The 57,671-nt window shown below is 39.0% G+C and carries 56 protein-coding genes, 1 pseudogene and 1 other annotated feature (1 of these 58 running past the window's edge); of the genes and pseudogenes, 42 read left to right on the forward strand and 15 right to left on the reverse strand.

Annotated elements, in window-relative coordinates:
• The 6 genes and pseudogenes from MF4642_RS09545 to MF4642_RS09575 form a co-directional block, all read right to left on the reverse strand.
• A pseudogene (locus MF4642_RS09545) lies at nt 1–624 on the reverse strand (IS3 family transposase); the annotation flags it as partial.
• Nucleotides 233–349 (reverse strand) — a sequence feature (AL1L pseudoknot). (Overlaps the previous pseudogene by 117 nt.)
• A 162-nt stretch (nt 625–786) precedes the next feature.
• Nucleotides 787–1,479 carry an FKBP-type peptidyl-prolyl cis-trans isomerase gene (locus MF4642_RS09555; RefSeq protein WP_004684203.1) on the reverse strand — a complete coding sequence of 231 codons (693 nt, stop codon included), beginning with the start codon at nt 1,477–1,479 and terminating at the stop codon, nt 787–789.
• 54 nt (nt 1,480–1,533) lie between these two features.
• Nucleotides 1,534–2,238, reverse strand: a complete 705-nt coding sequence (locus tag MF4642_RS09560) for an FKBP-type peptidyl-prolyl cis-trans isomerase (RefSeq protein WP_078426052.1) — start codon at nt 2,236–2,238, stop codon at nt 1,534–1,536.
• 213 nt (nt 2,239–2,451) lie between these two features.
• Entirely contained in the window at nt 2,452–4,650 is a 2,199-nt protein-coding gene (locus MF4642_RS09565; protein ID WP_078426053.1) for a polysaccharide biosynthesis tyrosine autokinase, read from the reverse strand.
• Between the two features lie 31 nt (nt 4,651–4,681).
• A complete protein-coding gene (locus MF4642_RS09570; RefSeq protein WP_017396973.1) occupies nt 4,682–5,110 on the reverse strand; it encodes a low molecular weight protein-tyrosine-phosphatase in 429 nt (142 codons plus the stop codon).
• 2 nt (nt 5,111–5,112) lie between these two features.
• Nucleotides 5,113–6,183: a polysaccharide biosynthesis/export family protein gene (locus MF4642_RS09575; RefSeq protein ID WP_193791713.1), complete on the reverse strand. Its 1,071-nt coding sequence runs from the start codon at nt 6,181–6,183 to the stop codon at nt 5,113–5,115.
• Between the two features lie 385 nt (nt 6,184–6,568).
• Between MF4642_RS09575 and tviB the strand changes: the two genes are divergently transcribed.
• The 33 genes from tviB to MF4642_RS09740 all read left to right on the forward strand — a co-directional run bounded on the left by tviB (nt 6,569) and on the right by MF4642_RS09740 (nt 41,970).
• On the forward strand, nt 6,569–7,846 hold the full coding sequence (gene tviB, locus MF4642_RS09580; protein WP_078426055.1) for a Vi polysaccharide biosynthesis UDP-N-acetylglucosamine C-6 dehydrogenase TviB: 1,278 nt from the start codon (nt 6,569–6,571) through the stop codon (nt 7,844–7,846).
• 13 nt (nt 7,847–7,859) lie between these two features.
• Nucleotides 7,860–8,885, forward strand: a complete 1,026-nt coding sequence (locus tag MF4642_RS09585; protein WP_078426056.1) for an NAD-dependent epimerase/dehydratase family protein — start codon at nt 7,860–7,862, stop codon at nt 8,883–8,885.
• A 10-nt stretch (nt 8,886–8,895) separates the two neighbouring features.
• Nucleotides 8,896–10,068 (forward strand): oligosaccharide flippase family protein, encoded by a 1,173-nt coding sequence (locus MF4642_RS09590; RefSeq protein WP_078426057.1) that lies wholly within the window; start codon nt 8,896–8,898, stop codon nt 10,066–10,068.
• 23 nt (nt 10,069–10,091) lie between these two features.
• On the forward strand, nt 10,092–10,661 hold the full coding sequence (locus MF4642_RS09595) for an acyltransferase (protein WP_227518535.1): 570 nt from the start codon (nt 10,092–10,094) through the stop codon (nt 10,659–10,661).
• A 94-nt stretch (nt 10,662–10,755) separates the two neighbouring features.
• Nucleotides 10,756–11,304, forward strand: a complete 549-nt coding sequence (locus MF4642_RS09600; RefSeq protein WP_078426059.1) for an acyltransferase — start codon at nt 10,756–10,758, stop codon at nt 11,302–11,304.
• 33 nt (nt 11,305–11,337) lie between these two features.
• On the forward strand, nt 11,338–12,456 hold the full coding sequence (locus tag MF4642_RS09605) for a glycosyltransferase (RefSeq protein WP_078426060.1): 1,119 nt from the start codon (nt 11,338–11,340) through the stop codon (nt 12,454–12,456).
• Nucleotides 12,453–13,547, forward strand: coding sequence for a glycosyltransferase (locus MF4642_RS09610; RefSeq protein WP_078426061.1), 1,095 nt, complete (start codon nt 12,453–12,455; stop codon nt 13,545–13,547). The genes MF4642_RS09605 and MF4642_RS09610 overlap by 4 nt, the downstream gene beginning before the upstream one ends.
• Nucleotides 13,544–14,683, forward strand: a complete 1,140-nt coding sequence (locus MF4642_RS09615; protein ID WP_078426062.1) for a glycosyltransferase family 4 protein — start codon at nt 13,544–13,546, stop codon at nt 14,681–14,683. The genes MF4642_RS09610 and MF4642_RS09615 overlap by 4 nt, the downstream gene beginning before the upstream one ends.
• A gap of 32 nt (nt 14,684–14,715) precedes the next feature.
• Nucleotides 14,716–15,255, forward strand: coding sequence for a serine O-acetyltransferase (locus MF4642_RS09620; protein ID WP_078426063.1), 540 nt, complete (start codon nt 14,716–14,718; stop codon nt 15,253–15,255).
• A 154-nt stretch (nt 15,256–15,409) separates the two neighbouring features.
• The gene (locus MF4642_RS09625) at nt 15,410–16,018 is read left to right on the forward strand and encodes a sugar transferase (protein ID WP_078426064.1); all 609 of its coding nucleotides are present in this window, start codon (nt 15,410–15,412) and stop codon (nt 16,016–16,018) included.
• Entirely contained in the window at nt 16,011–16,667 is a 657-nt protein-coding gene (locus tag MF4642_RS09630) for a NeuD/PglB/VioB family sugar acetyltransferase (RefSeq protein ID WP_078426065.1), read from the forward strand. The genes MF4642_RS09625 and MF4642_RS09630 overlap by 8 nt, the downstream gene beginning before the upstream one ends.
• A gap of 36 nt (nt 16,668–16,703) precedes the next feature.
• Nucleotides 16,704–17,873 (forward strand): DegT/DnrJ/EryC1/StrS family aminotransferase, encoded by a 1,170-nt coding sequence (locus MF4642_RS09635; RefSeq protein ID WP_078426066.1) that lies wholly within the window; start codon nt 16,704–16,706, stop codon nt 17,871–17,873.
• A 61-nt stretch (nt 17,874–17,934) separates the two neighbouring features.
• Nucleotides 17,935–19,794, forward strand: coding sequence for a polysaccharide biosynthesis protein (locus MF4642_RS09640; RefSeq protein ID WP_078426067.1), 1,860 nt, complete (start codon nt 17,935–17,937; stop codon nt 19,792–19,794).
• A 109-nt stretch (nt 19,795–19,903) separates the two neighbouring features.
• Nucleotides 19,904–20,968: a dTDP-glucose 4,6-dehydratase gene (gene rfbB / locus MF4642_RS09645; protein WP_078426068.1), complete on the forward strand. Its 1,065-nt coding sequence runs from the start codon at nt 19,904–19,906 to the stop codon at nt 20,966–20,968.
• Nucleotides 20,968–21,849 carry a glucose-1-phosphate thymidylyltransferase RfbA gene (gene rfbA / locus MF4642_RS09650; protein WP_078426069.1) on the forward strand — a complete coding sequence of 294 codons (882 nt, stop codon included), beginning with the start codon at nt 20,968–20,970 and terminating at the stop codon, nt 21,847–21,849. Before rfbB ends, rfbA begins: the two co-directional genes overlap by 1 nt.
• Nucleotides 21,842–22,945 (forward strand): DegT/DnrJ/EryC1/StrS family aminotransferase, encoded by a 1,104-nt coding sequence (locus MF4642_RS09655; RefSeq protein WP_078426070.1) that lies wholly within the window; start codon nt 21,842–21,844, stop codon nt 22,943–22,945. The genes rfbA and MF4642_RS09655 overlap by 8 nt, the downstream gene beginning before the upstream one ends.
• On the forward strand, nt 22,945–24,144 hold the full coding sequence (locus MF4642_RS09660) for an ATP-grasp domain-containing protein (protein WP_078426071.1): 1,200 nt from the start codon (nt 22,945–22,947) through the stop codon (nt 24,142–24,144). The genes MF4642_RS09655 and MF4642_RS09660 overlap by 1 nt, the downstream gene beginning before the upstream one ends.
• Entirely contained in the window at nt 24,125–25,108 is a 984-nt protein-coding gene (locus MF4642_RS09665) for a hypothetical protein (RefSeq protein ID WP_153041793.1), read from the forward strand. The genes MF4642_RS09660 and MF4642_RS09665 overlap by 20 nt, the downstream gene beginning before the upstream one ends.
• Nucleotides 25,108–25,668 (forward strand): GNAT family N-acetyltransferase, encoded by a 561-nt coding sequence (locus MF4642_RS09670; protein WP_078426073.1) that lies wholly within the window; start codon nt 25,108–25,110, stop codon nt 25,666–25,668. The genes MF4642_RS09665 and MF4642_RS09670 overlap by 1 nt, the downstream gene beginning before the upstream one ends.
• A 31-nt stretch (nt 25,669–25,699) precedes the next feature.
• The gene (locus MF4642_RS09675) at nt 25,700–26,680 is read left to right on the forward strand and encodes a glycosyltransferase family 2 protein (protein ID WP_078426074.1); all 981 of its coding nucleotides are present in this window, start codon (nt 25,700–25,702) and stop codon (nt 26,678–26,680) included.
• Between the two features lie 11 nt (nt 26,681–26,691).
• Nucleotides 26,692–27,945: an oligosaccharide flippase family protein gene (locus MF4642_RS09680; RefSeq protein ID WP_078426075.1), complete on the forward strand. Its 1,254-nt coding sequence runs from the start codon at nt 26,692–26,694 to the stop codon at nt 27,943–27,945.
• Nucleotides 27,932–29,212 carry an O-antigen polymerase gene (locus MF4642_RS09685; protein WP_078426076.1) on the forward strand — a complete coding sequence of 427 codons (1,281 nt, stop codon included), beginning with the start codon at nt 27,932–27,934 and terminating at the stop codon, nt 29,210–29,212. The genes MF4642_RS09680 and MF4642_RS09685 overlap by 14 nt, the downstream gene beginning before the upstream one ends.
• A gap of 17 nt (nt 29,213–29,229) precedes the next feature.
• Nucleotides 29,230–30,360 (forward strand): glycosyltransferase, encoded by a 1,131-nt coding sequence (locus tag MF4642_RS09690; protein WP_078426077.1) that lies wholly within the window; start codon nt 29,230–29,232, stop codon nt 30,358–30,360.
• Between the two features lie 8 nt (nt 30,361–30,368).
• A complete protein-coding gene (locus MF4642_RS09695) occupies nt 30,369–31,403 on the forward strand; it encodes a polysaccharide biosynthesis protein (RefSeq protein WP_078426108.1) in 1,035 nt (344 codons plus the stop codon).
• A gap of 1 nt (nt 31,404) precedes the next feature.
• Nucleotides 31,405–32,517 (forward strand): UDP-2-acetamido-2,6-beta-L-arabino-hexul-4-ose reductase, encoded by a 1,113-nt coding sequence (gene wbjC / locus MF4642_RS09700; RefSeq protein ID WP_078426078.1) that lies wholly within the window; start codon nt 31,405–31,407, stop codon nt 32,515–32,517.
• A gap of 12 nt (nt 32,518–32,529) precedes the next feature.
• A complete protein-coding gene (gene wecB, locus MF4642_RS09705) occupies nt 32,530–33,660 on the forward strand; it encodes a non-hydrolyzing UDP-N-acetylglucosamine 2-epimerase (RefSeq protein ID WP_078426079.1) in 1,131 nt (376 codons plus the stop codon).
• A 15-nt stretch (nt 33,661–33,675) separates the two neighbouring features.
• The gene (locus MF4642_RS09710; protein WP_078426109.1) at nt 33,676–34,860 is read left to right on the forward strand and encodes a glycosyltransferase family 4 protein; all 1,185 of its coding nucleotides are present in this window, start codon (nt 33,676–33,678) and stop codon (nt 34,858–34,860) included.
• Nucleotides 34,861–34,875: 15 nt separating this feature from the next.
• The gene (locus MF4642_RS09715) at nt 34,876–35,496 is read left to right on the forward strand and encodes a sugar transferase (protein ID WP_078426080.1); all 621 of its coding nucleotides are present in this window, start codon (nt 34,876–34,878) and stop codon (nt 35,494–35,496) included.
• A gap of 24 nt (nt 35,497–35,520) precedes the next feature.
• Nucleotides 35,521–36,396, forward strand: a complete 876-nt coding sequence (gene galU / locus MF4642_RS09720) for a UTP--glucose-1-phosphate uridylyltransferase GalU (RefSeq protein WP_078426081.1) — start codon at nt 35,521–35,523, stop codon at nt 36,394–36,396.
• Between the two features lie 12 nt (nt 36,397–36,408).
• Nucleotides 36,409–37,662 (forward strand): nucleotide sugar dehydrogenase, encoded by a 1,254-nt coding sequence (locus tag MF4642_RS09725; RefSeq protein ID WP_078426082.1) that lies wholly within the window; start codon nt 36,409–36,411, stop codon nt 37,660–37,662.
• Entirely contained in the window at nt 37,662–39,335 is a 1,674-nt protein-coding gene (gene pgi, locus MF4642_RS09730; protein WP_078426083.1) for a glucose-6-phosphate isomerase, read from the forward strand. The genes MF4642_RS09725 and pgi overlap by 1 nt, the downstream gene beginning before the upstream one ends.
• Nucleotides 39,328–40,344, forward strand: a complete 1,017-nt coding sequence (galE, locus tag MF4642_RS09735) for a UDP-glucose 4-epimerase GalE (RefSeq protein ID WP_078426084.1) — start codon at nt 39,328–39,330, stop codon at nt 40,342–40,344. Before pgi ends, galE begins: the two co-directional genes overlap by 8 nt.
• A 183-nt stretch (nt 40,345–40,527) precedes the next feature.
• Nucleotides 40,528–41,970 carry a capsule assembly Wzi family protein gene (locus MF4642_RS09740; protein ID WP_078426085.1) on the forward strand — a complete coding sequence of 481 codons (1,443 nt, stop codon included), beginning with the start codon at nt 40,528–40,530 and terminating at the stop codon, nt 41,968–41,970.
• 86 nt (nt 41,971–42,056) lie between these two features.
• On the opposite strand, the gene MF4642_RS09745 is transcribed toward MF4642_RS09740, so the two are convergent.
• From MF4642_RS09745 to ribBA, 8 genes are read right to left on the reverse strand one after another with little or no spacing between them, the layout of a single operon-like run.
• Nucleotides 42,057–43,427, reverse strand: coding sequence for a phosphomannomutase (locus MF4642_RS09745; RefSeq protein ID WP_078426086.1), 1,371 nt, complete (start codon nt 43,425–43,427; stop codon nt 42,057–42,059).
• A 59-nt stretch (nt 43,428–43,486) separates the two neighbouring features.
• The gene (gene glmS / locus MF4642_RS09750; RefSeq protein ID WP_078426087.1) at nt 43,487–45,325 is read right to left on the reverse strand and encodes a glutamine--fructose-6-phosphate transaminase (isomerizing); all 1,839 of its coding nucleotides are present in this window, start codon (nt 45,323–45,325) and stop codon (nt 43,487–43,489) included.
• Nucleotides 45,326–45,337: 12 nt separating this feature from the next.
• Nucleotides 45,338–46,702, reverse strand: coding sequence for a bifunctional UDP-N-acetylglucosamine diphosphorylase/glucosamine-1-phosphate N-acetyltransferase GlmU (glmU, locus tag MF4642_RS09755; RefSeq protein ID WP_078426088.1), 1,365 nt, complete (start codon nt 46,700–46,702; stop codon nt 45,338–45,340).
• Nucleotides 46,703–46,722: 20 nt separating this feature from the next.
• Nucleotides 46,723–47,244: a phosphatidylglycerophosphatase A gene (locus tag MF4642_RS09760; RefSeq protein ID WP_078426089.1), complete on the reverse strand. Its 522-nt coding sequence runs from the start codon at nt 47,242–47,244 to the stop codon at nt 46,723–46,725.
• Nucleotides 47,222–48,139, reverse strand: a complete 918-nt coding sequence (gene thiL / locus MF4642_RS09765; protein ID WP_078426090.1) for a thiamine-phosphate kinase — start codon at nt 48,137–48,139, stop codon at nt 47,222–47,224. The genes MF4642_RS09760 and thiL overlap by 23 nt, the downstream gene beginning before the upstream one ends.
• Before the next feature lie 12 nt (nt 48,140–48,151).
• Entirely contained in the window at nt 48,152–48,607 is a 456-nt protein-coding gene (gene nusB, locus MF4642_RS09770; protein ID WP_004983920.1) for a transcription antitermination factor NusB, read from the reverse strand.
• Between the two features lie 4 nt (nt 48,608–48,611).
• A complete protein-coding gene (gene ribE / locus MF4642_RS09775) occupies nt 48,612–49,082 on the reverse strand; it encodes a 6,7-dimethyl-8-ribityllumazine synthase (RefSeq protein WP_004684294.1) in 471 nt (156 codons plus the stop codon).
• 18 nt (nt 49,083–49,100) lie between these two features.
• A complete protein-coding gene (gene ribBA, locus MF4642_RS09780; protein ID WP_004983924.1) occupies nt 49,101–50,216 on the reverse strand; it encodes a bifunctional 3,4-dihydroxy-2-butanone-4-phosphate synthase/GTP cyclohydrolase II in 1,116 nt (371 codons plus the stop codon).
• Between the two features lie 519 nt (nt 50,217–50,735).
• On the opposite strand from ribBA, the gene MF4642_RS09785 reads away from it, so the two are divergent.
• Entirely contained in the window at nt 50,736–52,130 is a 1,395-nt protein-coding gene (locus MF4642_RS09785; protein WP_078426091.1) for a methylenetetrahydrofolate reductase C-terminal domain-containing protein, read from the forward strand.
• Nucleotides 52,131–52,132: 2 nt separating this feature from the next.
• Here MF4642_RS09785 and MF4642_RS09790 read toward each other — a convergent pair whose 3' ends face one another.
• Nucleotides 52,133–52,798, reverse strand: coding sequence for an epoxyqueuosine reductase QueH (locus MF4642_RS09790; RefSeq protein ID WP_010325597.1), 666 nt, complete (start codon nt 52,796–52,798; stop codon nt 52,133–52,135).
• Between the two features lie 376 nt (nt 52,799–53,174).
• Between MF4642_RS09790 and MF4642_RS17255 the strand changes: the two genes are divergently transcribed.
• From MF4642_RS17255 to MF4642_RS09825, 8 genes are all read left to right on the forward strand, one after another.
• Entirely contained in the window at nt 53,175–53,297 is a 123-nt protein-coding gene (locus MF4642_RS17255; RefSeq protein ID WP_004684300.1) for a hypothetical protein, read from the forward strand.
• A 697-nt stretch (nt 53,298–53,994) separates the two neighbouring features.
• On the forward strand, nt 53,995–54,912 hold the full coding sequence (locus MF4642_RS09795; RefSeq protein ID WP_004684302.1) for a LysR family transcriptional regulator: 918 nt from the start codon (nt 53,995–53,997) through the stop codon (nt 54,910–54,912).
• A 144-nt stretch (nt 54,913–55,056) separates the two neighbouring features.
• On the forward strand, nt 55,057–55,677 hold the full coding sequence (locus MF4642_RS09800) for a beta-ketoacyl synthase chain length factor (protein WP_078426110.1): 621 nt from the start codon (nt 55,057–55,059) through the stop codon (nt 55,675–55,677).
• The gene (locus tag MF4642_RS09805; protein ID WP_078426092.1) at nt 55,671–56,483 is read left to right on the forward strand and encodes a lysophospholipid acyltransferase family protein; all 813 of its coding nucleotides are present in this window, start codon (nt 55,671–55,673) and stop codon (nt 56,481–56,483) included. Before MF4642_RS09800 ends, MF4642_RS09805 begins: the two co-directional genes overlap by 7 nt.
• Nucleotides 56,467–56,727: a phosphopantetheine-binding protein gene (locus tag MF4642_RS09810; protein WP_078389417.1), complete on the forward strand. Its 261-nt coding sequence runs from the start codon at nt 56,467–56,469 to the stop codon at nt 56,725–56,727. The genes MF4642_RS09805 and MF4642_RS09810 overlap by 17 nt, the downstream gene beginning before the upstream one ends.
• A 9-nt stretch (nt 56,728–56,736) precedes the next feature.
• Complete coding sequence (locus MF4642_RS09815) at nt 56,737–56,985, forward strand: acyl carrier protein (protein ID WP_005012586.1); 249 nt, start codon at nt 56,737–56,739, stop codon at nt 56,983–56,985.
• The gene (locus MF4642_RS09820; RefSeq protein ID WP_078426093.1) at nt 56,982–57,536 is read left to right on the forward strand and encodes a septation protein IspZ; all 555 of its coding nucleotides are present in this window, start codon (nt 56,982–56,984) and stop codon (nt 57,534–57,536) included. Before MF4642_RS09815 ends, MF4642_RS09820 begins: the two co-directional genes overlap by 4 nt.
• Before the next feature lie 77 nt (nt 57,537–57,613).
• Nucleotides 57,614–57,671, forward strand: partial view of an AMP-binding protein gene (locus tag MF4642_RS09825; RefSeq protein WP_078426094.1) — the start only. 1,604 nt of this gene lie beyond the right edge of the window; only the first 58 of its 1,662 coding nucleotides appear in the window; the start codon lies at nt 57,614–57,616; the stop codon falls past the right edge of the window.

Here is a 57,671-nt window from a genome sequence, read left to right on the forward strand (position 1 = left end):
TACCACGCCAAACACCTTGTATACCTAGCTTTTGCATCAATCGAGCAACTGTACAGCGCGCAATAATATAGCCTTCACGTTTCAGTTTTTGCCAAACTTTACGTACACCATATCGACCTGAACTTTCCTTCCAAATTCGTTTAATTTGTTCAGCATGATGCAAGTCATGTAAATCTCGCTTTGCTCGATGTTCTGGATTTTCGCAGAGATCTAGAGTCCGGTAATAGGTTGAAGCTGCGATCGGTAAAATCCTACAAATCGCATCAACACCATATAAGTCTTTATTGTTATGGATAAAATCCACCATTATTTGTGTGGGCGGTCGAGCTCCGCCTGGGCGAAAAAAGCGGCTGCTTTACGTAGAATTTCATTGGCACGTTTTAATTCTTTAATTTCACGTTCCATTTGCTTCATTTTTTCTTGATCAGATATCTGTTGTACTTTAACTGGATTTTGTTTATCTAAATATTTTTGATACCAAACACGTAGTGTTTCAGGAGTACAACCTATCTTGGGAGCAATAGCAGTGATCGCAGCCCAATTCGATGGATAATCTTTTTCAGATTCAATCAATAATTGAACCGCTCTTTCTCTGATTTCAGGGGTATATTTTAATTTTGTCATCGGAATAGTCTCTCAGAATATTGAGTCTCCGACAAACCCGGTACGGTTCATAGCTTAAAAAAAGCACGGCTTGATTGAAGAATAGATTGAAATTAATAAAAAGCCTGATCACGAAGATCAGGCTTTTTATTTTGTATATAGCATTGCCTTTGCATTGCTGCCTTATTTTGGCAACACTTCAATCAGTTCCACATCAAAAATCAAGGTGCTGTTCGGTTCAATCACATCGCCTGAACCAATTTGGCCATAGCCCAGTTTAGCGGGAATAAAGAAGCGATATTTTGCGCCTTCTTTCATTAGCTGTAAGCCTTCAGTCCAACCTTGAATCACTTGGCTGACTTGAAACTCCGCAGGCTGTTGACGTGCAATCGAGCTGTCAAAAACGGTCTGATCAATCAAACGCCCTTCATAATGGACTTTGACTTTACTGTTGGCCTTAGGTGACTTGCCTTGGCCTTGTTGTAAAACCATATATTGCAGGCCTGAAGCCGTGGTTTTTACCTCGGGTTTTTTCGCATTTTCAGCTAAAAAGGCTGCACCAATTTTGGCATTTTTATCAGCCAGTTGTTTAACTTCTAATAACTGTTTTGCCTCGGCTTGGCGTTTATATTGGGTGAGTACTCGCGCCATGTCTTCATCACTTAATGAAGCAGCTTGACCTTTAGATGCTTCACGTAACCCTTGCACAAAAGCATCGAGATCTAAATCTTGAATAGACTCGGCATTGCTCCGACCCATGAGGTAGCCAAAGCTATAACCGACTTGTTGGTTGATGCTGCTTTTATTATTAATCGGTGCAGCAAAAACAGGTGTAGAAAGTAACAAGCCACAGAGTAATGTTGTTTGAATTTTCATATTGTATTCTCAATAAAAAGAGGAGAGCAAAAGCTCTCCTTTGATTGACTGGTCTTATTTTACTTTGATCAGTTCAACATCAAAAATAAGTGTGCTGTTGGCTGGGATCATACCGGGTACACCTTGCGGGCCGTAACCTAAGTTAGAAGGGATGTAGAGCGTCGCTTTCCCACCTTCTTTCATGAGTTGTAGACCTTCAGTCCAACCTGGAATGACTTGATTCAATGGGAACTCAATTGGCTCGCCACGTTCAAGTGAACTATCAAAGACTTTACCATCGACCAGTTGGCCTTTGTAATGTACGGTCACGACAGAGCTGGCAGTGGGTTGCTTGCCTGTGCCTTCTTGCGTAATTTTGTACTGTAAGCCTGACGCTGTGGTTTTCACCCCAGGTTTTTTCGCATTTTCAGTTAAGAAGCTGTCACTGGTTGTTTGTGCTTGCTTCGCATCATTGGCCTGTTTTTGCTGCATTTCTTGTTGGAACTGCTCATAGGCTTGTTTTAATTCTTCTTCGCTATAGGCGGGTTGGCTACGGGCATGACCGGCACGGACACCGATTACAAAACTGTTAATATCGAGTTCTGGTGGAGTTTGATGAGCAACCTCATAACCCAGTGCATAGCTAATTTTTTCTACGGCAGATGCATTTTTTGAAACTTGGGCTTCGGCTGAAGCTGGGTGTTGAGATGCATAATAAACGGGAACAAGTGCAGCACCGCCTAGAATAACAGCTACAGCAATGGGTAAGGCTTTACTCATGTGAAATTTTTCCTAATTCTATTACATTCAAAAAGTTTTTTAGCATCTTAGCAGACTTCATGAATGACGTGTTTTGTACCACCAGTACATTTTCAAATTAATATATGCCGAAGTCCTTAAAAAAACTATAAGGATTTGAATATATAAACGTTTGTCATACAAAATAAAAAGCCAGAAATCAAGTTCTGGCTTTTTATCGGTTAGAGGATGTATTTAGTCTGATTCTTTATTGGCTTTATAGGCATAAGCATAGTTATAGCCATAACCATAGCCAGCACTTGAACGTTGAATATCGTTTAGAATGAATCCATTGACTTTCACACCAGCTTGTTCGAAACGATTCAAGGTCAATTCAAGCTCCTTCATCTGCGTTTTCGCATAACGGGCAATCACTAAGTTAACCCCTGTGTATTGAGAAATAATGATGCCATCCGTCACGGCTAAGATTGGCGGAGTATCGATAATCACATGATCGAACTTCTCAGACAGTTGTTCCAAGACGTTCTTAAACTGAGCCGAGCTTAAGAGTTCAGATGGATTGGTTGGACTTTTACCTCTGGAGATGACGCTTAAGCCAGGTACTTCAGTATTTCGAATCACTGTCTCTAAGCTGTGTTGGCCATTGAGTAATTCAGTGAGACCTGGTTGAGTGTCGTAGTTAAAGTACTTATGTAAATATCCACGACGTAAGTCAGCATCTACAATCAAAACACGTTTATCGCTTTGCGCCAAAATTGTGGCTAAGTTGGTCGAAATAAAAGATTTCCCGACTTCTGGTGCTGGGCCTGAAATCATAATGAGGTTATTTTTTGCAGAACTTAAAGCAAAATGAATGGCGGTACGCATACTTCTTAAGCTCTCAATAGCAATATCATCACTATTTTTAACAGCCAGAATAGGAATATTCTTTTTCTTTTTCAGAATGTTAATACGGCTTTCTTGTACAGGTGAACGAGGAACCGTTGCATACACGGGCAGATCCAACTCATTTTCGATTTGAGTGGAGTCTTTGATCCCTGAACGCATCATGTTGCGAACAAGTGCAATTAATACACCAATAAAACCACCTACAAATAATGATAAAATCAAAATGATTAATTTTTTAGGTTTGATTGGTCGTTCAGGTTCAACAGCTGTATCGATGATACGGACATTACCAATTTCCCCAGCATTTGCAATTTTGAGCTGTTGGTAGCTGTTAAGAAGTGATGTATAAAGCTCAGTATTTACTTTGACATCACGATAAAGTTGTAAGTACAGGCGCTGTGTTTCTGGAAGTTGTTTAATAGACTTGTTTAATTCTTGAGTCTTTTGATTTAAAGAATTTACCTGTGCATTAATTTCAGCCATCAACGGATGATCAAGTGTATATTTAGCAGACAATTCGGCTTGTTTCTGTTTTAACTCAATACGCATTTTCTCAAGTTCAATATTTTGCTTGAGCATGAGTTCAGCTTCTTGAGTGACATCTACCGTATTGTATTTTTCACGAAACTCATTAAATTTAATTTCAGATTGTTCAAGTTGTTGCTTTAATTCAGGTAATTGTTGATCTAAGAAATTGAGGGTTTGTTTTGATTCTAACGATTTACGCTCAATATTTTGTTGGTGATAAATTTCTAAAATATGATTCAGCACATTAGTAATATGCTGTTTATCTTCTCCAGCATAATTTAAACCAATGACACCTGTCATTTTCCCTTTTTCTGCTACACCATAATTTAATTTTAAGTTTTTGACAGCTGAAGGCAGTGAGAGTTTAGATAATATAAAAGCGTGTTCAAATGGCTGTGTACTTGAAATATTAATTTTCCAAGCTCCATAGCCGTCAACAAATTGATTGAGTTGATTTAAACGACCTTCAAAGATCACTTTATCTTTATGACTTAGGGTAAATTTAGAGTCTGCTTTGAAATCTAAAGTCAGTTGTTTGTCTAAATAATAATTTGGGACATCGAACTCTTTAACTAAAAAATTATTTTGCTTAGTGCTATAACTAACGCCTTGGCCATCAAATTTCAATTGGCCTTTTTCTGAGGAAAGAAGTTTTTTGAAGAAGCTATTATTTTGATCTTGAATACTGATGTTCAGATTGAGGTCATCAATCACTTTGCCTAACACCATTCGAGAATTTAAGATCTCAATCTCTGCATCTGCAGGCGATTTTTGACCAAGACCACCAGAGACTTCTTTGAGTTCGCCTAGTAATGCAGCAGACGCAGCACTTTTGCCATCTTCGACTTGAACTAAAGCATCCGTAGAATATATGGAAGGTGTGGTGCGAATATAGAGTAAGGCACAGATTAAACTTAATATGATGCAAAGAACGATAGTTTTCCATTGAGCAACCAGAGAAAAAAAGAGCTCTTTTAAATCAATAGTATCATCTTCAGTTTTTGAGTTTTGAGTCATAATTTAACAACTGATTATTCAATAATTTATATTAAAAATGTGGCATCCAATCCTGAACATAATTGCTTATGTTTTTACAGGACTCATTAAAAAAGTCTTGATCGTGTTGATAAGGGTCAGGGACATTTTTTCCTTGCCAGTGGCCTAATCTAAAGACCTTACCTTTTGCAAACGGCCATTGTTTTTCTATATGCTGAGCCTGATTCGTACTCATTACTAGAATTAAGTCTGCTTGCTTAATTAAAGATGCATTGATCTGTTTTGCAATATGTGGACGCATATCAATATTAAATTGGTCCATACAATGAATTGCTTTTTCATCTGCATGATGTCCTACCATTGCGGACAATCCTGCAGATTCAATGTGTTGTTTTGGGCAATTCGTCTTTAGGAAATATTCTGCCATCGGGCTACGGCAAATATTTCCGACACAGACAACGAGTATATTTTTAAACGCCATAATTATTTCCCAAGCTGATCAAAACTATAAAGTGCGCTCGAGAAAGGAATAATCTGATTCACTACACGCTGCCAACGAGTCAAACCAGTTGCATCAATGTATACAATGTCATTCTTTTTCATAGAAAATTGATTGGCTAATGCTAGATTACCAATACTACTCAAATTTAAGTGATAGATAGTTGACTGCTTTTGATCTAAATCTGTACGCATGACATAAATTCTAGCTGCACTAGCTGAGTAAGGGTTAATCCCTTCACTTTCACCCAATACATCACTTAAAGACATGCCTTGATCGCGTAAGTTAATCGCTTGGCTTTTACTTGATTCACCCATGACATAAAGTTTTTGATCTTGTTTTGTATTTACAAAAATTGTGTCATTCGGGCGAATTAATAAATTATGTAGTGATAAACCATTTTTTTCGAGTTGAATGGTATTTAAATTATACGTAGCGCCATTTCGAATAAGTTGAATATTAGTGGTGTCACCAGTTTTGGTATCAATACCACCGGCTTGACCTAGTGCGGTATAGAGGCTGATGGGTTGATCATTTAAAGTGTATTGGCCACTTTTAAGTACTTGACCATTTACGAAGTATCTTTTGCCTTCGTAAGATAACACTCTAACGACAACATCAGGGTGTTTTAAATATTTACTAAATTGACTACGCAAATATGTATTCGCTTGAGCAAGCGTTTTCCCAGCAATTTTAACTGACCCGACTAAAGGAAGCTGTACATTACCGTTAGGGTCAATGGGATAACCAACAGCTTTTACATTAGTTGCATCTTGAATTGGTGGTGTAATTTCAGGATAAGCCCAAAGTTGGATAGATAAAACATCACCTGCACTTAATTTATATATGGATTGCTGATGCTGAAATAACGTTTGAATTTGAGCTAAATTTTGCCAATTCGCTTGAGAAATAGCAGGAATATTATTTTGTGTCAAAGGTACAACATTTAATTCAGCACCTTGATCTGTTTTATAGGAACCTTGTTGTGGTAAATCATATGTCTGAAGTCCAGGGGTCATTGCGCATCCTGTAATTCCTAAACTCAAAACCAGCATAACGCTATAACGATAGTAATTCACTCGAATATAAATCCTATTTATAAATTTGAATGTTTTTGAACGGGCCAATGAACCCTAATTGTACGTTTCAGACTGCAAAATTCTATACTATTCGCGCTATTTAATATAGTTATTGATGTTTTAAAACGTAATTCGATTAGGTTTTTTATAAAATATAAAAAATGTACCTGAGACTTTGATCTTAACAAAATAGCATATAGATAAAAAGGACAATAGATTTGATCTATTTGAATCGGGAAGTATGACTTTTTATGTATGTTTAGAACATCATTACACAATCGAAATTTGATTTTCTGATATAATTTAACGCTATTTACAACATAACGATGATTGATGATTCATCGATGACATAGGCTTCAGTATGTTACAACTCTCCGAATTAAAAATTGCCATCATCGGATTAGGTTATGTCGGTTTACCGCTAGCTGTTGAGTTTGGAAAAAAAGTTCCCGTGATGGGCTTTGATATTCACCAGAAGCGTATTGATGAGCTACAGAGCGGACAAGATCATACTTTAGAAGTTTCACCAAAAGAATTAAAGCAAGCAACGCATTTAAGCTACACCACGAACCTACAGCAGTTAGCAGACTGTAATTTCTTTATTGTTACAGTTCCAACCCCGATCGATGAATTTAAGCAACCCGATCTGACTCCCTTGGTTAAAGCATCCGAAAGTATTGCTAGAGTACTGAAAAAGGGTGATGTGGTTGTCTATGAATCAACGGTTTATCCAGGTGCAACTGAAGAAGTTTGTATTCCTGTTTTAGAAAAAAATTCAGGATTAAAATTCAATCAGGATTTTTATGCAGGTTATAGTCCTGAGCGTATTAATCCGGGTGATAAATTGCACCGCGTTACTAATATTTTAAAAATCACTTCGGGTTCAACATCAGAAGTCGCTGATTATGTCGATCAAGTCTATAACTTGATTATTGAAGCGGGCACACATAAAGCAGCCAGTATTAAAGTTGCAGAAGCGGCGAAGGTAATTGAAAACACTCAGCGCGATGTGAATATAGCTTTAATTAATGAATTGGCGTTGATTTTCAATAAAATGGGCATTGATACGGAAGCGGTATTAGAGGCTGCTGGAACTAAATGGAATTTCCTTCCATTCCGTCCGGGTTTGGTTGGTGGTCACTGTATCGGGGTTGACCCGTATTACTTAACTCATAAAGCACAGTCGATGGGTTATCATCCTGAAATTATTTTAGCGGGCCGCCGTTTAAATGATGGTATGGGCGCTTATGTGGTGACTCAACTTGTTAAAGGCATGATCAAGAAAAAGATTCAGGTTGAAGGTGCGAAAATTTTAGTGCTGGGGTTAAGCTTTAAAGAGAACTGCCCAGATATTCGTAATACTAAAATCATCGATATTGTGCACGAGCTTCAGGAATATCACATTCAAGCGGACGTCTATGACCCATGGGTGGATGTATCGGAAGCGGAGCATGAATATGGTATTACCCCAATTTCAAACTTAGAAAATGGCAAATATGATGCTGTGATTCTTGCGGTTGCCCACCAGCAATTTAAGGTGATGGGCGCTGATGCAATTCGTGCTTTGGGTAAAGCTGATCATGTGCTGTATGACTTGAAATATGTGTTATCTCAAGCCGAATCTGATCTACGTTTGTAAGGAGCATACCATCATGAATCAATATCAACATGTATGTGAAAACCTCAAAACCGCACCTAAAACTTGGTTAGTGACTGGTGTGGCGGGTTTTATCGGCTCGAATCTTTTAGAAACTTTACTCAAGCTCAATCAAACTGTGGTGGGTTTAGATAACTTCGCCACAGGGCATCAGCATAATTTGGACGAAGTAAAAAGCTTAGTGACTGCGGAGCAATGGGCAAAATTCAGCTTTATTGAAGGTGATATCCGTCAGTTTGCAGATTGCCAAAAAGCATGTGTAGGTGTGGATTATGTCTTGCATGAAGCAGCGCTCGGTTCTGTACCGCGTTCAATTGCTGACCCCATCACCACCAATGAAACCAATATCAGTGGTTTTTTAAATATGCTCACTGCAGCACGTGATGCGGGTGTTGCTAGCTTTACTTATGCAGCCAGCAGTTCAACCTATGGTGACCATCCGGCATTGCCAAAAGTAGAAGAAAATATTGGTAAACCACTTTCACCCTATGCAGTGACGAAGTACGTCAATGAGTTATACGCAGACGTATTTGCGAAAACTTATGGGTTTAAAACAATTGGCTTACGTTACTTTAACGTGTTTGGTCAACGCCAAGATCCGAAAGGCGCTTACGCAGCAGTGATCCCGAAATGGACATCATCAATGATTGCTGGTGAAGATGTGTTTATTAATGGTGATGGTGAAACCAGTCGAGATTTCTGTTTTATTCAAAATGTTGTGCAAGCGAATATTTTAGCTGCGACAACGCAAAGCGATGAAGCAAAAAATCAGGTATATAATGTGGCACTAGGTGACCGCACTACTTTGAATGCGTTGTACCGCGCTATTCAGGCAGCGCTTGCGACAAATGATGTGAACTTTGAGCGTGATCCTGTTTACCGTGAGTTTCGTGCAGGTGATGTACGTCATTCACAAGCGAGCATTGCCAAAATTGAGCAGCATTTGGGTTATGCACCGCAGTTCAAAATTGCCGAAGGTATTCAGTTGGCTATGCGTTGGTACGTAAACAACTTAAAATGATATTGAACAGATGATTGCGAAATTTTTCGCAAAATATCAGTCCATTGGACTGATTACCTTAAGTTTACTGGCAGGTGCGATAATGACATTTATCGCACTTCCTGTTTTAACACGCCTATATTCTGTTGCTGATTTTGGCGCGTATGGCATTGCTTTGGCGATTGTCAGTGTACTTTCAACAGTAGCCAATATGCGTTTGGATCAAGCGTTGTTGGTCGCTGACGAACAAGATAAAAAAAGTCTGATTTTTGAAGGGGCTGTATTCTCAACAGTAATCGCTGTGATGAGTGGCATCATCATCATCGTGATTTTAAATGTTGAAATGGCGTTTGCTGTGGCAACGGGTGTGCTTGCTAGTACCCTCATTCAAAGCTTATACAATTACAAATTTTCAGCGCATAACGAATATTTTTGTGCGGGCTTAAATGTTTTCCGCAGTGCCATTGTAGTGGCGGTTCAACTGTCATTACCGCTTGTCATGAAAATCAGTTTGGTGAATAGCTACAATGTCAGCTCGATCATCATGATTGTGGCGGTGCTGATTTATTTACTGAAACATCAGCTCTATCAAGTCAGTTGGCAGGCTTTTAAAAATTATCAAGATTTTATCTATGCCAATACGCCTCACGCCTTGCTGAACAGTTTTTCACATAACTTGCCGTATTATGTGGTGTCGCATTTTGTGGGTGTGCAGGCAATGGGCTTTTATGCCATTGTCGAGCGGACTTTACGTGTGCCGATCAATTTGATTTCACAAACCTTACGTCAGTTTTTTATCCGTAAGTTTAAAAGCACGAATTCAAATAAAAATGCCTTAAAGGCAAGTGTGCTTTTAAGTTTGATGTCACTGCCTCTTTTTGCAATTTTCTTTATCTTGCCTGAATCGGTATATCTTTGGATTTTTGGTTCTGAATGGGTGGGGATCTCGACCTATTTCCAAATTTTAGCTTTAGGCTATTGGGCGGTTTTCTGTAATCCGCCAAGTTCGGCTTATTTAATTGCCAAGCGGAATAGCCAAGTATTATTTAAACTGCAAATCGTAGAACTCATCATTAAGTTCGCTTTATTTGCAGGCTTATATGTTTTATGTGCCGATAGAATTTATATGCTCTTGGCGGTGCCTGTAGCACTGATTATTTATAACTTTGCCATTTTATATGTGGTGTGGAGAAACAAAAGCTGATGTTTTTTAAAATCTTAAAATACATGAATTGGTTTGCTTCACAGTGCCGTAAAGTGATGTATAACATGGCATTTGGCACACAATTTCGTTACTTCGGCAAAGCATGTACCCTAGAGATTAATGGCCAAGTCAAGATCGGTAAGAATGTCTATATTGGCGATCATGTCAGTTTAATTGTTGAGCAAGGTGCGATTTTAGAAATTGCAGATAACAGTTTTATTGGTGAAAGCTGTTATATCAAATGCTTTGGCGGCAAAGTGTCGATTGGTCAAGATGTCAGCATTAATTCTAAGTCTTTTATTAATGGTTGTGGTGGTGTAAGCATTGGTGACAATACCCGTATTGGTACGCAAAGTATTTTGATTGCTAGCAACCATAAATTTGGTGAGCCTGATCTGTTAGTGAAAGATGCAATTACCAAGCAGGGCGTGAGTTTAGGGCAAAATATCTGGCTTGGTGCACGGGTTACGGTACTTGATGGTGTAACTATTGCCGATGATAGCGTGATTGGCGCTTGTAGTTTGGTGTCTAAATCTTTATCTGAATCAGGGGTGTATGTCGGTATTCCGGCCAAAAAAATCAAATCCGTATAAAGTGCTATGCATATCGTAAAACATATTTTCAGCGTAAAATATTCAGCTTAATTTTCTCCCTTTTGATTTTCTGATCCTGACATAGGTCATGCGTATGGCATTTATGGTTTCTGCTTTTCGACAGCTGTTTGATCTTGCTTATTTTATGGCAAAGGGCAGTGTGGCATATGCACGTAAAAAGGGGGTGAAAATTGGTGAAAACTGCCGAATTTATATTAAAAATTGGGGCTCAGAACCGTTTTTAGTCTCAATTGGAGATCATGTCACTGTGACTTCAGGCGTGAAATTTATTACCCATGATGGCAGTACCTGCTTGGTCAAAGATGATAAAGGCAAACGCTATCAACGTTTTGCTCCGATTCAAGTTGGTTCGCATGTCTTTATAGGTGTGAATAGCATTATTATGCCGGGCGTGAGCATTGGCTCAAATGTCGTGATTGGTGCAGGTTCGGTGGTGACCAAAGATATTCCTGACCATAGCGTGGCGATTGGTGTACCTGCCAAAGTGGTGTCGAGCTTTGCTGATTATCAAGCCAAAATTCAAAGCATCTGTGCCAGTGATAGCGACTTGGTTGGCATTAACGATTACCGTGCCCGTGTGGAACGTGCCATTTCGATTCAAGCCTCAAAAAGCTCGCATTAATATTTTCTCATTTCATAAAATTTAGGTCTGCATATGTTGAATAAAGTCATGTTCTTTTTGCCAAGCTTGGGCGGTGGCGGTGCAGAACGTACGGTCATTCAACTGGCGAACAGTTTTGCTGAACAAGGACTTAAAATTCATTTAGGCGTATGTGACCTGAATGGCGATAAAGCCAAGCTGTTACCCGAAGTCAGTTCTAAAATTGAATTGGTCAATTTTAATTGCGGTCGGGTGATGAATAGCATCACGCCTTTAAAAATAAAAATGAAAGCTGAGCAATATGATTGCTTAGTGGCCACGCAAACCCATACCAATATTGTGGCAGGCATTGCGAAAAAGCTTGCAGGTGTTGCAACACGTTTGATCTTCCGTGAAGTATCTACGCCGTCAAAAAATATGAAGTTGCAAGGCATTGCTAAATTTGTGCTGAAAATTTTGGTGAATTGGACCTATCCCATGGCACAGCAAGTGGTCTGTGTTTCTAAAGGGGTTGAAGCCGATTTTCGTGAATATTATGCCTATAAAAATAATAATCTGAGCACGATTTATAACCCTGTATTGGACGATGCCTATTTTGAAAAGCTAAAAGCACCTGTGACTAATCATTTTTTTAATGACAGCAACAAGGTGATTTTAGCAGTCGGGCGTTTGACTGAAGCCAAGAACTTTGGCTTTCTGATTCGTTCCTTTAAAGCCTTGCATAATCAGCATCCTGAAACCCGATTATTGATTTTAGGTGAAGGCGAATTACGTGCTGAGTTTGAGGCTCTATTGGCTTACTTGGGTTTAAACGATGTGGTGGATTTACCGGGCTTTGATGCTAATCCATACGCTTATTTTAAATATGCATCGCTATTTGTTTTAAGTTCAAATTGGGAAGGTTTACCGGGTGTACTGATTCAGGCACTGGCTTCTAAAGTGAAGGTGGTCAGTACCGATTGCCCAAGTGGACCAATGGAAATTTTAGACCATGCAAAATTTGGCTTATTGGTCGAATGCAATGATCAAGTTGGCTTGATGCAAGCCATGCAACAGGCGATTTTTGCCGATTATGTACATTATTCAGAAGCTGACTTTGAAGCTCATATTCAGCAATTCCATAAAGCAATGGTATTGCAGCAGTACTTAAATATGATGGAGTCTGCAATATGAATAAACCGTTAATGGTGCATGTGATTACCAATTTTGCAGGCGTGGGGGGGGCTGAGATGATGTTGGCACGCCTGATTCAATGTACTGAAGATCAGTATCAGCATGTGATCATTGCACTGATGAAAACTTCCAAGGTGTATCAAAGTACTTTAGAGCGTTGTCAGTCGCATTATGCACTCGGTTGGAATGGCATAAATACCCTGAGTACGATTCAAAAATTACGTAAATTGCTGAAGCAGTTACAACCTCAAACCGTGCAATGCTGGATGTACCATGCTAATGCCTTAACCAGTTTGAGCATTATTGGCTTAGCAAAAAAACCAAAGGTGGTATGGGGCATTCATCATTCGCTTGCTTCTCCTAAAGATGAATCGATCAGTACCAAGATTGCTTTAGGTTTAAGTAAAATCTTATCAAAACAACCGAACAGTATTATTTATTGTGCGCATTCTTCATTGGAACAGCACCAAGCATTTGGCTTTCAAAACCCAAATAGCCAAGTGATTGCTAATGGGGTCTTTCTCGATAAGTTTCAGCCTAATTCCCAATTACATGAGCCAACCGTGATTGGTTTTGCGGGACGTTATCATACCGCCAAAGGCTATCCATACTTATTTGAAACCATGGGCTTGCTGAGAGATAAAAACATCATCTTTAAAGTCGCAGGTGGCGGTGCAAGCTTAGATAACGTGGAAGTGAAAGCTTTATTTGAGCAGTATCAGCTAGATGCTCAAAAAGTACATTTGCTTGATCAAATCTCGAACATGCCTGCTTTTTATCAATCTATTGATGCCTTTTTGATGACTTCAATTACCGAAGGCTTTCCGAATGTATTGGTCGAAGCCATGGCATCAGGTTTGCCGTGTATCAGTACCGATGTTGGCGATGCTAAATACATTGTGCAGGATTTAGGCAGTATAGTTCCGCCACGTAATGCGCAAGCTTTGGCACAAGCAATTTTAAAATATGTGCAGCAAAGCAATGATGAAAAATTGCAGTTGAAACAAGCCGTGCGTGAGCGCGTAGAAGCGCATTTCAGTATTGAGAAAGTGAGTCAGCAATATATGCAAGTTTGGGAGCAAAGCCGTTGAAATTTCTAATGATCAGCAGTTTTCTGCCTTCTGTTTTAAATTTCCGCGGGAAACTGCTGGAAGCCATTCATGCGCAAGGTTATGAAATTCACATCATGGCGCCTGAGTTTGTGTCATTTCCTGAAGAGCAGCAAAAACTGCAAGCCCTTGGCTATCATCTGCATGAGATTCCCATGCAGCGTACCGGCACCAACCCGCTGGCTGATTTAAAATTATTAAAAGATCTCTATCAGCAGATTAGTGGTATTCAGCCGGATTATGTACTGTCCTATACCATTAAACCCGTGATTTACGGCACGCTCGCGTCATGGCTGGCGAAAGTGCCGCATCGTTTTGCTTTAATTACAGGTCTAGGCTACGCCTTTCAAAATGTGGAGTCTGGTAAGCGAAGCCTGTTCCAAAAGCTGGTGCATGGCTTATATGCGCAAGCGCTCAAACGTAGCGACAAAGTCTTTTTTCAAAACCCAGACGATTTAAAGTTATTCCAAGAGATGCACTTACTGGAGATCAGCAAACCCACTGTAGTTGTGAATGGTTCAGGGGTAAATGTGCAAGACTTTGATGTCATGCCTTTACCAAAAGATGATGCAGGCGTGGTCAAAGCTTCATTCTTGCTCATTGCACGGTTTTTGGGGGATAAAGGTGTGCGTGAATATGCTGAATCGGCACGTATCATCAAAGAAAAGCATCCTGAAGCGGAATTTCATTTGGTCGGTTGGATTGATGATAATCCATCAGCAATTTCTCAAGCCGAACTCGATGAATGGATTGCAGATGGTCGCCTCAAATATTGGGGCAAGCTCAGTGATGTGCGTCCTGCAATTGCGAAAAGTTCCGTGTATGTGTTGCCCTCTTATCGTGAAGGCACGCCACGTACCGTATTAGAAGCTATGGCGATGGGTCGTGCTGTGATTACCACCGATGCACCGGGTTGCCGTGAAACGGTTGTACATGGGCGAAATGGCTATTTGGTTGAGGTAAAATCAGTCAATGATTTGGTGCAAAGCTTGCAGTATTTTATTGAAGATCCAAAATTGATTGAATCTATGGGGCAACGTTCACGTGACATCGCCTTAAATAAATATGATGTGCATCAGGTGAACAAACATATGCTAGGTGAAATGGATATCCATTAAAGGCGATTCACCCAATTTAAGAGGCGATCTAGATGACCTTAAAATATATAAAAAGTGATTTATACCGTTATACCGGCCATGTCAGTTTTAAAACATTTTTGAAAACTTATTTTTTCAATCGCGGTTTTAATTTTTCATTTTGGCTGCGTTTGGCCAGTGCAAAAACGCTTTGGGCGAAGTTGGCTTATCCTATTTATTATTATAAAAAAAAGCAGTACGGCATAGATATTCATACCACAACTCAAATTGGATATGGCTTGTTTATTGGACATGGCGGGCCGTTGGTCGTTAATCCGACAACTGTGATTGGCAATAATGTGAATTTATCGCAATTTACCACCATTGGTGCAAATGGCGGCCGTCAAGCCGCAGAAATTGGCGATAATGTTTATATTGGGCCGAATGTCTGCATCATTGAGCATGTCAAAATTGGCAATAATGCCACTATAGGTGCAGGAAGCGTTGTGACCAAAGATATTCCTGAAAATGCAACTGCGGTAGGAAACTACGCGAAAGTGATCAGCATGAATAATCCGGGTCAGGCAGTCAATCGTCGTTGGACAGATTTCTAAACGGCTATATGGTTTGGCAGCTTTTAGAATGAGGAATATTTGAGTCCCTTTGACCGTTGAAATATTTTACAAATCTGATGGCTTTGGAGAGGGTATAATCATTGCTAGAAATGGATACCATTTCCCCATCTTTATCTAACCTCAAGAGTGAACCATGTTAAAGCGCTTATTGGATATTATGATTGCATCATCTGCGCTAGTGCTGCTGTCTCCTGTATATGCTTTTGTGGCATATAAGGTGCGAAAAAATTTGGGTTCACCCGTGTTATTTCGTCAGGTGCGTCCGGGGCTCAATGGCAAACCTTTTGAAATGATCAAATTCCGCAGTATGAAAGATGCGGTTGATGCACAAGGCAATCCTTTGCCCGACCGTGAGCGTTTAACACCCTTTGGTCAAATGCTGCGTTCCAGCAGTTTGGATGAAATGCCTGAACTGTGGAATGTGATTAAAGGGGATATGAGTATTGTCGGACCACGTCCTCTGCTGATGGAATATTTACCCCTCTATAATGAGCAACAAGCCAAACGTCATAACGTGCGTCCGGGCATCACAGGGTATGCTCAAGTGAATGGCCGCAATGCCATTTCATGGGAAAAGAAATTTGAGCTCGATACTTGGTATGTCGAAAACCGTTCATTATGGCTAGATTTTAAAATCATGCTGAAAACGGTACAAAAAGTACTGTCGAAAGATGATATTAGTGCCGAAGGTGAAGCTACCATGAGTAAATTTACGGGTACTTCGGAGCCTAAAGATGACTAAGCTCTATGCAATTTATGGCGCTTCAGGATGCGGGCGCAGTTTAATGCCTGTTGCACGCCAGCAATTAGCACGTGAAAGCGATGTTTCAGAAATCGTATTTATTGATGATGCCTTGGAATCGGTTGCAGAAGTAAACGCTCATCGTGCCATAAATTACCTCGCATTTTTAAATGAAACGGCTTCAGAAAAATACGTACAAATTGCCATTGCCAATAGTCATGTACGAGAAAAGATCGCTCAGCGTTTAAAGATGGATGGCATTCACCTTTGGTCGATCATCGCTGACAATGTGGTTTTAATGGATCAAATAGAGCTCGCTGAAGGCTCTGCTTTAAGTCCATTTGTCACCATTGGCTCAAATGTCAGAATCGGTAAGTGTTTTCAAGCCAATTTATACAGTTATGTTGAACATGATTGTGTGATTGGGGATTTCGTTACTTTCGCGCCAGGCGTAAAATGCAACGGCAATACTCATATACACGCGCATGCCTATATTGGCGCGGGTGCGATGATTAAGCAGGGCACACCTGATCAGCCTTTAGTAATTGGTGCAGGTGCTATTGTTGGTATGGGTGCTGTCGTGACTAAAAGTGTGCCTGCAGGCGCAACAGTGGTGGGCAATCCTGCCCGTATTGTGACGAAAAAATAGATGTTTAAACTCGATTTTGAGACTAGGAAAAACTCCATGTTAAACAGTGCATTTGAGCCTTGGCCGAGCTTCACTCAAGCAGAAGCCGATGCGGTATCAAAAGTCCTTTTATCCAATAAAGTGAATTATTGGACCGGTCAAGAATGCCGTGAATTTGAAAAGGAATTTGCACAGTTTGCAGGAACCAAGCATGCAGTTGCCGTGGCCAATGGTACAGTTGCGCTGGATGTAGCACTCAAAGCCTTAGGTATTGGCGCAGGCGATGATGTGATTGTTACCTCACGTACGTTTTTAGCTTCGGCAAGCTCGATTGTGACTGCAGGTGCCAATCCTATTTTTGCTGATGTAGAGCTGGATTCACAGAATATTTCTCGCCGTACCATTGAAGCAGTACTTACCCCAAATACCAAAGCGATTATCTGTGTACATTTGGCAGGCTGGATGTGTGATATGAACCCGATCATGCGGCTGGCTGAGGAAAAAGGCATTTTTGTGATTGAGGATTGTGCCCAAGCGCATGGTGCAATGTACAAAGGCAAATCAGCAGGTTCAATCGGGCATATTGGTGCATGGTCTTTCTGCCAAGACAAGATTATGACCACTGGCGGTGAAGGCGGCATGGTCACTACCAATGACGAAAGTCTGTGGAAAAAAATGTGGTCGTATAAAGATCACGGCAAAAACTTTGATAGCGTGTATAACAAGCAACATCCGCCGGGATTCCGCTGGCTGCATGACTCATTTGGCACCAACTGGCGCATGATGGAAATGCAGGCGGTCATCGGACGCTTACAACTCCAAAAAATGCCAGAATGGACGCAAGTGCGTAATGCCAATATGGCGCGTATCCAAGCGGCGTTTGAAAATAGCCCCTATTTTACTGTAGCTAAACCCTCTAGCGACTATGTACATGCCGCATATAAATGTTATGTGCAAGTCAATGTCGAGGCTTTACCTGAAGACTGGTCGCGTGATCGCATCATGGCAGAAATCAATACATTGAATGTGCCTTGTTTTAGCGGCTCGTGTTCAGAAGTGTATTTAGAAAAAGCATTTGATGGTACACCTTGGCGTCCTGCGCAGTCTTTACCGAAAGCTAAACAGCTCGGTACAACAAGCTTAATGTTCCTTGTACACCCAACATTGTCTGAGCACAGCCTGCAAAAAACCGTGGATGCGATTCAAGCAGTGATCGCAAAAATCTAAACCTGAAAAGCGCGTATAATATTCGCTCTCATCCGCTTTATTGACCCCATTTGAGCATCTTGTGAAAGACATTATCCGTTCTATAGCATCATTACCGCGTCGCCAAAAACAAATCGTTTTGGTGCTGATGGATATCTGTGTTTTACCGTTAATGATGTGGCTGGCATATGCCATACGTTTGGCACGTCTCAATGTTCAGGTCATGCAAGGACTGGATGCTTGGTATATTTATGTCGGTGTGGTAGGCATTCTGATTTTTGCCTTGCTCGGTATTTACCGTGCGATTGTACGTTCATTTAATGAAGACTATTTGCTGCGAATTTTAATCGGAACATTTATTCAAATCGTGGCCTTATACACGATTAAAAAATTGAATGTTGCATTTATTCCCATGAGTATTCCACTGATGTATGGCTTTATGCTGTTTTCATACATGTGGTGGAGCCGTGCCGTCATTCGCTACGCTACTCTTAAAACTTTTGCCAAAAAGCAAAGCCGTAAACGTGTGGCGATTTATGGCGCAGGGCTGGCAGGTCAGCAAATTGCAGCGGCCTTAAACCGTTCAGATGACTATTTACCTGTGTGTTTTATTGACGATAAGCGCTCCTTACAAGGTCAGTCACTGAGTGGTTTAAAAATTTACGCCCCACATCGTGCAGCTGCCAAGTTGGGTAAATTTGGCATTGAAGAAGTATTACTTGCCATGCCCTCTGTTGGTCGTGCACGGAAAAAAGAGCTGATAGAGTCTTTTGATACGGCAGATGTCAAAATTATGGAGCTCCCAGGGGTAACGCAACTGGTGGATGGTCAAGTCCAAGTTTCAGATATTCGCGAAGTGGATATTATCGATCTATTGGGGCGTGATCCTGTACCGCCGAAACCTGAACTGTTAGAAAAAAATATTAAAAATAAAGTGGTCATGGTGACAGGGGCGGGCGGTTCAATTGGTTCTGAGCTTTGTCGTCAGATTGTGAAGCATCAGCCGAAAATGCTAGTGCTGTTTGAAATGTCTGAATTTGCTTTGTATTCAATCGACCGCGAATTGCAGGCTTCTGATATACAAATTATTCCAGTGCTAGGTTCTGTCACCAATCAGAAAAAATTAGAACGTATTATTCAAGAATACAAAGTGCAAACGGTTTATCACGCCGCAGCCTATAAACATGTACCACTTGTTGAAGCAAATCCATTTGAAGGTATTCATAATACTTCCATTGGCACACAGCGTAGTGTAGATGCAGCGGTAAACCAAAATGTTGAAACTTTTGTTTTAATTTCTACAGATAAAGCGGTACGTCCAACCAATGTGATGGGGGCGTCTAAACGTATGGCAGAATTGTATTGTCAGGGTCTAGCGTCGACGAATCCAAAAACGCAAATTAGTATTGTACGCTTTGGCAATGTACTTGGTTCGTCAGGTTCTGTCGTTCCTTTGTTTAAAAAACAGATTGCTCAAGGTGGGCCTGTTACAGTAACGCACCCAGAAGTCACGCGTTATTTTATGACCATTCCTGAGGCAGCTCAGCTCGTGATTCAGGCAGGTGCGATGGGGACAGGTGGTGATGTATTTTTGCTGGATATGGGTGAGCCAGTTAAAATAGTAGACTTAGCTAAACAAATGATTCGTTTGAGTGGTTTTCGAGCTATAGGTGAAAATGATATAGGTGATATTGAGATACAATTTACAGGTCTACGTCCGGGTGAAAAGTTATATGAAGAGTTGTTGATTGATGCGGATAATGTGGAAAAAACGGATCATGAACGGATATTAAAGTCTTATGAAAAATATTATGGATATTTAGAGGTTTCTGAAATATTTACACAGCTTAAGCACTATAGGTATAGCGATGATTTAAAAGAATTATTTAGGATACTAAAAAAATATGTGGATGGTTATTGTTCAGCATCTATAGATAAGTAATTTTAATAGTAGTATTAAAGTTAAATTTAATTTAACTGGATGATATAATTAAGGATAACAAAATTAAAGCTATACCTTAATACAGTGAATTTTAAAATTTAGGATATTTATGAAGATTATAGTAACAGGTGGAGCAGGTTTTATTGGTTCTGCCGTGATTCGACATATTATTAATCATACTAATAATGAAGTATTAAATATTGATAAGCTGACCTATGCTGGCAATTTAGAATCTTTAGAAAGTATTGCTGATAGTGAGCGTTATCAGTTTTCTCAAACTGATATTTGCGATCGTATTGCATTAGATCAACTATTCGAAAGTTTTCAACCAGATGCTGTGATGCATTTGGCAGCAGAGTCCCATGTAGATCGCTCAATCACAGGTTCGGCTGCGTTTATTGAAACCAATATTATTGGTACATATCAATTGTTAGAAGCCACCCGTCATTATTGGAATGGTTTAAATCAAAATAAAAAACAAGCATTTCGTTTCCATCATATTTCAACAGATGAGGTTTATGGTGACTTAGAAGGTACAGATGACTTGTTCCTAGAGACAACACCCTATGCTCCGAGTTCGCCATATTCGGCAAGTAAAGCCAGTTCAGATCATTTGGTTCGTGCATGGCACCGAACCTATGGTTTACCTGTCGTTTTAACCAATTGCTCAAACAACTATGGCCCTTATCATTTCCCAGAAAAGCTGATTCCATTAATTATTTTGAATGCCCTCAATGGCAAAGCATTACCTGTATATGGTAATGGGCATCAAATTCGTGATTGGCTATTTGTAGAAGACCATGCACGTGCTTTATATAAAGTGGTCACTGAGGCTGCTGTTGGTGAAACTTATAATATTGGCGGTCATAACGAACAAAAGAATATTGATGTTGTTAAAGCAATTTGTACATTGTTAGAAGAGCTTGCACCAAATAAACCAAATGGTGTGGCTCGTTATGAAGACTTAATTACTTATGTGACAGACCGCCCTGGGCATGACTTACGCTATGCGATTGATGCGACAAAAATTCAAAATGAATTAGGTTGGACGCCTGCAGAAACTTTTGAAACTGGAATTCGTAAAACGGTAGAGTGGTATTTAAATAATTTAGAGTGGTGTCGTCGTGTTCAAGATGGCAGTTACCAACGTGAAAGATTAGGTGTGAATGTATAATGAATACAAAAGGTATTATTCTCGCAGGTGGATCGGGTACACGTTTATACCCAATTACAAAGGGTGTATCTAAACAACTACTCCCAATTTACGACAAGCCAATGATTTACTATCCAATTTCTGTACTTATGTTGGCAGGAATTCAGGATATTCTGATTATTACGACACCTGAAGACAAAGAGAGCTTTGAACGCCTGCTTGGTGATGGTTCTCAGTTTGGTGTTCGTTTGCAGTATGCCATTCAACCTAGTCCGGATGGGTTAGCTCAAGCGTTTATTATCGGCGAAGATTTTATTGGTGATAGTAATGTTTGTTTAGTACTTGGTGATAATATTTTTTATGGTCAAGGCTTTACACCAATGTTAAAACAAGCTGTTGCTCGTGCAAAAGGTGCAACAGTTTTTGGCTATCAAGTAAAAGACCCTGAGCGTTTTGGTGTAGTTGAGTTTGATGAGCAAAAACGAGCAATTTCACTAGAAGAAAAGCCTCGGCATCCAAAGTCTCATTTTGCGGTAACGGGGCTGTACTTCTATGACAATGAAGTGATTCAAATTGCCAAACAAGTGAAGCCTTCTGAACGCGGTGAATTAGAAATTACTACAGTGAACCAAATGTATTTGGAACGTGGTGATTTAAATGTAGAGCTTCTTGGGCGAGGTTTTGCATGGCTCGATACAGGTACACATGCAAGTTTGCTTGAAGCGGCGCAATTTGTAGAAACCTTAGAAAAACGCCAAGGCTATAAAGTAGCATGTTTAGAGGAAATTGCTCTTAGTCATGGGTGGTTAAGCAAAGGACAAGTTTTATCCATAGGGCAGAGCATGAGTAAGAATGACTATGGTCAGTACTTAATTTCTTTGGTGGATGAGTTGAATGAATAATCCTATCTATGTAACTCAACCAGTTTTGCCTGAGTTAGAGGATTTTATTCCTTATTTAGAGCAAATTTGGAAAAATAAGATACTTACGAATTGTGGCCCTCTGCATCAGCAGCTTGAACAGGAGCTGTGCGACTATTTGGGTGTTCCTTATATTTCATTATTCAATAATGGAACGATTGCTTTAGTGACAGCACTTCAAGCATTGGATTTGGGTGAGGGGGATGTGATTACGACCCCTTATACTTTTGTTGCAACTGCTCATTCAGTTGTTTGGAATAAATTAACGCCAGTATTTGTTGATATTGATCCACACACCTCAAATATTGATCCGCGAAAGGTTGAGCAGGCAATTACCGATAAAACTGTTGCGATACTCCCTGTGCATTGCTACGGAGTTCCGTGTGATGTGGATGGCTTACAGAAGATAGCGGATCAAAATGATTTAAAATTGATTTATGATGCGGCGCATGCTTTTGGGGTGAGGCATCAAGGTCAGAGCCTGTTAAATTATGGCGATTTAAGTGTTATTAGTTTTCATGCGACAAAGGTATTCAATACTTTTGAAGGCGGTGCAATTGTTTGCCATAGCGCTGAAATGAAACAGCGGATCGACCGCCTGAAAAACTTTGGCATTGTAAATGAAACAGCCATTGATGATATTTCTTTAAATGGAAAGCTCAGTGAAGTTCATGCTGCGTTAGGCTTACTTCAATTAAAAACAATTGATCAAACACTTTTGGCAAGAAAGAAAGTGGATGCTTTATATAGAGATTTTTTGAAGGACGTTGATGGACTCCATATGATTGAACGTCAAGCTTCAGATTTAGATAATTACTCTTATTTTCCAATTGTAGTTTCTAGAGATTATCCTTTAAGCCGTGATGGATTGTTTGAAAAATTAAAAGAAAATAATATTTTTGCGCGTAAATACTTTTATCCGCTAATGACTGAATTGAGTGCTTACAAGAAATTTTCTTCGAACACACCAAATGCAAAAAAATTGTCTGAGCAAGTGCTTTGTTTACCAATGTATCCAACATTAGCAAATGAAGAAATTCAGCAAATAATTAACGTTATTAAAGAAGGTTTAAAATAATGACTAAGAAGATTTTGTTTTTAGGTGCCGCACCTTCACAAATTCCACCTATTAAATATGCAAAATCACAGGGTTATTATGTGATTACGTGTGATTATTTACCAGAGAATCCTGGTCACGAACTTGCTGATGAATATCATAATGTTTCCACAACAGACAAAGATGCAGTTTTAGAGTTGGCTAAAAAATTAGAGATTGATGGTATTGTGGCTTATGCATCAGATCCAGCTGCACCAACAGCAGCTTATGTCGCAGAAAAAATGCGTTTGCCTGGAAATCCTTATGACTCAGTTTTAATACTTGCAAGAAAGGATTTATTCAGAGCATTTTTAAAAGATAATGGATTTAATGTTCCAAAATCAGAATCTTTTTATTCATTAGTTGATGCAAAAGTATGGTTGGATAAGATCAGTGTTCCTGCTTTTATTAAACCTGTAGATTCTTCTGGGAGTAAAGGCGTAACGGAAATTCATGATAAAAATCAGTTAGAAGATGCATTCAATTATGCTCTTAATTTCTCGCGTGAGAAAAAAGTAGTTGTAGAAGAGAAAATAGTAAAACAAGGTTACCAAGTTGCCGGAGATGGCTTTATTGTAGATGGTGAGCTAGCTTTCCGTTGTTGGGCAGATGAGCATTTTGATAAACTGTGTAATGGTCTGGTTCCAATAGGTCAAACATTCCCTACATCACATGAAAAAAACTTATTAGATGAAGCGCATAAGGAAACACAACGTTTATTAGATCTACTCGGTATGAAAACAGGGGCTCTCAATTTTGATTTTCTGTTTTCACAAGATGGCAAATTTTATTTTCTAGAGTTGGGTCCTAGAAATGGTGGATGTTTAATTCCAGAAGTGATTCGCTATGCAACAGGTATAGATTTAATTCAGGCAACAGTAGATGCTGCTTTAGGTTTAGATTGCAGCTATGTTCAGCAGAAACATGTGAGTGGTTTTTGGTCTAGTTATATGGTTCATAGTTTGCAAGATGGCATTTTTGACAAGTTAGAGATATCTGAACGTGCTCCAAAAATGATTGTAGAGCAAAACATTTATGTGTCGAAAAATGATGAAGTGAAACAATATAGTGGTTCAAACGATACTCTTGGTATGATGATACTGAAATATCCTTCTATGAATGTTATGTTAGATATGATTGATAATATGGAGCATGATATTCGTGTTATTGCCAATTCATAAAGAAATTGGTGGATATATGGGATTTGATTTAAATAATTTAAATCAATTCCCATATCCTAATTCCAGAAAATATAGTTCTGCCAGATCTGCGTTTTTGGATCTTTTGCAGAACTTAGAGATTGAATCTATATGGATGCCCAAGTTTATTTGTGACACAATGTTAAAGCCTTTGGAAATATTAAAAATTAATATTAAATTCTATGATCTAGATATTAATTTTTATCCCAAAACGCCTTTTGAGTTAGAAAAAAATGATTACTTATTATATGTGAATTATTTTGGGATATGCACGCAAAACCAAGAAAAGTTGGCGAGCTTATATCCTCGTGAAAAAATTATTTTTGATCATTCACAAGCTTTCTTCGTCGAGCCATTTTCGGGGACTCATACAATTTATTCACCAAGAAAGTTTTTTGCTGTAGCTGATGGTGGTCTTTTACTTACAGAAAATGATGTTAAATCAGTGGATACTTTTTTGCCTAATGAAGATCAACTAATTGAGCAATATAAGCATCTATTTATACGATGTATAAGTGGTGCTCAACAAGGATATGTGCAGTTTCAAAAAGCTGAAGCTATGTTGAATGACTGTATTCCTAAAAAAATATCTCCTATTACAGAACTAATTTTAAAAAATATTAATTATTCAGACTTTAAAGAAAGACGTCTTAATAATTTTAAATATCTACATTCAAAGTTAGGGAAATTCAACCAGCTCAATATATGTTTAGAAAAGTTAGAATCCCCCTTAACTTATCCTTTTTTATCAAATAAGAAATATTCTGAATATTTAATTAGGCATAAAATTTTTATTCCAACATACTGGAATGACTGTTTAGCAAGGATATCTAATAATAGCTCTGAATATCAATTTGTTAATAGGATTACACACTTAGTTTGTGATCATCGATATGGTGTAGATGATATGCAGTTTCAAATTGATATAATAGAAAAGGTAATGTAATGAATATAAAAGGTAAAATAGTTACACTCAGGGCTATTGAGTTAAAAGACCTTCCACTTTTAGCAAAATGGTCAAATTCACCTGAGCTTTGGCAAAATTTAGTGGGTTGGCATTTTCCATATTCGGAGCTTAGTACGGAACAATATATTAAAAATATAAATTATAATAATATGAAATCTCAAAACTTTGCTATTGATGTTGATGGTTTGGGCTTAATAGGGACAATCAACTTAGTAGAAATAGACTGGAAAAATAGAAATGCCTGCAATGGTATAATGCTCGGAGACATGAATACTCGTGGTAAAGGGTATGCTTTAGATGCTGTCATGGCAATTATGCGTTATGCTTTTAAAGAGTTGGGTTTGCATCGCCTTGATGCTGAAATGATAGATTATAATAAGAGGTCGATTGATTTTTATACGAAAAAGTGTGGCTGGTGTATTGAAGGAAGACGAGGCGAATGGATTTATAGAAGTGGAAATTATTATGACAAGGTTTTATGTGGCATCACGCATCAACAATATGATGAACATATTGCAAATACCAAGTATTGGGATTAATAAAATTTAAATATATTGAGTTTAGAAATAAATGAAACAAATTAAATCATTTGAAAATATGCCAGTGATAATCATAACTGTTTATGATAGAAAGGAGCATTTAAAAAAATGTTTAGAAAGTTTAGAAAAAGCCAATGGAGTTGAAAATTATCATATAATTGTCGGTTCTGATGCTCATTTGAAAAATGATCATGCTAGAAAAGTGGATGAAGTAAAGAATTTTCTAAAACATAAGAAAAATGATAATAAGTTTTTTAAATTTAGTGTAATTGATTTTACAGTTAATGTTGGGCAAATAGAAAACTTTAATGAGTGTCATAAATTAGCTAAGTCATATGGGCATCAAGCTTTTATTGCTATGGAAGATGATATTATAGTTGGAAAGTTTTTTTTAGAATATATTTATGAAGGTTTACTTAAGACTAAAAATATACCAAATATTATTAGTGTAAACTCATATTTAGAGCAGAATTGGAAAGAAAATGAATTTAAATCAGCATTTTTGTTTAATGGATTTAATGCTTATGGCTATGGATGCTGGTATGAAAAATGGGATTTATTACAGAAAAAAAGGTATAGCTATAATTATGCTAAGGATAAAATTAAGAAAAGTTTCTTTAACGATTTCTTGTATAATGAAAATGCAAAATCTTATCCATTTTTAGCTGAAAATTTTTATGAAGCTGCAGATATTGAATTCTGTTTAATTTATGAAATGGAAAATTTTTGGGCACTCTATCCAAATATTTCATTATCTGCAAATAAAGGCTTGGATGGAAGTGGATTACGCTCAGGAATAAACTTAAAATTACAAAAAAATGAAGCTAGTAATATACCTTATGAGCCAATAAATATTTTAGATATAGAAAAAAAAAAGTTATGTGATTTAAGAGATAAGATTAGTTTAAAATATCAAATACAAAATTTGATTTCCTATTCAATTTATAGTTTTATTCCATTTGGGTTTAAGGCTTTAGTTTATTTGCGGTCGATGAAGCAAAAGTTAAAGTAAAAGGGATTATTTTGTTAAAAAATATTACAAAACTAACTGGTGCTAATTTATTTGGTCAACTAATTTCTATTTTAGTAATGCCTATAATTACTAGACTTCACAACCCATCCTCTCTAGGAGAATATCAATTTTTTACTACTATATCTTTATTGTTAGCCCCTTTGATATCAGGGTCATTTGGAATGGCTATTATTAATTCTTCATCAAAAGAGATTGCAATTAATACTTTAAAAGTAGGTGTTAGATATTCCACATATACTACATTATTTTTTCTTGCCATTACACCAATTCTAATATATTTATTGAACAATTCACAGCTAGAGTGGTTTATATATTATTTACCTTTAGCTATTTTGTTTGTCTTTTTTAGTGTAAATTTTCAGTTTATTAGCTCATATCTGAATAATGAAAAGAAATACGGAAAAATCATAAAAATGACATTCGAAAAATCAATTATATCTAATATTCTTAAAGTCTTTTTCAGTATTATAAATAAAAGTGCGATTTCATTAGTTGCCGCTCTTATTGTTACAGAGTTTTTCCAAATTTATAAATTTATAAAAAAAAATAAAATTAAAAAAATAATAAGCATTAGTAATAATTTTTTTTTAGAAGAACTGAAAAGAAATAAAAATTACCCTATACATTATACAGCTTATTCCCTTGTTTCAATTTTAATGAATTGGTTTCCTATTTTAATAACTGGTTATTATTATGGTGCGCATTATGCTGGTATTTTGGGCTTATCTCTTATGGTTGTAAATACACCAATTTATCCAATTATTAGTACCTTGCAAAATATTTGTTTTGGTGAGCTATCGCGCGTTGATTCAGTAGGTGACTATTTAATTGTATATAAGAAAATTTTCTTTATAGCACTATTCCCTGCAGTATTTGGAATAATATTTTTGTTTTTATACGGTGAAACTACATTTAGTTTATTTTTTGGAAAAATATGGTCGGAATCTGGCTTGTATGCAGCTATTAGTTACATTCCAATTTCACTTTGTTTAATATTTTCTCCTATATATAATCATTTATGTCTGAAAATGAAAATTCAAAAAATTTTCTTTTGGGTAAATTTTTTTATTTTTGTTTGTAGCTTAATTTTTTCAATAATTATTTCATATAGCAATTGGGATTTTATTTATTTTGTTGTTTCATGTGCTTTATTTATGGCGTTAAATCATACCATTTTATTTGTAATTTCAATGATTTATTTTTTTAAGAATAGAAAGGTTGAGGTGATTTATGAAGGTCAGTAGAAAAAACTTTATTTTTTGTATTGTATCGATATTATTATTTCTGATATTCATAGTTGGTCTGGGTCTTTCTTTTGACTATGTTGGAATTTCATTTATTTTTAACTTATTTTTGGTTATTATTTTAACGTTCTTGAATAATAATAAATATATTAGCTCAGCATTATTTGTTTATGTTTTTTCTTTGATTTTTTTTATTGTTATACCTTGGGTTCAGTATGATAATAAAATTATATTATGGTCTAACTATGCTTTTAGTAAAGATGATTATTTTTATCTAAATATAATTATTTCCCTTTTTTTGGTTTTATTTTATTTTTCATATTCATTTTCTGGCTTTACCTTAAAATTAAAAAATAGTAGTATTAACTTGAAATTTTCAATGCTTTTTATGTTGAGTTTAATTTGTTTTCTTATGTTGTTGTATTTTAATAATTTTAAATATGAGCTGTTGTTTTTTAAATTTAGTAGCGATTCTGGTATGTACGATAATGTTGTAAGTAATCCATTGTCAAATATATTAATTTGGTTTTCAAGATTTTTTCCATTTTTTATTTTTTTAAAATATGTTACTTGTGTTGATGAAAAATCTAAAGTAAAAGAATTTCTTCTTTTACTTATGGTATTTTTGTGTGCCTTTCCTTTGGCTGTCTCAAGGTTTGTAGTGGCGTTTGTATACTTGCCCATATTGTTGTATTATTTTAAATACTTCAACAATGCTAGAATTTTTTTTCTTATTTTAGTTTCTTCTATAATTTTAGTTTTCCCTTTTTTGGAGCAATTTAGGTATTATGAAGCTGAAAATGGAATTAAAATTTTGCCAAATTATGAATTTTTTATTGATGCCCATTTTGATGCATATCAAAATTTCATGGATGTAATTAGAACTGATTTTATAACTTTTGGTTGGCAATTAATAGGAGTTCTATTTTTTTTCATACCCAGAACAATTTGGGTAGATAAGCCAGTGGGAAGTGGTTATCAGTTGGCTTTAAATAACAATTATTCTTTTAATAATATATCTATGCCTTATATTGCTGAAGGTTATGTGAACTTTGGTTTTATTGGAATTTTTGTTTTCACATTTGCATTAGGTTTTTTTTGTAAGATTATTGATTCTAATTTTTTATCTAAAAAAGATAATTTTCATTTCTATGTTGGGGTTTTTTATTGTGCAGCAATTTTTTTTATGATGCGAGGTGATTTAATGTCCAGCTTTTCTTATATGTTGGCCGGTGTTCTTGCATATAAATTAGCAAATAATCTTTGAATTAGTGGTAAATAGGTATGAAAATATTGATAGATGCTTCGCTTATTTCAGTAGGTGGTGGAGTGCAAGTTGCACTCTCTATCATTAATAATATAGCTGATGATTTAGATTTTGAAGTTATATGTGTGACTAACCCAGAAATTGATAAGCAATTATCTCAAGAGACTAAATCTAAAATTAAATATTATTATGTTGAAAGCATTGTTCCGTTATATGAAAAATATAATCAAGGAAAGAGATTATCTTTAATTGAAAAAAAGCATAACCCTGATTTTATTTTTATAGTTTTTGGACCAAGCTATTGGAAGCCTAAAAATAAATGTCTTCAGGGTTTTGCATTAGGTAAGATGCTATATCAAAAGGAATTGAACATTGGTTTCTTTGAGAAAATTCTAAATATAACTAAAGCTATTTTTTTTAAATGGGCTAAAAGTTATCTAGTTGTAGAGACTGAACTTGTTAAGACTAAGTTATCAAGTTATTTAAATTATCCAGAAAATAAAATATTTGTTATTGGTAATTCTTATAGTCCAGATTTTAATAATAACATTATTGAAAAAAAATCTGAAATTAAACCACCCAATGATTTTTTCACATTTTTAGTGCCAGGGAGTTATTATCCTCATAAGAATTTAGAAAGACTTATATCTTCTTTAATTCTGCTAAAAAAAAGATGTCAAAATCATACTAAAAAAATTAAATTTTTGTTCACAATTCCTAAGGATTCTAGGGAATGGATGAAATTATATAAATTCGCTCAAATAAATGAAGTAAATGATTTAATTGATACTGTTGGATTTATAGAAAACTCTAAATTTGGAGAATTGTATTTAAAAACTAATGCTGTAATTTGTGCAAGTCTGGTTGAATCCTCTACTGCTGTTTTCCCTGAATCTTTCTTAGCCATGAAACCTTTACTTGTAAGTGATAGACCTTTTGCACATGAATTATGTGAAAATGCAGCTTTATATTTTGATCCATTAAATGTAGCAAGTATAGCTGATGTAATATGGTCACTTATAATAGATGAATCTTTACAAGATATGTTGGTCAAAAATGGACAATATGTTTTATTAAAAAATTATCCTTCCGCTGAGCAAAAATGGGCTTTGCAGAAAAAATTAATTGTTGAATTAGCAAATAAATAGTGATGAATATGTTCAAAGATAAAGTTTTATTAATAACAGGTGGTACAGGTTCTTTTGGTAATGCTGTTTTAAAACGGTTTTTACAGACAGATATTAAAGAAATTCGAATTTTTAGCCGTGATGAAAAAAAACAAGATGATATGCGTAAAAAATACCAATCATCTAAGCTAAAATTCTATATTGGTGATGTACGTGATTATAACAGTGTTTTAAATGCGACTCGTGGTGTTGATTATATTTACCACGCGGCTGCATTAAAGCAAGTTCCATCATGTGAATTCCACCCAATGGAAGCAGTAAAAACCAATGTTATTGGTACTGAAAATGTATTAGAAGCTGCGATACAAAACCGTGTGAAACGCATTGTATGTTTAAGTACAGACAAAGCCGTTTATCCAATCAATGCAATGGGTATTTCTAAAGCAATGATGGAAAAAGTCATTGTGGCTAAATCACGTAATTTAGAAAACTTAGATACCACGATTTGCTGTACACGCTACGGTAACGTAATGGCTTCCCGCGGTTCAGTTATTCCGTTATTTGTAGATCAAATCCGTCAAGGAAAATCACTCACTATTACCGATCCAAACATGACACGTTTTATGATGACCTTGGACGATGCAGTGGATTTGGTTCTTTATGCTTTTGAGCATGGAGAGAATGGTGATATTTTTGTACAGAAAGCACCAGCTGCTACTATTGAAGTTTTAGCACAGTCTTTAACGCAGCTATTAAATGTCCCCGAACATCCAATTGTCATTATGGGTACACGTCATGGTGAAAAAGCCTATGAAGCTCTATTAAGCCGTGAAGAAATGGCAGTCGCATTTGATCAGGGCAACTATTTCCGTGTTCCTGCAGATCAGCGGGATCTGAACTATGCTAAATATGTAGAAAATGGTGATTTAAAAATTACCCAGCTTGAAGACTATAATTCGCATAATACAGAGCGTTTAGATGTAGAAGGCATGAAGAAGCTATTGCTTAAACTAGAGTTTGTTCGTGCCTTAACGCAAGGTCAATATATTGATCCTGAGGCATAACATGAAAATTTTAGTTACAGGCGCAAATGGTTTTGTTGCCAAAAATTTAATCCAATTTTTAGCCGAAAAGCCTGAAGTTGAAGTATTGAAACTGTATCGAGATTCAACTGCTCAGCAATTAGAGCATATGGTTCTAGATGCAGATTGGATCGTACATTTAGCAGGTGTGAATCGCCCGCAGCATGATTCAGAGTTCATTGAAGGCAATGTTTCACTTACAGAATCAATTTGCGAAATTTTGCGTCAAAATCAAAAACAGACACCTATCATCCTTTCGTCTTCTATTCAGGCTGAAAGAGACAATGTTTACGGCAAAAGTAAACTCGGCGGTGAGCAAGCCCTTCATAAATTAAATCAGCAAAATGGCAATCCAATTTATATTTCTCGTATGGTTAATATTTTTGGTAAATGGTCAAAACCAAATTATAACTCAGCTGTTGCAACCTTTTGCTATAACATTGCCAATGATCTGCCAATACAAATTAATGATGAAAATGCTGTAATTCGTTTGGTGTATATTGATGATGTTATTGAAACAATTTGGGATATTTTAAATAATAAATATCAAGCAAATGAAAGCTTTAAAATTCAACCTGAATATAATATTACTGTTAGAAAGCTTGCCGAAACTATTCGTGGTTTTAAAGCATCAAGAGAAACATTGATGACAGATCAAGTTGGGGTTGGTCTGACTCGAGCATTGTATTCAACGTATTTAAGTTTCTTAAAACCAGCTCAGTTTGATTATACCGTGCCTAAATATGGTGATGAGCGTGGCGTTTTTGTGGAAATGCTGAAGACACCAGATGCAGGTCAATTTTCATATTTCACGGCACATCCAGGAATTACACGTGGCGGGCATTACCATCATACTAAAACTGAGAAATTCTTAGTGATTAAAGGTAAGGCATTATTTAAATTCAAGCATATTTCAACTGGTGAGTACTACGAGTTAGAAACCACTGGTTCAGAGCCTCGTATTGTAGAAACAGTACCTGGCTGGACACATGATATTACCAATATCGGTGAAGACGAAATGGTCGTTATGCTTTGGGCAAATGAAATATTTGACCGTGCTAAACCAGATACTTTTGCAATGCCGCTTTCTAATTAAAGAGTTATTTTTGTGAAAAAATTAAAATTAATGACGGTTGTTGGAACTCGCCCGGAAATTATTCGTTTGTCACGTGTGATGGCTGTGTGTGATCAATATTTTGACCATATCATTGTGCACACTGGGCAGAATTATGATTATGAATTAAATGAAATTTTCTTTACTGATCTTGGTATACGCAAACCTGACTATTTTTTGAATGCTGCGGGCACAACAGGTGCAGAAACCATTGGTAATGTGATTATTGCTGTAGATAAAGTATTGGAAGAGGTACAGCCTGAAGCATTGCTGGTTTTAGGTGATACAAATAGTTGTACGGCTGTTATTCCAGCAAAACGTCGTAAGATTCCGACATTCCATATGGAAGCAGGAAACCGCTGCTTTGATATGCGTGTTCCAGAAGAAATTAATAGACGTATTGTCGACCATACCGCTGACATCAATTTAACCTATAGTACGATTGCACGTGATTATCTGCTTGCCGAAGGTTTACCTGCTGATCTGGTGATTAAAACAGGCAGTCCGATGTTTGAGGTTTTAAACTTCTATAAACATAAAATTGAGTCGTCAAATGTACTTGAGCAGCTTAATCTAACAGAGCATCAGTATTTTGTTGTCAGTGCTCATCGTGAAGAAAACATCAACTCTGATCAAAACTTTTTAGATTTGGTGGATATGCTGAATGCGGTGGCAGAACAATATAATTATCCAGTTATTGTTTCTACACATCCACGAACTCGCAAACGAATCGAGCAAATGGGGGTTTCATTCCATCCATTAGTACAGCTATTAAAGCCGCTAGGTTTCAGTGATTATAATAAATTGCAGCTGTCTGCAAAGGCGACGTTGTCTGATAGTGGAACGATTAATGAAGAGTCCTCAATTTTAAACTTCCCTGCCTTGAATTTGCGTCAAGCGCATGAACGCCCTGAAGGTATGGAAGAGGCTGCGGTAATGATGGTGGGTTTAACAGCTGAGCGTGTATTGCAAGGTTTGGCAATTATTAACAGTCAGCTGCGTGATGAACAGCGCTTATTGCGTTTGGTTGCTGATTACAGCATGCCGAATGTAAGTGAAAAAGTGGCTCGTATTGTTCTGAGTTATACAGATTATGTTAATCGTGTAATTTGGAAAAAATACTAAGTGAGGCAGGTTGGCATGAAAAAAATTTTTTTGATCTCGGAATATATTCTTCCTAGCCAAAATACGACTGGGTATTTATTCCATAAGTTACATAAAAATTTAAAGCAGCAGTATGGAGATAATCTGCAGATCCTTGTAAAGGAAGATCCTATACATAAGATTGAAGATGCTATTTTAGTTGCTGATGTCAACCTGAATAAGAAAAAGCTCATTCAGAGGTTATTTTTTGAGTTGGTGATTTCATTTAAATTTTTCATTAAAATCTTACAGCATATTGGAAAGGGAGAGGTTGTTTTTACGGGGACGAACCCTATTTTTTTATTGCCCGTCGTTTATATTGCTAAAAAGATAAAAAAATTTAAATGGATCTTGCTTGTACATGATGTTTTTCCAGAAAATCTTATAGCGGCTAAGGTTCTAAAGCAGAATAATATTTTTTACAAAATCTTAAAGTTTTTCTTTAATAAATTTTATGCTGAAGCTGATAAACGTATTGTTATCGGTAAGGATATGAAGGATTTGATAGATGTGAAAGTTTCTATTTCAGATTCAATTATTATTCAAAATTGGATCGATCATCATGACATCGAAGTTCAAGAAAAAAATAAAAATAAGATTTTAGAAACTTTGGGATGGCAAAGTGAGGCACCTATTTTTTATTTTTTTGGTAATATTGGGCGTGTCCAAGGAATAAAAAACATCATTGATGCTTTAGAGTTGATACCAGTTGGCCAAAGGCCTAAAGTGTTATTTATTGGTGGTGGGGCATATGAAGATGAGCTTAAAAATCAAATAGCCCAACTCAATGATCAAAATATTCAATATATTGGCAGCTTAGATCCATCAAAAAAATCAGATGGGTTAAATGCAGGAGATATTGCAATTGTGACTCTTGCCGAAGATATGTATGGTTTAGGTGTTCCTAGTAAAGCTTATTACTCTATGGCGGCTGATAAACCTCTTTTAGCAATTATGGGTGTAGAGTCAGAAGTATCATCAATGATTCAACAGCATAATTTAGGTTGGAATGTTCCTGCAGGTGAACCTCAAATTTTGGCTAAACTATTTTTAAATATTAATCAAAATTTTAATACACAAAAATTCTCTTCTTCGCGTAAAGTTTTAATTGAAAATTATTCAGAACAAATTGCGATGAAGAAAATTTTTAATCTCATAGAAGAAGTGCAATTAAGTAAATAGGAATTAGGTTCTATTATGAAACGTCTTGTAGATATTGTTATTGCAACTACAGCGCTGATCTTGCTTTTACCAATTTTTATTTGGGTTACTTATAAAGTAAAAAAAAATTTGGGCTCACCAGTACTTTTTCTACAAGAGCGTCCTGGTAAAGATGGTAAACTTTTTAAAATGATTAAGTTCCGGTCGATGAAAGATGCAATGGATAAAGAAGGGAATCCCTTACCAGATGAACAGCGTATAACACCGTTTGGACAAAAATTGCGTTCTACAAGTTTAGATGAAATGCCACAACTCATAAACGTCTTAAAAGGGGATATGAGTATTGTTGGTCCACGTCCTATGCTTAAAGACTTTGTAGCATTATATTCACCAGAACAAGCTCGTCGTCTGGAAGTTAAACCCGGTATGACAGGCCTAGCACAGGTAAGTGGTCGAAATGAACTTGATTATGAAGAACGTTTTAAATGCGATGTATGGTATGTAGATAACCATAATACTTTGGTTGACTTTAAAATCATGTTCAAAACAGTCGCTGTAATGACCAAACGAGAAGGTATTAATGCACCGGGTCATGTTGGCCCTTCTTTATTTCAAGGAAATGATCCTGAAAAAATTAAAGATGAAATCAAGTCATAATTTTTTATTAGTGAACTATTTGTAATGATCAAAAAAGCCATTCTCCCAGTCGCAGGCCTTGGTACACGTTTTTTACCTGCGAGCAAGTCTATTCCCAAAGAAATGGTCACAGTGGTTGACCGTCCAGCCATTGAATATGTTGTAAAAGAAGCAGTTGCTGCTGGCATTGAACAGATTATTCTTGTTACCCATTCTTCAAAAGCTTCGATTGAAAACTACTTTGATCGTAACTTTGAGCTTGAAACAACTCTAGAACATAAAAAGAAATTTGATTTACTCAAAGAAATCACTGAAATTTTACCGCCACATGTGAGTGTAATCAGTGTGCGTCAACCACAGCCACTTGGTTTAGGTCATGCTGTACTGTGTGCAAAAGCTGTAGTAGGTGATGATGATTTTGCTGTGCTATTACCAGATGTTCTTGTTAAAGACTCATCGGAAACCAATGATTTGAGTTTAATGATTCAACGTTTTGATGAAACCAATGCATCACAAATTATGGTGGAAGCTGTACCTGATCATTTGGTAGATCAATACGGTATTGTGGATGTAGCTTCTATACCTGCCGAAGGGCATAGCATTCGAATGCAAGGTATCGTGGAAAAACCCGCCGTTGGCACTGCACCATCAAATTTATCGGTAGTGGGTCGCTATATTTTACCTGCCAAAATTATGCAATTACTTGAGAACACGCCGAAAGGGGCAGGTAATGAGATTCAGCTGACCGATGCAATTGCAGCTTTGCAAGCGACCGATACGGTGGAAGCTTATCGCATGAAAGGGCAAACCTTTGATTGCGGCAGTAAATTGGGCTATCTCAAAGCGGTTTTACATTATGGCGTAGACCATCCAAAATTAGGTGAAGAATTTAAAGCGCTGATCAAAGAACTAAAACTATAAAAAGAGATTGATATGAAGGTTGCAGTATTTGGACAAACACTCTTTTCAGGTGTATTTGCTGCTTTGCTAGCAGAATGCGGTCATCACGTTTTTTGGTATGAACCACTGAAAACGTATGAAAGCGAACAAATGTATATCCAAGATGAAGCTGTAAAAAATCTACTCAACAAACAACAAAGTAGTTTTTTAAAATACTGCGATTTTAATGATATTCCATTAGATGCAGATGCCTATTTCTTCAGTTTTAACCCAGCTGAAGAAACTCAATCGATTGAGATATTAAAACAATTAAAGTCTCGTCCCATTATTCACCCTAAACTGATGATCAATGCGTCTACTTTAGGACTGCATGGGACAGAAAAATTTGTAAAAATTTTGCATGAAGATGAGTGGGTCTACTTACCCGACATGATTCAGGAAGGAAACGCTTTACAAAGCTTTGCCCAAGCCAAACAGCTGATTGTTGGGTCTGCATCAGATGCTGCTCAAATTAAAATTAAGGAACTCTTACGTCCTTTATTTCCACGTCAGCAGCAATATTTATTTATGCCCATTGTAGATGCCGAATTTACCAAGTTGAGTATCTCCGGCATGTTGGCGACACGAATTAGTTATATCAATGACTTGGCAGTGGTTGCTGAGAAATTAGGCATTGATATTGAGTCAGTTCGTCAGGGGATGGCTGCAGATAACCGTATTGGAGGATCTTATCTCTATCCGGGGGCTGGTTTTGGTGGAGAAAACTTTTCACATGATATTCAGACTCTAACGCATACGGTGTCAGGTGTGGGTGCAAATAGCCAACTCCTTGCACAAGTTTGGGAAATTAATGAGCAGCAAAAAGAAGTTTTATTCCGTAAATTATGGAATTATTATCATGGTGATTTAAAAGGGAAAACTGTTGCGATATGGGGCGCTGCATTTAAAGAGAAAACGTCCAGTACCCGACAATCTCCTATTCATGCCATGTTGGCAGCACTATGGGCTCAAGGTGTAAAAGTTAAATTACATGACCCTCAAGCCTTGGATGAAATTAAAAAAATATATGGTGAGCGACCTGATCTTATATATTGCATAGAGCAATATGAGGCAGTGCAAGATGCACATGCTTTGTGTTTATTGACTGCATGGAAACAATATTGGAGTCCAGATTATACAGAATTGCTTAAAACCATGCAGCATCCGCTTATTTTGGATGGGCGCAATATTTATGATCCAGCATATGTGAAGTCTCAAGGTTTTGCATATATGGGGGTAGGACGCTAATGGCTATTAAAAATCAACCCTATACGGTCGAACATGTAGATTCAGTTGTAGGCGGACTTCATGGTTTAAAAGCTGAATTTGAAAATAGGCATTTAACAGAACTCTTTGCTGAGGACCCTCAGCGATTCGAAAAATTCTCTGTGACTTTAGAGCCGGCGGTTTTTGATTTTAGTAAACATAGAGTCAATCAGCCCGTTGTCAAAAATCTAGTCCAGTGGGCACAAACACAAGATTTAACGTCGTGGATAAAGCGTTTATTTTCTACTGAAGAAATTAACTATACCGAACAGCGTGCAGCCATGCATTGGGCGCTACGGTTACCTAAAGATGATCAGTCTCATCCTGAATTAGCAAAACAAGTGCATACACAACTTGAGCGTATGTATGCTTTGGTAGAAAAAATTCATGCGGGTCAGTGCCGCGGTGCAACTGGCGAAGTCATTCAAAATGTGGTGAATATTGGTGTTGGAGGGTCAGATTTAGGACCACTGATGGTGAGTCATGCCTTATCTGATTTCAAAAAATCCACATATAAGCCACTCAATGTACATTTTGTTTCGACCATTGATGGTAGTCAGCTTTCGGATTTATTGCATCAACTTCGTCCCGAAACCACGCTGTTTATTATTTCTTCAAAATCGTTCGGGACCATTGATACCTTATCTAATGCGCAAACAGTGCGTTTATGGCTTGAAAAAGCACTTGGACAAGAATCACAAATTTTAAAGCATCATTTTATTGGCGTATCCACCAAAGCAAATAAAATGACAGAATGGGGTATTGCAGCCGAAAACCAATTTTTGCTCTGGGATTGGGTCGGCGGTCGCTATTCACTTTGGTCATGTATTGGTTTACCGATTGCACTGACAATTGGAGTTGATGGCTTTAAACAACTACTAGCTGGCGCATATGCGGTAGACCAGCATTTTCAGACGGCACCTTTCGAACAGAATATTCCTGTATTAATGGGCTTATTAGGTGCGTGGAATAATAATTTCCTTGATATTCAGACCCATGCAGTACTGCCCTATGATGGACGTTTGAAATATTTCGCCTCTTATTTGCAGCAGTTGGAAATGGAATCCAATGGTAAATCGATTCAGCGTAATGGTAAAAAAGTGGACTGGGATACTTGCCCGATTATATGGGGGGAAGTGGGACCGAATGCACAGCATGCTTTTTACCAATTGCTGCATCAAGGCAGCCAAGCAGTGAGTTGTGATTTCATTGCGCCAGTGCAGCGCTATCAGGCCCAACAATTTACCTATGTCGATAATGCAGAGGCGCTGGTAGAACAGCATCATTTGGCCTTATCCAATTGTTTGGCTCAATCGCGCTTACTGGCATTTGGTAATCAAGCTTTAAATCAACAAGAAGTACAAGATTTGCCGGAATATAAACAATATGAAGGCAATCAACCAAGTTCAACCATTTTATTGCAAGAGCTAAATCCATATAGTTTGGGAATGTTGATTGCAATGTATGAACATAAAGTTTTTGTACAGTCAGTGCTTTGGAATATTAACCCGTTTGATCAATGGGGTGTAGAAAAAGGCAAAGAAATTGCCAATCAGCTACTTCCAATATTAAATGGTGATCGAAAGGATATTTCGGATTTAGATGGATCAACGCAAGGCTTACTACACATATTATTAGGAAAAACCAATGGCTAAAATTTTAGTAACAGGTGGTGCAGGTTATATTGGTTCACATACTTGTATTCAACTTTTGAGCGCAGGGCATGACGTTGTTGTACTGGACAATTTATCCAACAGTTCTGTCGAATCTTTAGCACGTGTTCAAGCCTTGGCAGCTAAAAAATTAGATTTTGTTGAAGGTAATATTCTCGATCAGCAAATTTTAGATCAAATTTTTCAGCATCATTCTATTGATGCAGTGATTCACTTTGCAGGCTTAAAAGCTGTGGGTGAAAGCCAAAAAGAGCCACTAAAATATTTTGAAAATAATATCTCGGGTTCAATTAGCTTGGTTAAAGCGATGGAGCGTGCTCAAGTCTTTAAGTTGGTCTTTAGTTCATCTGCAACAGTCTATGATGAAGCCAATATTTCACCCTTGAATGAAACCATGCCTACAGGTATGCCAAGTAATAACTATGGCTATACCAAACTGATTGTCGAGCAATTACTTGAGAAATTATCGACTGCAGATGAGCGCTGGTCAATTGGATTGCTGCGTTATTTTAACCCGGTAGGGGCACATCAAAGTGGTCAAATTGGTGAAGACCCACAAGGGATACCCAATAATTTGATGCCTTATGTCACACAGGTGGCAGTCGGCCGTCGTGATAAGTTGTCAATTTTTGGCAATGATTATGACACGGTGGATGGTACAGGTGTTCGTGATTATATTCATGTGGTTGATTTGGCCAATGCACATTTATGCGCATTGAATCATCGTTTAAAAACGCAAGGATGCCGCGCTTGGAATATTGGTACAGGCAATGGGATTTCAGTAAAACAAATTCGAGATACTTTTGAGAGGGTAAATGGTATTGATATACCTTTTGAATATGTACCTCGTCGAGAAGGTGATGTTGCAACCTCATTTGCTGATAATGCCCGTGCTGTCGCTGAGTTAGATTGGCAGCCTCAATATGGTTTAGAAGATATGTTGAAGGATAGCTGGAACTGGCAAAAGCAAAATCCGAATGGATACAACTAAGATTTAAATTTAGTGTGTAAATTCATTAAAGACAGTGTGGCGAATTTTGTATTTGCCATACTTCTAACTATTTTGCTTAAATATTGAGTCGTGTATTGATTGTGCAAAAATAATAATAGATCTTATCTTTTATTTGAAAAAAATCGTTATCATATGTGAAAGATAAATTGATTGAAATAATATATGAAATATCAAACCCTTAGAGTTTTATCACTTGCGATTTTTTCTTCTCTAGCTCTGCCGGTTTACGCTCAAGGGATCATTTTGAATAATAATGATCTACGTACAGATCTAAATTGGCTAAACCAACAAGGTGTGATCCAAATTAGCACTTCGACTTGGCCATTGAGTGGTGAAGAAATTCAGCGTGCATTATCTACTGCCAAAATTGAAAATAATGCTCAGCAGAAAGTTATCAATTCGGTTATGGCAAATTTAGAAGCAGAAAATACCTCTACTAAGTTGGCTTTATTTGCTGAAACAGATCCACAAAATATCCCGCAAAAATTTGCAGATGAGCAAAAATCGCAATATCAAGCGGCGCTTGAATTGAATGCAGGTGGAAAGCAGTGGGATGCAAGACTGCGAGTCAATGCTGAAAAAGATCCAATCATTGATCATGGGCAAGATGTAAATGTAGAAGGTTCGTATATTGCGGGTAAATTATGGAATCAATGGTTGATTGCTGGTCAAATCCCTACCTATTGGGGTCCTGGACATGAGGGTAGCTTAATCCGTGGTGATGCAAGCCGTCCAGTGTATGGATTGACCATGCAGCGTGCTGAACAACAAGCATTTGAAACAAAGTGGCTGTCATGGATTGGTCCTTGGCAATATCAAGCCTTTGCAGGTCAATTAGATGATTACCATGCAATTCCAGATGCCAAATTATTAGGATTTCGTTTAACTGCACAGCCATTGCCGTACTTGGAGCTTGGTGCTTCTCGAATTCTTCAATGGGGAGGTGAGGGGCGGTCAGAAAGTTTTGACTCATTATGGAATGCGATTAAAGGTAATGACAACTTTGATGATGGTGCTCTAGATAAGTCTAATCAAATAGCAGGTTTTGATGCACGCCTTAATTTAAACCGCTGGACTGGTGTGCCGATTAGCCTTTATGGGCAATATGTAGGTGAAGATGAAGCTGGGCTTCTTCCTTCAAAAAAAATGTATTTAGCAGGTGTCGATTATTCTTCACAATTCAATAATATGCCATTTCAATTATATACGGAATGGGCAGATACTCGAACCAATCGTGATGTGCTTGGTATTTCTTATGAACATCGTAACTATAAGGATGGTTATTACCAACACGGCTTCCCGTTAGGGCATGCCATGGGTGGGGATGGTCAAATGCTAAGTCTCGGTGGAGACATTCGCTTTGATGTTATGAATCGCTTAAATGGGCGAGCAATGGTGGCAAAAGTTAATCAATCAAATTCGATAAATAATCAGGCATTTACTCAAAAAGATGAAATTAAAGCTTTAGATCTTACTTGGACACATTACTTAAAACCAAATGCGCCATTGAAACTGAATGGATGGGTGAGTGATTCTGATGTCTATGGTCAAGATGCGGGAGTTTCAATAGGTGTGGAAATTCCTTTAGACCGCTCATTATTTTAATTATTGTCGGTTTTAAGATATTTAAATTAAAAAGACCATTCAACGCTTTACGGGTTGAATGGTTTTTTATTTAGGTCAAAAGAAAATTAACCTTGAATGAGTTGTGTGAGTTCATCCACGTAGGCTTGCATTGGTTTTGGGTTTTGATCGGCGCGACTTTCAATGTTTAAGCGTAAGAGCGGTTCAGTATTTGAAGCACGTACATTTAAACGCCAGCTTTCAAAGTTTAGGCTTACACCATCAGTACGGTCAATAGAAGGATTTTGATCTGCAAAATGATCAAAAATCTTTTGAATTGTGACTTGGGTATCTTGAACTTTAAAATTGATTTCGCCAGAGCAAGGGAATTTAGTGATCATCTCTTCAACCAATGAGGACAAAGATTGTCCAGTTTCAGACATTACAGAAACAACCAACAACCATGGAATCATTCCACTATCGCAATAAGAAAAATCGCGGAAATAATGGTGTGCAGACATTTCACCGCCATAAACGGCATTGTGTTCACGCATTTTGTCTTTAATAAAGGAATGTCCTGATTTCGACTGAACAGAGATGCCTTGATATTTCTCTACAACATCAAAAGTGTTCCAAATCAGACGTGGGTCGTGGACAATTTTTTCGCCTGATTGTTTCAGTAAGAAGGCTTGTGCTAAAAGGCCAACAATATAATAACCTTCAATGAACTGTCCTTTTTCATCAAACAGGAAACAGCGGTCGAAGTCACCATCCCAAGCGATACCCATATCTGCATGATGTTCAATCACGGCATTACGGGTACTGTCACGATTTTCAACTAAAATCGGGTTGGGAATACCATTAGGGAAGGTGCCATCGGCATCGTTGTGAATTTTGACAAATTCAACAGGCATATTGAACTGTTTAAATTTTGCTTCAATGGCATCAACCACATGACCAGCCGCGCCATTGCCCGCATTCATGACCAATTTAAGTGGGCGAATTTTGGCAGGATCAATATACGACATTAAATGATCGATATATTCAGGCAGAATATGGTATTTTTCAGTTTTGCCTTTGGCTGTAACTTCATTAAAGTTGCCTGATTCAGCCAACAAGCGAATTTCTTTTAACCCTGAATCCGCTCCAATCGGACGTGCATTTTCGCGGACCAATTTCATGCCGTTATAGTCCATCGGGTTGTGGCTCGCCGTGATCTCAATACCGCCTTGAACATCGAGATGAAATGCACCAAAGTAAACCTCTTCTGTACCTGTCATACCAAGATCAAGGACATCCACCCCAGCATCATTTAAGCCCTGAATGGTGGCTTGTTTGAGACCTTCACTGGTTAAACGAATATCACAACCGATGACCACGGTTTTGGGATGATAAATTTGTCCATATGCACGGCCAATTTTATAGGCAATTTCTTCATTCAGCTCTGTCCCGAGCTTGCCACGAATATCATAGGCTTTAAAGCAGGTAAGTTGCGACATATGCGATTCTCTATTTAGACAAAGAATAAAGGCTGGATTCCCAGCCTTTATTTAAATAATTATTCTACGGTGACCGATTTAGCTAAGTTTCGAGGCTGATCGACATCCGTTCCTCGAAGGACCGCAACATGATAAGACAACAGTTGTACAGGCACGCTATAAACAATTGGCGCCAGTATTGGGCTAATGCTTGGTACATAAACCACATGCTGACGGTCTTTGGCTTTAATGCCGCTATTTTCATCGGCAAAGACAAAGAGTTCACCACCACGGGCTTGAACCTCTTCCATATTCGATTTGAGTTTATCGAGCATGTCATCTTTCGGTGCGAGAATCACCACAGGCATGTCATTGTCGACTAAAGCGAGAGGACCATGTTTAAGTTCACCTGCGGCATAGCCTTCAGCATGGATATATGAAATCTCTTTGAGTTTCAACGCCCCTTCCAGTGCGATCGGGAAATTCGTGCCACGACCTAAGAATAAGCAGTGCTGCTTCTCTACGAAAAGTTCAGATAAACGTAAAATTTCAGGGTCATTACGTAAGGTATCTAAAATCACTTTAGGGGTATGCCAAAGTTCAGCCGTAATCTCAGCCACATGTTGTACAGAAATGCTATTTTTGATCGTACCAATTTTTAGGACCAATAACATGAGTGCTGCAAGCTGTGTGGTAAATGCCTTGGTCGATGCTACACCAATCTCAGGACCCGCCAGTGTAAGCAAGCTATGATTGGTCTCACGTACCATAGACGATGTTGCGACATTACAAATAGTCATGGTGGTAATGTCAGCACCTTTTGCTGCAGCACGCTTTTGGGTATCACGCAGTGCGGCTAAAGTGTCAGCGGTTTCACCAGACTGTGAAATGCAAACATAAAGCGTGTGATTGACAATGACAGGGCTGCGATAGCGGAATTCGCTCGCAATTTCTACTTGGCACGGTAGATCAATCAGTTGTTCAAACCAATATTTGGCAATCATCCCCGCATGGTAGCTGGTCCCACAGGCAATGATTTGGATTTGCTGAATTTTTTGGAAATCAGCAACTGCATTGGCAAGAAAGTCTTCACGCAGTGCATTGCCATCTAGGGCTTGAGAAATGGTTTGTTGAATTGCTTCAGGTTGCTCATAAATTTCTTTGAGCATGTAGTGCTTATATTCACCTTTAGATGCATTGCTGACGGCAGCATCTAATTCTTTGATTGGGCGCTCGACCCGTTGACCAGCGACAAAAACTTCAATGCTATTGCGGGTTAAACGAGCAATATCACCTTCTTCAAGGTAAATAAAACGATTGGTAATAGGCAATAAAGCCAATTGATCTGAACTGATAAAGTTTTCACCAATGCCGACCCCAATCACCAAAGGTGAACCTTCACGCACGGTAATGAGTTCATCGGGATGGTCGGTATGTACGATACCTAGTGCATAAGCCCCTTTAAGTTGAGGCACGACTTGTTGCACAGCTTCCAGCAAGCTTGGAGTTGACTTTAAGGCATCCTTAACCAAGTGAGCGACCACTTCGGTATCGGTCTGTGAGGTAAATACATAGCCTAAAGCTTCAAGATCATCTTTAAGTTCTTGATAGTTTTCAATAATGCCATTATGGACTACAGCAACATCGCCAGAAATGTGCGGATGTGCATTATCTTCAGTGGGTTTACCATGGGTTGCCCAACGGGTATGCGCAATACCCAGAGAACCGAGAATATTGGATTGATTAACGGCTTCTTCTAAATTTGAAACTTTACCGACACGTCTTTCGCGTAAAACTTGACCTTGATTGACCAGCGCTAAACCCGCAGAGTCATAGCCACGATATTCAAGGCGCTTTAAACCTTCAATTAAAATATTGGTAATACTACGTTCTGCAACGCCACCGACAATACCGCACATAATCTAATCCTCTTATTTCTTCATCTTTTGTGGACGTTGATAGTTTTCTTTTGCAACTTGCTTAGAGCGTTCTACCGCTAAACTATTCTCTGCAACATCACGGGTAATGGTGGAGCCAGCCCCGACGGTTGCCCCATTGCCAATCGTGACAGGTGCAACCAATGAGCTGTTGGAACCAATAAATGCAGCATCACCAATGATGGTTTTAAATTTATTTGCACCATCATAATTACAGGTAATGGTACCTGCACCAATGTTCGAGCCTGTACCAATTTCAGCATCACCTAAATAGGTAAAGTGGTTAGCTTTTGAGCCAAGGCCAATGCTGGTATTTTTGACTTCAACGAAGTTACCAATATGCACTTCAGCAGCCAGTTTCGCACCTGGACGTAAACGAGCAAAAGGACCAATCTGTGCATCTTCACCGACCATAGCGTTATCAAAGAGGCTATACGGCTGAACTTTTGTACCTGCTGCGATCTTGGTGTTTTTGATGATACAACCTGCACCAATTTCTACATGGTCGCCGAATTCACATTCGCCTTCAACAATCACATTGATGTCGATGCGGACGTCTTGCCCCACTGTTAAATTGCCACGCAGGTCAAAGCGACTAGGGTCAATCAGATGCACACCTTGCTGCATCAGCTTTTTGGCTTGATCGGTTTGAAATTGACGTTCTAATGCGGCAAGCTGAATGCGATCATTGACTCCTTCAACTTCGAAGGCTTGTTCCGGCTCAACCGATGCGACTTGCATCCCATCAGCTAAGGCCATTGCTACAATATCAGTCAGGTAATATTCACCTTGCGCATTGTTATTGCTGAGTTTAGGTAACCATTCGTGCAATTTGGCATTGCTGACACAGTAAATACCTGTATTAATTTCTTTAATCTGGTGCTGCTCTGTGGTCGCATCCTTATGTTCAACAATCGCCTGAATCTGACCATTCTCACGCACTATACGCCCATAACCTGTTGCATCGGCTAAAGTTAAAGTCACTAGACCAATGCCTGTCTCGGCAGTTGCATTGAGTAATTTTTGTAGCGTGCTTTGAGAGATGCAAGGTACATCGCCTGATAAAATCAGTGAGCTGCCTTCCTGTGGAAGGACAGGGAGTGTCATTTGCACCGCATGGCCAGTTCCGAGTTGCTCTGCTTGTTCCACCCATTCAATCTTTTTATGAGTAAACGTTTCTTGAACTCGTGCTCCGCCGTGCCCATAAATTGTAATAATATTGGCTGCATTTAATTTTTTTGCAGTGTCGATGACATGACCAAGTAAAGGACGTCCTGCAAGTGGTTGTAGTACTTTGGGTAAAGAAGAACGCATACGTGTTCCTTTACCTGCAGCAAGAATAATAACAGTCGTTGACATGTTGTAATCCTAAAAATGGCCTAAGCCACAGTAAAATAAAAATAAATCCAAATACAAAGCGCAGCCCATAGCCCTGCAATCAGGTCATCGAGCATAATGCCAAAACCACCCTCGACTTTTTGGTCAATGACACGAATCGGCCACGGTTTCCATACATCAAAAATACGAAATAAAACAAAACCCAGCACTAGCCAGAGCCAATTCATTTGCCCTAAATATAGAACAGGTAAAAGGGTGATGGACTGTCCCGCAAACTCATCCCAGACAATACGCCCATCATCATGTACGCCCATCACTTTGGCAGTATGTCCACAGATATAAATACCCATGAGAGACATAAGGAATATGGCAATAATGGTGTTAGATAAACCAATTGCAAGCCAAATCGGGACAAACAGCAGCGCGAAGGCAGAACCAAAGGTACCCGGTGCTTTAGGTGCTAGCCCTGAGCCAAACCCTACACCGCAAAACACGATGCAACGGTCGTACCAAGACATCTGACGAAAGAGGATAGGGGGCTTATGCAAAGTGTTGATATCCATTAAATTGCAAGGAATGGTCTAAGCCATTTTGTTGAAAACGTAGACCACTTTTGGCATCAATTTTTCCAATGACACTGATGCTACTATGGTTTTGTTGTTGCAAAAGTTTTTCATAATTCTGCGGGCTTATTGTAAAGCATAATTCATAGTCATCGCCACCCGCCAAAGCATATTGCCATTGTTGTTCTCGTGTTACATCTTGTAGAGCGGTATTGATTGGCAACTGATCAAGTTGTAGGGTCGCGCCCACATGGGATGCTTTTAAAATATGACCGAGATCTTGTGCTAAGCCATCCGACACATCAATCATACTATGCGCCAAACCTTTGAGTGCTTGACCCAGTTCACAGCGTGGGGTGGGGTAGTCTAAACGTTGCTGGAGAGGGTGCCCCAAGTGTTGCAAGGCAAAAGCAGCATCGCCGACCGTACCACTGACACAAATCAAATCACCCACTTGCGCGGCAGAACGGGTGACGGCTTGACCGATATCAACCCAGCCCAGTGCAGTCACGGAAATGGTGAGATGTGGGCTTTGGGTGGTGTCTCCACCAATTAAACTCACGCCAAATTGATCACAGCAATCATATAACCCCTGACTAAAGCCTTTGAGCCAGTCATGATCAATTTGGGGTAAGCTCAAGGCTAATAAAATACTCTGAGGTTTCGCGCCCATTGCGGCGATATCAGATAAATTGACCGCGACAGATTTCCAGCCAATCGCATGTGGGCTGGTATCAAGCGGGAAGTGGCGTCCAGCAACCAAGGTATCGGCACAAATGACCAATTGTTGCTGCGGTGGTGGGGTGAGCAAGGCTGAGTCGTCACCGACGCCTAAATCGACAGAATGAGGACTCTTACGATTAAAATAGGTATCAATGATCGAAAACTCAGCCATACAACAAATCTACTACTGTGAGTTCGCTTGTTGCTTTTCTGCTGCACGTAAAGTTGTTGCTAAACGATCTAATACACCATTGATGTATTTATGGCTGTCTGCACCGCCAAAATGTTTAGCAAGCTCGATCGCTTCGTCTAAAACCACGCGATATGGAATTTCAAGATGTTCCTTGAGTTCATATGCGCCTAAACGAAGGGTCGCAAGTTCAACGCCGTCAAGCGCAGAAACTTCGCGATCAAGCACAGGGATTAAGAGCGCATCCAATGCTTCATGATTGGCAACCACTTGGGTTAACAATTCATGATAATAGCTCAGATCCACTTTGTGCATGGCATTTTCCACACGCGTACGTGCTTCAATCTCATGGACTGGATTGTGGCTCATTTGCCATTCGTAAATTCCTTGTACAGCAAAGCGACGTGCTTTACGTTTTGCTGCATAAGTTGCTTGCAATGTTTGCGACATAGCGTTAAATAGCCTTTAACAAGTTAACCATTTCAATTGCAGTAAGAGCAGCTTCGCCGCCTTTATTACCTGCTTTTGTACCCGAGCGTTCAATCGCTTGTTCAATACTATCCGTAGTCAATACACCATTAATCACTGGAAGACCAGATTCTAGGCCAACTACGCCTAAACCTTTGGCACATTCACCTGCAACAAAGTCGAAGTGAGGCGTGCTACCACGAATCACAGCACCCAGTGCAATGATGGCATCGAAGCGTTCAGACGCCACTAATTTTTTAGCCACGACAGGAAGTTCCCACGCGCCTGGTGCATGAACAACAGTGATATTATCCTCTGATACACCATGACGTTTCAATGTATCAATTGCACCTTCTAATAGATGTTCGACAACAAAACTATTAAAACGACCCACTAAAATCGCATAACGGCCTTCGCTAGCGAGATGTAACATACCTTCAATACGGCGAATTGCCATAGCAACCTCGATGATTTTTTAAGTTGTTTGATGTGCGGTGATATATTCCACCACTTCTAAATTGAACCCAGAGAGTGCATTAAAGCGTAAAGGCGAGCTCAAAAGCTTCATCTTTTCTACGCCTAAATCACGTAAAATTTGTGCGCCAACCCCAATGGTTTGGTACTGCTGAGATAAAGCAGCATTGGATTTGGTTGGTTTTGGTGCTGTAAGGCTGTCTAAGGCTGGGCCTAAGTCTTGTAAATGACGCTGACCAATCCAGACTAAAACACCACGATCGCTGCTTGCGATTTCTTGCAGGGCTTTGTCGAGATTCCATGCTGGCTCGCCGTCTTTTTTGTTGAGCTTGAGCAGGTCACGAACAGGGTTGAAACCATGGACACGAACGGTCGTTACCCCTTCTTTCGGTTCACCTTTCACCAAAGCCAAGTGAATATCTGGATTGCCTAATTCGCGGTAACGGTATAAGTCAAACGTCCCATATTCGGTATCAATGCTTTGCTGATCAATCCGTTCAACCGTTTGCTCATTGGTCATACGATAGTGGATCAGATCCGCGATGGTACCAATTTTTAAACCATGCTTTTCAGCAAAAATTTCAAGATCGGCACGACGCGCCATCGTGCCATCTTCATTGATGATTTCACAGATGACCGATGCAGGCTCTAGACCCGCTAGGCGAGATAAATCACAACCTGCTTCGGTATGACCTGCGCGGTGTAGAACGCCGCCAGGCTGCGCCATCAAGGGGAAAATATGCCCAGGTTGAACGATGTCTGATGGTTTGGCATGTGCTGCTACAGCCGTTTGAATGGTATGCGCACGTTCCGCAGGCGAAATCCCTGTAGAAATCCCTTCTGCCGCTTCAATGGAGAGCGTGAAGTTGGTGCCATGTTGTGCGCCATTGGCATCGACCATCAATGGTAGATTCAGTTGTTTACAGCGATCACGGCTGAGCGTTAAGCACACCAAACCACGTGCGTGGGTGATCATAAAGTTGATGTCTTCTGCGCGAACATGGGTCGCTGCGATAACTAAATCACCTTCATTTTCACGATCTTCGTCATCCATCAGGATGACCATTTTACCTGCACGGATATCTGCAACTAGCTCTTCAACGGTATTGAGCGGCATCAACCTTCACCTTCATCGTTGTCGCCATGGACGACATATCATTTGTTTTCATTGGCACATAGTTTAAGCTTTTTTCAGGCTTTTGCCTATGTGCGAATCATTTCCTTGAGTCGTCCATTGTTATACACAGTCAGTCCAAGCTTGAAAAGATGCCTTTATTTTAAAAAGCTGAAATGTGCTTAGTCTTTAAGCGATTGAAAAGCATAAAAAAGAACAATCTTATCGAAAATAAGTCAATCGGCGTAGTAAATAAGAGGTCTAGACAAATGTTGTGCTATGGGCGGCGTGTGGTTGAGCGTTAGAGTACCTTCTTTTTTGAATTTGACCATCAGGTTCAGTTTTAGCAGGGTACTGCAACTAATGAATCAGACCGGGGTGGATATTTGCGTTCACTCATCGGGTGGAGGATGAGTCAAAAAATATTGAATATGCTGTGGTGAATAATCAGACGATTCGTCATCTATTTTTGATTTGTACTATAATTCTTCTTTTTTAATCCTCTGGATTATTTCTCCTGTGATGTCCTTACTTGCTCAATATTTTGCACAGCAACAATTTTGCGTATTGGTTGAATACTTAAGCTCGCACCAAGCCCAGTGGCCTGTGAAAGCTCAATTTGCAGGTTTTCCTGCGGCTATGACTCTGGCTGATCGGGTGCATGCGGATGATGATGAAGCGCCTTTGCAAGTCGCCAAACAGTATCCACAAGAGATTGAAAAAGTCATTCACTTTTCGGGGAAGGCACGGGATATACAAGACTTTGAGCAGTTTTTACAAGATGCAAAAACACAGGGTCAAAAGAACTTGTTGCTCTTAACGGGTGATAAATTAAAACAGCACCACTATAGCCATGATCTAGAACCCCGAACACGTTATTTGGAGTCCGTGAATGCTGTCATGGAAGCTAAACGCCAAGGCGGTTTTCATATCGGTGTAGCGTTTAATCCGTTTAAATATGCTGAAGCGGAAAAAGAGGCGCAATATCTGAAACTGCATAAAAAGATGAAAGCAGGGGCTGATTATGTGATTACCCAATTGGGCTATGACATGGCTGCTTTACAGGATGCGCATGCATTTTTAGTGCAGCATCAGTATGCTCAAAAAATGTTAGCCTGTGTCATGCCACTGACCTTGGCACGGGCTAAGTTTATGCTGAAACATAAAGTAGCCGGCATTGTGATCACCCCGCATATGTTGCAGGTGTTGCAACAGGAAAAAGAACAGGGTTTAAGTGATCGCGTTTATGTGCGCTGCGCATTACAGATTCTAATGTGTCGACATTTGGGTTTTGCGGGGGTGCATTTATCGGCTTGCCATCAGCCTGAAGAACAAAGCTTCCTGGAGCGTTATATTGAAGAATATCGGCACTTGAGTTTTGCTGAGTGTGAACAACTTTGGAATACGCTTTGGCAGGTGCAAACCGGTACAGAGTTTCATCCGAAGCTGGCTTATTATTCACGGCCTGCGACCTCAAGTCAGATCATTAAATACCAACATCTGCATCTGATGCACGATGCTTTATTTGAATCTAAACTGGCCAAAGGCATGGGGCGGTTTATTTTCAATTTCAATGTTTGGGATCGATCGCGTGCCAAACAAGCATTACTGAAAACAGAACATTTGAGTAAGCATGCAGTGGTGGGCTGTGAGAGTTGTGGTCAATGCCGTTTAGGCGAGACCCTGTATATTTGCCCTGAAACTTGTCCTAAAGGCTTGGCCAATGGGCCCTGTGGTGGAACCAGCTTAGACCGCTGTGAATTTGGTGACCGTGAATGCATTCATTCAGTCAAAGCACGCTTAGCCAAAGCCGTTGGACAAACCAAGATCTTAAAAGAAAAGCTGATTCCGACCGTGTCGATTGCGGTGCGAGGAACCAGCTCTTGGAAAAATTGGTATGTGGAGGCTGCTAGCTGAAATCAGCTGTCCTGATCCATGGCATTGGAATAGAACTTTTGTCCGAGTTTGATGCGTTCACGGCCTTGGCTCATACGCCAGCGGTTACTATCCCGCAGTGAATATACGCAGCCACAGTACTCTTGTTGATAAAATTCTTCACGTTTGCTGATGTCTAGCATGCGTACAGCACCGCCATGTTTGCGCCAGTTGTAGTCCCAGTAGTGAATGCCTGCATAATGTGAAGCAGAACGGTGCCCGCACTCATTGATCTGTTGCATGTTCTTCCAACGGGAAATACCGAGAGAACTGCTGATTAGACTAAAGCCATGTTCTGCTGCATAAAGTGCCGTACGTTCAAACCGCATATCAAAACACATGGTACAACGGATGCCTTTCTCTGGTTCATTTTCCATACCTTTGGCACGTGCAAACCAGTTATCTGTGTCGTAATCACAGTCAATAAATGGAATATGATGTTTTTCTGCAAAGCGAATATTTTCTTCTTTGCGAATCAGATATTCCTTTACAGGATGAATATTGGGGTTATAGAAAAAGATAGAAAAATCGATACCCGATTCAATCAGGGTTTCCATGACTTCACCTGAGCAAGGCGCACAGCAGGAATGCAAGAGCAGTTTGTCATGACCTGTGGGGAGGCTAAGTTTCTGACGTTCGAGCTTCGACATATTGAATGATTTTTATCTATTTAAACCAGACAGTTTAAAACGTCTAACGAGCGGATCAACGGCGATTGGATGAAGAATTCTCAGGATGAGCTGATGAATTTTCATGATTAAAATCGACTTTGGTAGATGATGAAGGTCTGCTTTGAGCGCTGTAGATGAGTAGAGAGAGAACATTTGAGAGGCCCAAACTTGCATAATGGAGCGAGATTCGTCATCATTTACCCAAAGGGTGTTTAACAGTTGTGTTAGATAGGTATTCGTTGAAGGCGGGCCACTTCAACAGCATGAAAGAGAGTATCTAGCTGTGCTTCATTTTTTTACTACGCCTTCCAATAAGGAATTGGAGTGTCGTCATAACTTTCAGTATGAGACAGATATGCGTTTGATCCAACGCTGTAAATTCCTTGAAGATCAAGATGAGAAAAAAGCCATTCAACATCTTTTAAAAGAACGTGGTTATACCAAAGCTGAGATTTTAAAGCTCACCATTGATGGTTAAATCTAAGATTTAAAAAAAGCTTCCTATTTTGGAAGCTTTTTTGTTTTTACATGTTCTGTTTGGCTTCTCACCAGTTTGAGAGACAAGTGACTTTGATTCGATATTTACATAATGCTTCACGTGGAACATAAAAAAGCCCGAAGACTAGGGCTATACGAAGTTTTACTCGCCAGTGCTTTATGTTTTTTCAGCGCTTTAGCTTGCTCAATTTGGATAGAAGATCAGAATCATCAGTTCTCAATATTTGAGCTGAATTTAACTCAGGTACAAGAGCATGCTGCTTGCTGTCAAATGATTTCGCTATATCAAAGTAGAGATATCACAAGAGTTCGATGCATAGCCACGAGTTAAATAGGACAGTTGGTGGGCTGGATTCGGTCGTTGTACCTCTCAAAAACTGAAGGAATTATGCTTCAATCTACGCATGACCAAGAGATAGCTTTGAAGGCACCTATAGTTATAAAACAAAGCCTTACTTCGATTAGCGTTCATGCATGGATCATGAAGATTATGAATTTGAATGCTTAAATTTTTTCATTCTCTGTAAATGGGGCGAATATTTTCGTTGTAGATCATAAATATTAAAGTGAAATAAACTAATTAAGTATAAAATAAGGTGAGAAAAAATAATCAAATGTCACTTTTATAGGTTAAGCTATACCGTATTCATCAAGATTAAAAAATTGGGCCGCGCCAGATGTTAGAACTCCGCCATTTAAAAACCTTAACCGCTTTAAGAGAGCATGGCTCATTGGTGGCTGCTGCGGGAGACCTATGCTTAACGCCTTCAGCTTTGTCGCACCAGTTGCGTGAGTTAGACCAGTGGTTTGGGGTGGAGGTGGTGAACCGTCGTAGCCGTCCCGTTAGCTTTTCTAATGTGGGACAGCGTTTGTTAAAACTGGCTGATGAAGTATTGCCGCAGGTACAAATTGCACAAAGCGACATCACCCGTATTGTGCATGGTCAAACTGGACGTATTACTTTTTCCTCAGAGTGTCATAGCTGTTTCGATTGGTTAATGCCGTTGTTAAATCAATATCGCCAACAGTATCCCGATGTTGATCTGGACTTCGCTTCAGGTTTTGAGGCCAATCCGCATGAGTTATTGCAGACGGGTGAATTTGATTTATTGATTACGGCCGACCCGATTGCGTTAAAAGGGGTGGAGTATTTCCCGATTTTTGAGTATGAATCGCGTTTGGTTCTATCCAATACCCACCCTTTGGTTCGTGCCAAAGACATTACCGTGCAAGAACTTGCAGAAGAAACCTTGGTGACCTATCCAGTGGATAAGCACCGTTTAGACATTATGTCGCGTCTGTTTATTCCAGCCAATATTCTGCCGAAACAGATCCGTACCACCGACCTCACTCAAATGCTGATTCAACTGGTGGCAAGTGGGCGTGGTATTGGGGCATTACCCGATTGGGTGGTGAACGAATATGAACAGAAGGGTTGGGTGACTTCGCGGCGTTTGGACTGCGTAGCACCTGAAGGTTTGCGTCGTACTCTTTATGCAGGCTATCGTACTGAGGAAAAAGAGAAGGATTATTTCGAAGGCTTTTTAAAACAACTGGATAAATTTGCCAAGAAAAGAACGCAATATTATATCTAGTTGCTCTTGTTTTAAGGAGGAGGATCAGTGTTGCTGCATCCTCCTTTTTTGAACCTATCAGCGCTTGTTATTTTTTGTGAAAAATGTGGCTCAGTGCTATAATTGCGCGCCTGATAATTTATCAACTTTTAAACACTGATCATGATGATGCAACTCCACGTATCCCGCTTGAATATGAGCTTGGTTGATCAAGAATTATCAGCTATAGAGCGCATTCCTGCGATGCAACGCCGACGCTTATCGCGTTTGGCAAAGCTGGCTTTGAATAGCGCAATGCAGACTTTAGCCACCCAGCATGCCGATTATATTGTTTGGGTGTCGCAATATGGCGATGAAGCAAAAACACTGAATATTTTAGAAGATGTATTAAGCGAGCAAACGCCTTCACCGACGCAGTTTTCAACCTCGGTGCATAATGCAATTTCCGGACTTTATTCCATTTTATGTCAGGATGCGACCCCTGCGACCAGTTTGGCGGGTTCGTGGAATGATGGACTGATTGAAGCCTATGCGTGGTTAAAAACAAGGCCAGAAGCTCGTCAGGTTTTGCTGGTGTATTATGATGAAGCCTTGCCAGACATTTATATCGAGCATCAACCATTTGCTGCTTTTGCGATGGCCACGATGATTTCATTAGCGCCTGCCAATTTGATGTTGAAGCCAAAGCATACGGATGCAACGCCAGCGTATCAGCAGGCTTTAGCATTTAATACGTTTTGGAATAATCCTGATCAAACTGAATCTGAAGCGTGGACGAAATGCTGAACTTAAACCGAATCAAGCAAAAAGCCAACTATGTATGGCGGGTAGGGGCTACTGGGTTTAGCTTTGCCAGCTTTGGCTTGGGCGGTGTGGCGATTGGTGGTTTGGTTGCGCCGCTGGTCAAGCTGAGCTCAGCAGACCTTGAGCTTCGCAAGCAGCGCACTCAAAAGGTGATTAAGCACAGTTTTAAAGGTTTCACCGAAATGATGGTGAAACTGGGCATTATGACCTATACGGTTGAAGGTTTAGAGAAATTACAAAACAGTCAACAAGAGTTGGTCATTGCCAATCATCCGACACTGATTGACGTGGTGGTTTTAATTGGTTTAATGGAACAAGCAAACTGCGTGGTCAAGCAGGCGCTGTGGTCAAATCCATTTACCAAAGGCCCTGTACAAAGCGCAGGCTATATTTTAAATGCAGGTTCCGAACAATTTATTCAGGACTGCGTACACAAATTACAGCAGGATCATGCGGCGTCCTTGTTGATCTTTCCTGAAGGGACACGGACAGCAAAAGGCGAGCAATTGAATGACTTTCAGCGTGGTGCGGCGAATATTGCTTTGCGTGCAGGGGTACCGATTCGTCCTGTACTGATTAGCTGCACGCCATCGACCCTGACTAAAAATGAAAAGTGGTATCACATTCCAGAACAGCCTTTTCATATCCATGTGAAAGTGTTGGATGCGATCCGAGTGGAAGACGTATTGGATGATGTAACGGTCAATCCCAAAAATGTGCGTCAGTTAAATCAACAATTACAATGGTTTTTTAACCAAGAGTTATCCCTAAATGAGCAATCTTGCTGATGAGTTAAAGCAAATGATTATTGATGTCCTCGCCCTTGAAGACATCCGTATTGAAGACATTGATACAGACGCACCTTTGTTTGGTGATGGTCTGGGTTTGGACTCGATTGATGCTTTAGAACTGGGTTTGGCATTGAAAAAGCGCTATGGCATTCATCTAAATGCAGAGTCCGCAGAAACCAAAGAACATTTTAAATCAATTCAAAGCTTAGAGGCTTTGGTTGAAGCACAGAAAACAGCATAAGAGGTTGCTATGCTTGCACAAGAAACCGTGTTAGAAAAATTACGTGAGTGGATGGAAGAGCTATTTGAAATTGCACCTGAAGATGTGCAGTTAGAATCAAACTTAGCTTCAGACCTCGATGTTGACAGTATTGATGCCATTGATTTGGTCGTAAAAATTAAAGAGCTGACAGGTAAACAAGTTAATCCTGAAGACTTTAAAAATGTGCGTACCGTTCAAGATGTGGTGGTCGTGATTCAGAATATGTCGGCTGCATGAACAACATTTTAAAAGGGATAGCAGGGGTCGGATTGATCCTCTATCCTTTTTTTGTAGCTTATGCTTTGGCACATGGACAGTATGTCTGGGTCAGTGCGGTATTGATTGCGCTGGGCATCTTGCGCTTATTGAGTAAGGGCAATGCCTTGCTGTGGCCATTGACGGGTTTTGCCATTTTATGCGGCGGGCTGAGTTTGATTTTAAAAGATCATGCGTGGCTTAAACTCTATCCTGTCTTTATGAGTCTCGGGGCGCTATTTATTTTTGCCAGCACCTTGATTCGACCGCCTTCGATGATTGAACGTTTTGCACGTTTGGCAGAGCCTAATTTGCCCGAAGAAGGGGTAGAATGGACCCGTCAAGTGACCAAAGTTTGGTGTGGGTTTTTCTGCATCAATGCGGTCCTTGCCCTGATCACTGTTTTCTTTGCACCAATGAAGATTTGGGTGCTGTATAACGGTTTGATCTCTTATGTCTTGATGGGTGGACTGTTGCTGGGTGAGTTTGTGTTGCGCAAATGCCAGCAGCGGCTGCATCAGGCACAGAAATAACAGCGTTTCCGTCAGAGCAGCTGAAACAGCGGCCTCGAACTATAGCGATTAGAAATACGGTTTTAAAAACAAATTTTATGTCTTGTCATTTTCAGCAGTATCTCCATTCATTGCGTCCCCTGTGTATTCAGGCGG

The sequence above is a fragment of the Acinetobacter sp. MF4642 genome, from assembly GCF_002018925.1.
Classification (GTDB): domain Bacteria; phylum Pseudomonadota; class Gammaproteobacteria; order Pseudomonadales; family Moraxellaceae; genus Acinetobacter; species Acinetobacter johnsonii.

What these genes read in the sequence shown, in the direction of transcription:
- MF4642_RS09555 (WP_004684203.1), bottom strand. Translation starts at nt 1,479, where the DNA reads ATGAAAATTCAAACAACATTACTCTGTGGCTTGTTACTTTCTACACCT.
- MF4642_RS09560 (WP_078426052.1), bottom strand. Translation starts at nt 2,238, where the DNA reads ATGAGTAAAGCCTTACCCATTGCTGTAGCTGTTATTCTAGGCGGTGCT.
- MF4642_RS09565 (WP_078426053.1), bottom strand. Translation starts at nt 4,650, where the DNA reads ATGACTCAAAACTCAAAAACTGAAGATGATACTATTGATTTAAAAGAG.
- MF4642_RS09570 (WP_017396973.1), bottom strand. Translation starts at nt 5,110, where the DNA reads ATGGCGTTTAAAAATATACTCGTTGTCTGTGTCGGAAATATTTGCCGT.
- MF4642_RS09575 (WP_193791713.1), bottom strand. Translation starts at nt 6,183, where the DNA reads ATGCTGGTTTTGAGTTTAGGAATTACAGGATGCGCAATGACCCCTGGA.
- tviB (WP_078426055.1), top strand. Translation starts at nt 6,569, where the DNA reads ATGTTACAACTCTCCGAATTAAAAATTGCCATCATCGGATTAGGTTAT.
- MF4642_RS09585 (WP_078426056.1), top strand. Translation starts at nt 7,860, where the DNA reads ATGAATCAATATCAACATGTATGTGAAAACCTCAAAACCGCACCTAAA.
- MF4642_RS09590 (WP_078426057.1), top strand. Translation starts at nt 8,896, where the DNA reads ATGATTGCGAAATTTTTCGCAAAATATCAGTCCATTGGACTGATTACC.
- MF4642_RS09595 (WP_227518535.1), top strand. Translation starts at nt 10,092, where the DNA reads ATGAATTGGTTTGCTTCACAGTGCCGTAAAGTGATGTATAACATGGCA.
- MF4642_RS09600 (WP_078426059.1), top strand. Translation starts at nt 10,756, where the DNA reads ATGGCATTTATGGTTTCTGCTTTTCGACAGCTGTTTGATCTTGCTTAT.
- MF4642_RS09605 (WP_078426060.1), top strand. Translation starts at nt 11,338, where the DNA reads ATGTTGAATAAAGTCATGTTCTTTTTGCCAAGCTTGGGCGGTGGCGGT.
- MF4642_RS09610 (WP_078426061.1), top strand. Translation starts at nt 12,453, where the DNA reads ATGAATAAACCGTTAATGGTGCATGTGATTACCAATTTTGCAGGCGTG.
- MF4642_RS09620 (WP_078426063.1), top strand. Translation starts at nt 14,716, where the DNA reads ATGACCTTAAAATATATAAAAAGTGATTTATACCGTTATACCGGCCAT.
- MF4642_RS09625 (WP_078426064.1), top strand. Translation starts at nt 15,410, where the DNA reads ATGTTAAAGCGCTTATTGGATATTATGATTGCATCATCTGCGCTAGTG.
- MF4642_RS09630 (WP_078426065.1), top strand. Translation starts at nt 16,011, where the DNA reads ATGACTAAGCTCTATGCAATTTATGGCGCTTCAGGATGCGGGCGCAGT.
- MF4642_RS09635 (WP_078426066.1), top strand. Translation starts at nt 16,704, where the DNA reads ATGTTAAACAGTGCATTTGAGCCTTGGCCGAGCTTCACTCAAGCAGAA.
- rfbB (WP_078426068.1), top strand. Translation starts at nt 19,904, where the DNA reads ATGAAGATTATAGTAACAGGTGGAGCAGGTTTTATTGGTTCTGCCGTG.
- rfbA (WP_078426069.1), top strand. Translation starts at nt 20,968, where the DNA reads ATGAATACAAAAGGTATTATTCTCGCAGGTGGATCGGGTACACGTTTA.
- MF4642_RS09655 (WP_078426070.1), top strand. Translation starts at nt 21,842, where the DNA reads ATGAATAATCCTATCTATGTAACTCAACCAGTTTTGCCTGAGTTAGAG.
- MF4642_RS09660 (WP_078426071.1), top strand. Translation starts at nt 22,945, where the DNA reads ATGACTAAGAAGATTTTGTTTTTAGGTGCCGCACCTTCACAAATTCCA.
- MF4642_RS09670 (WP_078426073.1), top strand. Translation starts at nt 25,108, where the DNA reads ATGAATATAAAAGGTAAAATAGTTACACTCAGGGCTATTGAGTTAAAA.
- MF4642_RS09675 (WP_078426074.1), top strand. Translation starts at nt 25,700, where the DNA reads ATGAAACAAATTAAATCATTTGAAAATATGCCAGTGATAATCATAACT.
- MF4642_RS09685 (WP_078426076.1), top strand. Translation starts at nt 27,932, where the DNA reads ATGAAGGTCAGTAGAAAAAACTTTATTTTTTGTATTGTATCGATATTA.
- MF4642_RS09690 (WP_078426077.1), top strand. Translation starts at nt 29,230, where the DNA reads ATGAAAATATTGATAGATGCTTCGCTTATTTCAGTAGGTGGTGGAGTG.
- MF4642_RS09695 (WP_078426108.1), top strand. Translation starts at nt 30,369, where the DNA reads ATGTTCAAAGATAAAGTTTTATTAATAACAGGTGGTACAGGTTCTTTT.
- wbjC (WP_078426078.1), top strand. Translation starts at nt 31,405, where the DNA reads ATGAAAATTTTAGTTACAGGCGCAAATGGTTTTGTTGCCAAAAATTTA.
- MF4642_RS09710 (WP_078426109.1), top strand. Translation starts at nt 33,676, where the DNA reads ATGAAAAAAATTTTTTTGATCTCGGAATATATTCTTCCTAGCCAAAAT.
- MF4642_RS09715 (WP_078426080.1), top strand. Translation starts at nt 34,876, where the DNA reads ATGAAACGTCTTGTAGATATTGTTATTGCAACTACAGCGCTGATCTTG.
- galU (WP_078426081.1), top strand. Translation starts at nt 35,521, where the DNA reads ATGATCAAAAAAGCCATTCTCCCAGTCGCAGGCCTTGGTACACGTTTT.
- MF4642_RS09725 (WP_078426082.1), top strand. Translation starts at nt 36,409, where the DNA reads ATGAAGGTTGCAGTATTTGGACAAACACTCTTTTCAGGTGTATTTGCT.
- pgi (WP_078426083.1), top strand. Translation starts at nt 37,662, where the DNA reads ATGGCTATTAAAAATCAACCCTATACGGTCGAACATGTAGATTCAGTT.
- galE (WP_078426084.1), top strand. Translation starts at nt 39,328, where the DNA reads ATGGCTAAAATTTTAGTAACAGGTGGTGCAGGTTATATTGGTTCACAT.
- MF4642_RS09740 (WP_078426085.1), top strand. Translation starts at nt 40,528, where the DNA reads ATGAAATATCAAACCCTTAGAGTTTTATCACTTGCGATTTTTTCTTCT.
- MF4642_RS09745 (WP_078426086.1), bottom strand. Translation starts at nt 43,427, where the DNA reads ATGTCGCAACTTACCTGCTTTAAAGCCTATGATATTCGTGGCAAGCTC.
- glmS (WP_078426087.1), bottom strand. Translation starts at nt 45,325, where the DNA reads ATGTGCGGTATTGTCGGTGGCGTTGCAGAACGTAGTATTACCAATATT.
- glmU (WP_078426088.1), bottom strand. Translation starts at nt 46,702, where the DNA reads ATGTCAACGACTGTTATTATTCTTGCTGCAGGTAAAGGAACACGTATG.
- MF4642_RS09760 (WP_078426089.1), bottom strand. Translation starts at nt 47,244, where the DNA reads ATGGATATCAACACTTTGCATAAGCCCCCTATCCTCTTTCGTCAGATG.
- thiL (WP_078426090.1), bottom strand. Translation starts at nt 48,139, where the DNA reads ATGGCTGAGTTTTCGATCATTGATACCTATTTTAATCGTAAGAGTCCT.
- nusB (WP_004983920.1), bottom strand. Translation starts at nt 48,607, where the DNA reads ATGTCGCAAACATTGCAAGCAACTTATGCAGCAAAACGTAAAGCACGT.
- ribE (WP_004684294.1), bottom strand. Translation starts at nt 49,082, where the DNA reads ATGGCAATTCGCCGTATTGAAGGTATGTTACATCTCGCTAGCGAAGGC.
- ribBA (WP_004983924.1), bottom strand. Translation starts at nt 50,216, where the DNA reads ATGCCGCTCAATACCGTTGAAGAGCTAGTTGCAGATATCCGTGCAGGT.
- MF4642_RS09785 (WP_078426091.1), top strand. Translation starts at nt 50,736, where the DNA reads ATGTCCTTACTTGCTCAATATTTTGCACAGCAACAATTTTGCGTATTG.
- MF4642_RS09790 (WP_010325597.1), bottom strand. Translation starts at nt 52,798, where the DNA reads ATGTCGAAGCTCGAACGTCAGAAACTTAGCCTCCCCACAGGTCATGAC.
- MF4642_RS17255 (WP_004684300.1), top strand. Translation starts at nt 53,175, where the DNA reads ATGCGTTTGATCCAACGCTGTAAATTCCTTGAAGATCAAGATGAGAAA.
- MF4642_RS09795 (WP_004684302.1), top strand. Translation starts at nt 53,995, where the DNA reads ATGTTAGAACTCCGCCATTTAAAAACCTTAACCGCTTTAAGAGAGCAT.
- MF4642_RS09800 (WP_078426110.1), top strand. Translation starts at nt 55,057, where the DNA reads ATGATGCAACTCCACGTATCCCGCTTGAATATGAGCTTGGTTGATCAA.
- MF4642_RS09805 (WP_078426092.1), top strand. Translation starts at nt 55,671, where the DNA reads ATGCTGAACTTAAACCGAATCAAGCAAAAAGCCAACTATGTATGGCGG.
- MF4642_RS09810 (WP_078389417.1), top strand. Translation starts at nt 56,467, where the DNA reads ATGAGCAATCTTGCTGATGAGTTAAAGCAAATGATTATTGATGTCCTC.
- MF4642_RS09815 (WP_005012586.1), top strand. Translation starts at nt 56,737, where the DNA reads ATGCTTGCACAAGAAACCGTGTTAGAAAAATTACGTGAGTGGATGGAA.
- MF4642_RS09820 (WP_078426093.1), top strand. Translation starts at nt 56,982, where the DNA reads ATGAACAACATTTTAAAAGGGATAGCAGGGGTCGGATTGATCCTCTAT.